Genomic DNA, 56,336 nt, shown 5'->3' with positions numbered 1-56,336 from the left:
GACGGCGGAGTAGGGCTCGGAGCGGAGCTAGGTCGGGGAACCCGACGAGAACCTTCGCAGCAGCGGGGACAGCACCAGTACGGACTTCGTCCGTTCCACGAACGGCTCCCCCGCGATCCGCTCCAGGACCCGCTCGAAGTGGCGCATGTCGGCGGCGAAGACCTGGACGACGGCGTCGGCGTCACCGGTGACGGTGGACGCGGCGACCACCTCCTGGTAGCGCTCCAGGCCCCGCCGGATGGTGTCCGGGGAGGTGTTGTGCCGGCAGTAGATCTCGACGAACCCTTCGGTCTGCCAGCCGAGCGCCGCCGGGTCCACCCGTACGGTGAAGCCGGTGATGGCGCCGGTGGCCCGCAGCCGGTCCACGCGCCGCTTCACGGCGGGCGCGGAGAGGCCGACGAGTTGCCCGATGTCCGCGAAGGAGCGGCGGGCGTCCTCGGCGAGGGCGTGCACGATGCGTTCGTCGAGTTCGTTCAGCACTGCGGGTGGTTCACTTCTCTGCGCTGGCCGGGTGGGAGCGGCGATGGCCGTATACGAAGTAGAACACGCTTCAGCCCTCGTCCGGGTCCCCCGCGAGGGCCCGCGCCTTCGCCAGGTCCTCCTCGTCGAACCCGATCCGTCCGGGCTGTCCGTGCACCTCCGCCTGCGCGTCGATCCAGCGCGTGTGCGCCTCCCAGGCGGCCTGCTTGCTCATGCCGAGCGCGGCCCCGATCTGCGTCCAGGAGGCACCGGCCTCGCGGGCCGCGCGGACGGTGAGCTGACGGCCGTAGGCGGCCTTGCGGGCGACGACCTCGCTCAGGGCGAGCAGTTCCAGCGTCTCGGCCTTGTCGAGGGCCTCGGCGTCGCTGCCGAAGCCGGCGAGGGACTCGCGGGTGCGGAGGTCGTCGAGGCGGGCGACGGCGGTGAGGAGGGTGTGCTCGGGTTCGATGCTCTGGGGTGTGGCCATGGGTTCAGCGTCGCGTCAAGGCCGCTTGACGTCAAGGGGGCCTGACGTCAGGTCCTTGACCAGGAACACGCACGGCTCGGCGTACTCGTGCCGCACGCCCTCGGCGTCGAGGTGCGCGTAGCGGTCGACGTACGTGACCGTGGGCCGGTAGCCGAGCCGTGCGTAGAGCGCCGCGGCACGGAGATTGCCGTCGCGGACGCCCAGTCCCATGACGTCGATGCCGCGCTCGCCGGCCAGTCGTTCGGCCGCGCGGACCAGCGCCGCGCCGATACCCCGCGAGCGCAGCGACTCGGGCCACACGAAGAGGCCGTTGATCTCCGGACAGTCCGACGGCACCTCGGGAGCCGCGCACCCGGTCCAGCGGACCTCCGCGTGCCCGACGGGACGACCGTCGAGCCAGGGGATCAGATAGCTGCTTCCGCCGGCCTCCTGACGGGCGAACCTCGCCCGGTGGTTCCCGTCGACGCTGTACGACGGCAGGAGGCGTTCCAGTACGGCGATGTCCTCGGCCCTGCACACGGCTATCTCCATGCCGTCGACGGTAGGACCCCGGGCACGCCGACGGCCCCTGGTTTTCCCGAGGCCGGGACAACAGGGGCCGCAGGAAAGGAAATTGGTCAGCTCCAGCTGGCGTGCAGGGGCTTGCCCTCCGCGTAGCCGGCCGCGCTCTGGATGCCGACGACGGCCCGCTCGGCGAACTCCTCCAGGGAGGCGGCGCCGGCGTAGGTGCAGGAGGAGCGGACGCCCGCGATGATCGAGTCGATCAGGTCCTCGACGCCCGGGCGGGCCGGGTCGAGGAACATGCGGGAGGTGGAGATGCCCTCCTCGAACAGCGCCTTGCGGGCGCGGTCGTAGGCCGACTCGTCGGAGGTGCGGTTGCGGACCGCGCGGGCGGACGCCATGCCGAACGACTCCTTGTAGAGGCGGCCGTTGGCGTCCTGCTGGAGGTCGCCCGGGGACTCGTACGTGCCCGCGAACCACGAGCCGATCATCACGTTCGACGCACCGGCCGCGAGCGCCATGGCGACATCGCGCGGGTGCCGGACACCGCCGTCCGCCCACACGTGCTTGCCGTACTTCTTCGCCTCGGCGGCGCACTCCTTGACGGCCGAGAACTGCGGGCGGCCGACGCCGGTCATCATGCGGGTGGTGCACATCGCGCCGGGGCCGACGCCGACCTTGATGATGTCGGCGCCCGCCTCGATCAGGTCCTTGACGCCCTCGGCGGCGACGATGTTGCCGGCCACGATCGGGACCTGCGGATCGAGGGCACGCACCTGCCGGATCGCGCTGATCATCGACTCCTGGTGGCCGTGGGCCGTGTCGATGACGAGCGTGTCGACGCCCGCGTCCAGCAGCTGCTTGGCCTTCTGCACGAAGTCGCCGTTGATGCCGACGGCGGCGGCGATCCGCAGCTTGCCGTCCGCGTCCACGGCCGGTGAGTACAGCGTGGCGCGCAGCGCGCCCTTGCGGGTGAGGATGCCGGCGAGCCTGCCGTCCTTGTCGACGGCGGGCGCGTAGCGGCGGTTGGCGCCGTCCAGCCGGTTGAACGCCTCGCGCGGATCGATGTCCGCGTCGAGCAGCAGCAGGTCCCGGGACATGACCTCGGCGAGCTGCGTGAAGCGGTCCACACCGGTGAGGTCGGCGTCGGTGACGACACCGACCGGGCGCTGGTCCTCGTCGACGACGACACCGGCGTTGTGCGCGCGCTTGGGCAGCAGGGCCAGCGCGTCGGCGACGGTCTGGTGCGGGGCCAGCCGGATCGGGGTGTCCAGGACGAGGTGGCGGCTCTTCACCCAGGAGACGACCTCGGTGACGACCTCGATCGGGATGTCCTGCGGGATGACCACGAGCCCACCGCGCCGGGCCACGGTCTCGGCCATGCGCCGGCCCGCGATGGCGGTCATGTTGGCGACGACCAGCGGGATGGTGGTGCCCGTGCCGTCCGGGGAGCTGAGGTCCACACCCTGCCGCGAACCGACCGCGCTGCGGCTCGGCACCATGAAGACGTCGTCGTACGTCAGGTCGTACGGGGGCTGGATGTCGTTGAGGAAACGCACGTGCCGCACATCCCAGTCGATCGAGGTGACCCCCGGACAGGTCAGCCAGGGGGAAGAGCACGTACTTCATTGTCCCATGTCAGGCGGAATGCCATGCCTCGGATCATCGTCCAGGCAGGTCACGGGGGTCGCTGGAGGAACGTCCAAGTGCGCCCCGCCGGGACAAGGGATCAGTACAGGAACCGGTGCAGCGGAGCCGACTCGGTCAGCAGCATGGTCAGCCGGTGGGCTAGGCGCTGCCACGCCTCGTCCTGCCCGTAGGTGAGTCTCACGTCCTCGCCGTCGGCCGCCTCGATCGCCGCGAAGAGGGTGGCCGTGTCGGCGTCGGGCGTGAGGTCCACCAGGGACAGCACCCGCGCCAGCGCGCCGACCAGGCCGACGGCGGTCTTCTCGGGCGTCAGGACCGTGCTGCGGACGACGGCCACGACACCCGAGGGGTCGGGCAGGTCCGGCGGCGCCACCAGGAGCCCGGACAGCTCGCGCAGCAGCGCGTACAGCAAGTCCGTGTCGCCGGTGGGCAGTTCGACGATGCGCAGGCCCTCGTGCTCCCAACGGCCGTTCGGCGTCCACACCTTGGGGCCGCGGGCCACCGCCTCGGCGAGTGTCTCCCGCACCCGCCGGAAGACCACGAGCCCGTCCGCGAAAAGCGCGTGCTCACCGGCTCCCCCCGCCGACTCGGCCAGCGGCGCCAGCAGGTGTTCCTCGACCCGGTCGCACTGCGCGTCGAGATCCGGATCCACGACCACGAGACGCACCGACGTGCGCTGCTCCTGTTGCTCCATACCGACCACTCTGCCAGCCGCCTCGGACAATCGGCCTAGTGCCCGTCCCCACCCAGCGCGAGCACCACGGACAGCGTCGGCGTCCGGTCGACCGCGTCACCGAAGACGTCGACGGCCGTCTCCCACTCCTCCGGCCGCGCCTTCGCGTACGCCCGCCAGTTCCGTACGACGACCAACAGGCCCTGCTCCACGGCCCCTTCGGGCCACACGGTGTGGTCGCCGAGGCTGTCGGCCAGGGCGTCCCAGTTGCGGCCGAACCAGTCGGGGAGCCGGAGGGCGCGAGCCGCACCGTCCATCAGGCCGGCCTTGTCCGTGACCCCTCGAAGGTCGAGCGTGACCGCGAGCTGCGTCATCTCAGTACCGTCCTGAACGACTTGTAGTGATCATCGGTGTAGTAGATCTCGCCGCCCTGCCCGGTGACAATGCGCCGGGCCCCGCGATCGCGCGAGCCCGGCGTCCGGACGGTGTATTCGTGGTAGTAGCCGCGTTTCTGCTCCGGCAGCAGCTTCTCGTAGTTCCCGAAGACGACCCCGTCCTTGGCGTACGGGAAGGGGCCGCCCCGGTCGATGAGGGTGAGGGTCTGCCGTGCCTCGGCGGGGAGTTGGGAGACCTTGACGGTCCCCGTGGCTCCGCCCGTGGCGGTGGACGAACACCCGACCGGCAGCAGTACGACCAGAAGGACGAGAAACACCCGGGAGACGAACCGCAGCAGCATGCGCCCGATGCTGCCACGGCCGTCCCGGCAGGAGTCGCTGCCGGGGCCCGTCAGATCCCGTCGGGGTCCGTCCGGCCGAGCGCCGACTTCGGCGGTGTGCCGGCCGTCATCAGATAGTCCGCGGCGGCGGTGTCCGTCACCAGGCTGGTGACGAGCCCGGACCGCAGCACCGCGTCGATCGCCGCCGCCTTCCGCTGCCCGCCCGCGATCGCGACGACCTCGGGGATACGGCGCAGCTGGTCCGCCTTGACGGTGATGCACCGCTCGCCCAGGTCCCGGCCGACCCGGCGGCCCTCGGCGTCGAAGAGGTGCGCGGAGGTCTCGGCGGCGACACCGAGGGACGAGTAGTGCGCCCGCTCCTCGGCGCTGAGCATGTCGTACACCGTGGAGATGCCGGGCTCCCAGGAGCCGATGGAGACACAGGCGACGGTGACCTTGTCGAAGTACTCGAAGGCGCGGGCGATCCCCGTCTGGTGGCGCAGCGCCTCCGCGGTGGCCGCGTCCGGGAGCAGCATCGGCGCGTAGATGGGGTGGGCGTCGCCGCCCGACACCTGCGCGGCCCGCCGTACCGCCTCGACCGAACCGCGCTCGGCGGTCCCGGCGTCGTACACGCCCGTCAGCTGGACCACCGTGCAGGGCGGCAGGCGGTCGAGGGCCGCGGCCATGTGGATGGTGGACCGGCCCCAGGCGAGGCCGAGCACATCGCCCTCGTTGACCAGCTCGCCGAGCAGGTCGGCCGCGACCTCCCCCAGGTTCTCGGGGTCGGGCGACTCCTCGCTGACCTCGGCCGGGGACTCGACCACTACGGCATGCCTGAGGCCGTAGCGGGCGCGCAGCGCGTCCGAGCGCTCCGCGTCCAGTTCGGCCGGTACTCGGATCTCGATGCGTACGAGATCCCGTTCGAGAGCGGTCTCCAGGACCCGGGCCACCTTGAAGCGGCTGACGCCGAACTCCTCCGCGATCTGGATCTTGGACTTGCCCTCAAGGTAGAAGCGGCGGGCCATGGCCGCCGCCTGCACCAGCTCTGCGGGTCCCATCCGCATGGCTGACCGGCCCGCCGACATACCCGACACGGCGATCTCCTCACTGCTCTTCACACTCTGGATTCGCCGTTCATCCTTGCAGATCCGGCGCTCTTGATCAGCCTTGATGGCCGCCGTTCACATACCTGCCGCTCAGTGGTCGCACGCCCAGGATGCCTTGCTCACGACCCCTTCGGCCTGTGTGCGCAATGCACGTACCGCCGCTGCCGGGTCGGATGCCCCGTAGACCGCCGAACCGGCCACGAACACATCGGCTCCGGCCTCCGCGCAGCGCTCGATCGTCGAGGCCGAAACTCCTCCGTCGACCTGCAGCCACAGCTCCAGCCCGTGCTTCCTGATCAGCTCACGGGTACGGCGGATCTTCGGCAGCATGATGTCGAGGAACGACTGGCCACCGAAGCCCGGCTCCACGGTCATGATCAGCAGCATGTCCAGCTCGGGCAGCAGATCCTCGTACGGCTCGATGGGCGTCGCCGGCCTGAGCGCCATGGAGGCGCGGGCACCGTTGGCCCGAATCTCCCGGGCCAGCCGCACCGGAGCCGCGGCCGCCTCGACGTGGAAGGTGACGGAGGAGGCACCCGCCTCGACGTACTGGGGGGCCCAGCGATCGGCGTCCTCGATCATCAGATGGCAGTCCAGCGGGGTGTCCGTCGCCCGGGCCAGCGACTCTACGACCGGCACACCGAGCGTGAGGTTCGGGACGAAGTGGTTGTCCATGACGTCGACGTGGAGCCAGTCGGCGCCCTCGACCGCCTTGGCCTCATCGGCGAGGCGGGCGAAGTCGGCGGACAGGATGCTGGGGTTGATCTGCACGGCCATGCCCCAAGCCTGCCATGTCCCGCGGGGGTTAGCGGCATCGGTCGGTGGCGGACGGGGTCGGGTGCGGGGTACGGGGCCGTAGCGCCCACTGCGAGAATCCTCCCCGAGCGAAGAGGGAGATGGCATGGGACAGCCGTTCGGCTCTTATCAGAACGAGATCTACTTCAACGGGCTCGGCGGCATCGTGCCGTCCTACCCGATGGCTTTCGCGGAACTGGAGGAGAGGGCGAGCGCGGCCCTGTCACCCTCCGTGTGGTCCTACGTCGCGGGCGGCGCCGGCGACGAACGCACCCAGCGCGCCAACGTGACCGCCTTCGACCACTGGGGCCTCGTCCCCCGGATGTTCGTCGGCGCGGCCCAACGCGACCTGTCCGTCGACCTGTTCGGGCTGAAGCTGCCCTCCCCCGTCTTCATGGCACCGATCGGCGTCCTCGGCCTCTGCGCCCAGGACGGACATGGCGACCTGGCGACCGCGCGGGCCGCCGCGCACACCGGCGTGCCGATGGTCGCGTCCACGCTCGCGGTCGACCCGCTGGAGGAGGTCGCAGCCGAGTTCGGCGACACCCCGGGCCTCTTCCAGCTCTACACCCCGACCGACCGCGACCTCGCCGCAAGCCTCGTCCACCGCGCCGAACAGGCCGGCTACAAGGGCATCGTGGTCACCCTGGACACCTGGATCACCGGCTGGCGCCCCCGCGACCTCGCGACCGCCAATTTCCCCCAACTACGCGGCCATTGCCTGGCCAACTACACGAGCGACCCGGTCTTCAGATCCCGCCTGACCCGCACCCCGGAGGAGGACCCCCAGTCCGCGGTCCTCCTCTGGACACAGCTCTTCGGCAACCCCCTCACCTGGGACGACCTCCCCTGGCTGCGCTCCCTCACGGACCTCCCCCTGATCATCAAGGGCATCTGCCACCCCGAGGACGTGCGCCGGGCCAAGGACGGGGGCGTGGACGCCGTCTACTGCTCCAACCACGGCGGCCGCCAGGCCAACGGCGGCCTACCCGCCCTCGACGCCCTCCCGTCCGTGGTCGAGGCGGCGGACGGCCTCCCGGTCCTCTTCGACTCCGGCGTCCGCACCGGCGCCGACATCGTCAAGGCCATCGCCCTGGGCGCCACCGCCGTCGGCATCGGCCGCCCGTACGCCTACGGCCTCGCCCTCGGCGGCACGGACGGCATCGTCCACGTCCTCCGCTCACTCCTCGCGGAAACCGACCTGATCATGGCGGTCGACGGCTATCCAACCCTGGCGGACCTCACACGGGAGGCGCTCCGACGGGTCGCCTGAGGCACGGCAGGCGTCAACTGGGGCTGGGGATGGGCGTGTTCAGTGAACGGTGGGTGAGCTGGTGCTGCGGACGAACACGTTCCGCGGTCCGCACGGGAGCCGGCCCTGCCGGTGAGCGCGTTCTGCGACCGACGCGTCAACCGCCCCTGCGGATGAACACGTTCCGCGGTCCGCGCGGGAGCCAGCCCGACGGATGAACGGACCGGTGACCGGCGGGTGAGTCGGTGCTGCGGATGAGTGCATTCCGCGACCCGCGCACGAGCCAGCCCAGCAGTTGAACGCACCCCGCGACCGGCACACCAACCGGCGACGCGAGCGAACGCACCCCGCGACCAGCGCGTCAACTGGCTCTACGAATAAGCACGTTCCGCAGCCCGCGCGCGAATCGGCCCTGCACATGAACGCGCCAGTGAACAACGAGTGAGCCAGTCCCGCGAATGACGGCCCCCGCGGCCCGCCCGTCAGCCGGTCCTGCGGATCAGCGCCAGATACATCGCGTCGGTCCCGTGCAGGTGTGGCCACAGCTGTACGTCGGGGCCGTCGCCGAGGGCCGGGACGTCGGGGAGGAGCGGGCGGGCGTCGATCAGTTCGGTGTGCGGGTACTGCTTGAGCAGGTCGTCGACGACCGCCCGGGTTTCCGCGAGGTGCGGTGAACACGTCGCGTAGCCGACGACACCGCCGACGCGCACGGATTCCAGCGCGGTGCGCAGCAGCCCGCGTTGCAGGGGCGCGAAGCCGTCGAGGTCCTCGGGCCGGCGTCGCCAGCGGGCCTCGGGGCGGCGGCGCAGCGCGCCCAGGCCGGTGCAGGGCACGTCCATCAGGACGCGGTCGAAGCTGCCGGGCCGCCACGGCGGCCGGGTCCCGTCGGCGGCGATGACCTGGTACGGCCCGGGGTTCCCGGCGAGCGCCTTCGCCACCAGGCCCGCGCGGTGCGGCTGCTTCTCGGAGGCAAGGAGCGTCGCCCCGCGCTCGGCGGCCACCGCGGCGAGCAGCGCGGCCTTGCCGCCGGGGCCCGCGCAGCCGTCGAGCCAGGTCTTGTCCGGCCCGTCGAGCGGCGCGTTGGCCAGCGCGAGGGCGACCAGCTGGCTGCCCTCGTCCTGGACTCCCGCCCGGCCCTCCTTCACGGCGGCCACGGCCCCGGGCTCCCCGCCCTCACTGAGCCGCACGGCGTACGGCGACCAGCGCCCCGGCAGCGCGGCCTCCTCACGCAGCAGCTCGTCGGCGGTGGACCGGCCGGGGCGGGCCACGAGGGTCACCTCGGGCCGCTCGTTGTCGGCCTCCAGCAGGTCCTCGATCCCGGCGCGCGGCCCGCCGAGCGAGTCCCACAGCGCGGAGACGACCCAGCGCGGGTGCGAGTGCACGATGGCGAGGTTGTCCTCGGGGTCGTCGTCGTAGGGCGGCGCGACCCGTTCGACCCAGGTGTCGAAGTCGTCCTGCGCGACCTTCCGCAGCACGGCGTTGACGAATTTGGCCCGTCCGTCGCCGAGGACGACCCGGGCGAGTTCGACGGAGGCGGACACGGCGGCGTGGGTCGGGATCCGCGTCCCGAGCAGCTGGTGCACCCCGAGGCTCAGCACATCCAGCACCGGCGGGTCGACCTCGCGCAGCGGCCGGTCGACGCACGAGGCGATGATCGCGTCGTACGTCCCCTGCCGACGGAGCGTCCCGTAGACCAGCTCGGTGGCGAGCGCCGCGTCCCGCGCGTCGAAGTCGCCTTTCTCGCGCGCCTTCCGCAGCAGTGGCGGCAGTACGAGGTTGGCGTACGCGTCCCGCTCGTCGACGGCCCTCAGCGCCTCGAAGGCGAGGATGCGGACGGGGTCCTTCTGCGGCCGGCGGTAGGGCTTGCCGGGCTTACGGGGTCGCGGGGACTGCTCGCTCACGAAAAAGGTGCTCCGGATTTCTGGCCGAGATGTGCGTCCAGCCTACGTCGCACCGGCCCGACCGCGCGCGGGACGTCACGCCCTGGGAGTTCAGAGGGTCCCGACCGTCTCCCCCGCGCCGATCCGCGCCCCGCGCGCCCAGTCCGCCGCCCGCATCGGCTTCTTGCCCTGCGCCTGCACCCACAGCAGCTCGACGGCGTACGACCCGGTGCCCACGTACACGTTGTTCTTGCCGACGGAGAGTTCACCGGGCGTGAGGTCGGTCCGCTCCGGCACCGGCACGGCCTGGACGATCTTGAGCCGCTCGCCCCGGAAGCCGGTCCAGGCGCCGGGCGCCGGGGTGCACCCGCGCACCACCCGGTCCACGCGCAGGCCGGGGGCCGTCCAGTCCACCTGGGCGTCCTCGACGTTGATCTTCGGAGCGAGGGTGATGCCCTCGCTCGGCTGCGGTACGGCTTTCAACGTCCCGTCCTCGATGCCGTCCATGGTCGCCGCCAGCAGGCCCGAGCCGGCGAACGCGAGCCGGGTCAGCAGGTCGCCGCTGGTGTCGGTGGGGCGGATCTCCTCGGTCACGGTGCCGTAGACGGGCCCGGAGTCGAGTCCTTCCTCGATCAGGAAGGTGGAGGCGCCGGTGATCTCGTCGCCGGACATGACGGAGTGCTGCACGGGGGCGGCGCCGCGCCAGGCGGGGAGCAGCGAGAAGTGCAGGTTGACCCAGCCGTGGGCGGGGATGTCGAGGGCGACCCGGGGCAGCAGGGCGCCGTAGGCGACGACGGGGCAGCAGTCGGGCGCGATCTCCCGCAGCCGCTCCAGGAACTCCGGGTCGCGCGGCTTGACGGGCTTCAGCACCTCGATGCCCGCCTCTTCGGCCCGCTCGGCGACGGGGCTCGCCACCAGCCTGCGCCCACGCCCGGCCGGTGCGTCGGGCCGCGTGACGACGGCGGCCACCTCGTGCCGCCCGGAGGCGATCAGGGCGTCCAGGGCGGGAACGGCGACCTCGGGGGTACCGGCGAAGACGAGCTTCATGGGTGGGTTCGGGCCTCTCGGGCGGGGTCGGGCGGCAGCGCACCAGTCTATGGCGCACGGGCCCAGGAGCCCACGTCGGAGAACACGCGGACGTCCGCAGCGCACACCGGTTCACCGGGGGCGTACGCATATGCCCTTACGCCCCCGTTGCGTGACCAGCGGAGCGCACACGCGTTGGTCAAGAAAGAGTTGACCACTATGGGCCGCATTCACGCGGCCCGATCCTTTTCAACGCCGGTTCGAGAGGCTTGTTCATGGCCGACCACGCAACCCACGACGCCCAGGCTCGGGCCAGCCTGCACTTGCTGGTGCGGGACATCGAGCGGGTCCGCCGGCAGGTGGACGCACTGCGCACGCTCACCGCCCAGCTGGGCAACGTCTACCGCCCGCGCCGCTCCGGCCCGTCCACGGGCTTCGTCGTCTACGGGCGCGCTCCCGCGCCGACGGTCCGTCTCGCGCAGGAGCTGCGGGACAGTGTCGAGACCCTGGTCACGGCCGCCGTGGACTTCGACCGCTCGCTCGGTTTCTCGTGGGACGCGGTGGGCTCGGCCCTCGGGGTCACCAAGCAGGCGGTGCACCGCCGCTACGGCGCCCGCCGCGCCGCGACCCAGGCGGCGGCCGACGCCGAGCGCACGACGGAGGCGGCGACCGCCCGCCCGGTCACCGTGAACACGGGCCTGCCCGCGATGCCTCCCATGCCCACGGTCCCCGCCGCCCGCTCCATGCCGACCCAGCCCACAGCAGGCAGCCCCGCCCTCCGCGACGAGGCCAGGTCCACAGCCTTCCCGGGCCCGCGCAACGGCTGACCCGCCGACCGAACCCTGCCTGCCTCCCGGACGACAACCGGGAGGCAGCCGCATGCCGGGCGGACGGGCGGATGGGCGGACGGAGGCACGGTCGGCCGCCGACGGCGGGAACCCCCACGGGAAACCCGAGCCTCTCAAGGGACCGTAAACGGGCGGTGCGCGGGTGGGAGAAGAGACCGAGGCCGAAGGCCGAGGCCCGTCACCCGATGTCCGGCGGATCCACCCGCACCCGCACCACATCCCCCCCACCCCGAGCCATCCGAGCAGCCTGCGCCCCCTTCAACGCCGCAGCCAACGCCCCCCCACTCCCCGGCCGCACCCGAATCAACGCCCGCTCCCACCGCTCCCCCACCGGTGGCGCCCCCACCCGCCGCGGCCCCCCCGCCATCACGACCGGCACGGGCACCGGCCCCAACACCTCGGCATCCGGCGGCAGTTCGACAGCCGCAAGGAACTCCGCGACCGCCTCCCCCACCCCCGCCACCGCGGCCATCCGGGACACGGGCGGAAACCCCAGCTCCGCCCGCTCGGCAAGCTCCCGCACGGCATGCCCCACGGGATCCCACCGCACCAGCGCCTGCACAGGCCGCAAGGTGGGTTCGGCCACGACAACCACCGTCCCCCCAGCCCCCTGCGGCCGTACCAGCGAACTCGCCGCGATCCACCGCCGCAGCGCGTCCTCCCCCGCCCGCAGATCGGGCCGCCCGAGCATCGCCCAGCCGTCCAGCAGCAGCGCCGCCGCATACCCGCCCTCGGCGACCGGCTCGGCCCCCGGCGTACTCACGACCAGTGCGGGAGTCCCCGGCACGGTGTCGAGCACCTGCTCCCGCCCGGACGTCCGCACCGGCACCGAGGGAAACGCCCGCCCCAACTCCTCCGCGGTCCGCCGCGCCCCCACGACCTGGGCCCGCAACCGGAACCCCCCGCACTCGGGACAGTGCCAGGAGTTCTCCTCGACACCGCACCACCCGCACCGCAGCACGCCCGCGTCCTGCGCCTCCAACGGCCCCGCGCAGTGCCGACAGCGCGCCGCGGCACGGCACTGCGCGCACGCCATCCGCGGCACATACCCTCGCCGGGGCACCTGCACCAGCACGGGCCCGTGCTTCAGCCCCTCCCGCACCGCCTGCCAGGCCAGCGTCGGCAACCGGGCGGCTCGCGCGGCCTCGTCCCGCGCGAGGTCCCCGTCCCCCACGGTCCGTACGAGGGGAGCGGCCACCCGCACCTGGTCGCGCGAGGCGACCAACGGCCGCGCCCACCCGGTCTCCACGAGCTGCGCGGCCTCCACCGTGCAGCTCCAACTCCCCAGCAGGAACCCGCACTTGTCCAGCGCGGCGCGCAGCAGCAGCACCTCCCGCGCATGCGGCTGCGGCGCGTGCAGCTCGCTGTGGCTGTCGTCCCCGTCGTCCCAGATCACGACCAGCCCCAGGTCCTGAACCGGCGCGAACATGGCAGCCCGGGTCCCGACGACAGCCCGTACAGCCCCCCGCCGCACGGCCAGCCACTGCCGGTACCGCTTCTCGGGCCCGGCGTCCGCGGTGAGCAGCGCATGCCGCCCCTCACCGAGCAGAGCCGTCAACGCGGCGTCGACCCGCCCGGCAGCCCGCCCGTCCGGTACGACGACGAGCGCCCCGCGCCCCGAGGCGAGCGTCGCGGCGACGGCCCGCGCGATCTCGTCGCTCCACTCGGGCCCCGGCAACGCGTTCCACACCGCGCGCGGCGCACCCCCCGAGGCCAACGCCTCCAGAAACCCGGCCCCCCGCTCGTACCGCCCCCAGGACCCCACGCCCGGAACCCCCGGCGGCGGCAACGGCGCGGGCGACGGCTTCTGTTCGGCCCGTGCGCTGCGCGGCGGCACGGCCAGCTGCAGCACATCGGCGAGACTCCCGGCATACCGATCGGCAACGGCCCGAGCCAGCCCCAGCAGTTCCGCACTCAGCACCGGCTCGGGCGACACGACCTGAGCCAGCGCGGCAAGCGGCCCGGAGTAATCGGACTCGGCCAGCCGCTCGACGAGGAACCCGTCGATCAGCCCCCCGCCTTCTCTCCGCCCGTCCCGCACCCGATGCCGCCCGGCCCCGAACCGCACCCGCACCCGCACCCCGGGCTGCGCGTCGGCGTCGAGTTCGGCGGGCACGGCATAGTCGAAGTACCGGTCGAGATGCAGCACCCCCTTGTCGACGAGCACCCGCGCGACGGGCAACTCCCCGGCGAGCGCGGCCCCCCGCCACGTCCGCGGCTTCGCCTTGGGCCCCTTCGCCTGCCGCACACTCTCCCGAATCAGCGCAAGCTGCTCGGGCGGCGCGCCCTCCGCCCCGCCGTCCCGGTCCCCGTTCTCGCTGCTCACGCCTGCATTCTTACCAAACGGGACTGACAACTGGCGGTGACCGATCGGTCGGACGACTACGTCGGCAGCTCATCGACGAGCCGCATCGCAAGTCCGCTGTCCCGGCCATTTCCCCGGCCGATCCGGCCTCCGTCGCCGCCCGCAGGCTTGCCTTGCGACCCGGAACCGGTATCAGAACTGGAAACGGGAAACAGCGCCGAGCGCCTTGCCCGCCCCGCAACGCCTGGCTGACGCTGAAACGCGACGACGGACCGCCCGGGGCATCGACGGCGTCGGCATGAGGGGGGTTCACATGCTGGAGCAGCCACGTGTCTTCGGAGCCGAACTGCGCCGGCTGCGCATCGCCGCCGGAATCACTCTGACGCAGTTCGCTGCCACGGTGCACTACAGCAAGGGCCAGATCAGCAAGGTCGAGACGGGCCACAAACGCCCGACGAACGAGTTCGCCCGCCTGTGCGACGCGGCATTGAGGACCGGCGGCGCGCTGGAGGCTCTCGTCCCCGCGGTTCCGGTACGCCGTCCGTCCGACCGACGCCCCGTTCCCGACCAGGCAGGAGCCATGATCGAAGACTCCGTAGAGCGCCCCGACGACACCGGGTGGTCCCCGCCGACGCGTCGGCAGTTGATGGCGGCAGGAGCGGTGTCCGTGTTCGGCATCGCGACAGCCGCGCCCGCCGTCACCGCACAGGTCGAACCCTCTGGTCGACCGCTGATCGACGCCTACCGCGGCTTGTACGACCAGTACCGCCGCATCGGCCAGATGTGCCCGCCTCAGGTACTTCTCCCGACGCTCGCCGCGCAGACGAGCGCCCTGCGTTCGCTCGCCGTGAGCACCGGAGGAGACACCGGCCGCGGCCTGCTGGCCCTGGCCGCGCGCTTCGCAGAATTCACCGGCTGGATGGCCCAGGAGGCGGGCGACGACACGGCAGCGGTCCGCTGGACCGCCCATGCCGTGGACATCGCCGAGGCGGCGGGCGACGGTCACCTGGCGTCGTACGCACTGGTCCGCCGCGCCCTGATCACCTACTACCGGGGGGAGGGTGCCGAAACGGTCGCTCTCGCGGAGGGTGCGCTGCCCGGTCGGCTCCCACCGCGAATCCGCGCTCTGGCAGCGCAGCGCGCCGCCCAGGGGTACGCGCTGGACGGAGACCACGACGCCTGTATGCGGCTGCTCGAACGGGCCCGCGCCCTGTTCGACCGGGCCGCCGCCCAGGAACCGGTATCCCACGCTCCCGTACTAGGGCCGACGCACTTGAGTGACCCCGTCGCCATGGTGACCGGCTGGTGCCTCCTGGACCTGGGCAGGCCCCGACAGGCCGCCGAGGCCCTCGACGTCGAGTACGAGCGGCTCGCCCCGGACGCCCTGCGGACGCGGCGCCGGTACGGCGCCCGTCGGGCGCTGGCCCATGCCATGTCCGGGGAGATCGGGTACGCCTGCGAGCTGACGGGGGATCTGCTCGACCACACCTCGGGCGTGGACTCGGAGACCATCACCGCCGACCTGCGCCGCCTCGCCCGCGTCCTCTCGCGGCACCCGCGGCACCCCGCGTGCCTGGCCCTCGCGCCCTCGCTCACCGCCGCGCTCACACCGCGGGCGTCGTAACCAGCACTCGCTCCCATCCAGCTGTCCGGCAGAGAGGTGGCCCCGCCATGCCCGAGATCTTCATCAACTACCGCACTCATGACGGCGAACACGCTGCGACGACTCTCGACAACGCCCTGCGTCACCGCTTCGGCGACGAGCACGTCTACCGCGCCAGCCGGTCGATCGTCCCCGGCGACAAGTTCGACGACGACCTCCTCCACAACGTGCGCGGCAGTTCCGTGCTGCTCGCCCTGATGGGCGACCGCTGGCTCGGTCACCCCCGGCTCGGTGCCGAAGACGACTGGGTCACCAAGGAGATCCTGGAGGCCTACCGCTGCGACGGCCGTGTCGTCCCGGTACTCCTCGGCCGCCGTACCGAACGGCCCGCGAGGAGCGCCCTGCCCACCGCCCTGATGTGGCTGGCGGACTGCCAGACACTCCGCTACGACCACCAGAACGACGAGTACGACCTCAAACGCATCGGGGACTCCCTCGCAGCTCTCGTCCCCACGCTGGCCGCCGCAGACCGCACCACAACCGAGCCGGAACCGCCCGTGCCGGCAGCCCCGGCTGGGGGCGACACCTACAACACCGACCTGGTAAGTAACGGGGGACGTATTCACATCGGCCCCGTCCACAAGGTCCGCCAGTCCGGTGCGGGCGCGAACTACACGGCCGGAAACCAGCAGGGCAACGTCAGCCACACCTTCGGCCCGATACCTCCGTCACAGGACGACGAGCGATGACTGACACGCCTGGCCCGCCGGGCGACGTACCGCCCGGCCCTCCCACAGCACCTGGCGGCGATCACTACCAGACTTTCCAATTCTTCGGGACCGACCCCCCACCGGATTTCCTGTCCTCGCCGACCGCACCGCCCCGCCAGGTGGCCGAACAGCAACTGAGCCGCCTCCAGCAGCGGTTCGCCCGGCCGACGGGCATCAACGACGCCTACGACACTCTTGAACGCCACAACATCGTGTTCCTGCGGGGCACCCCAGGAAACGGCAGAACCACGGCCGCCAAGGTCCTGCTGAGAGAGCTGCCGCGCGGATCGGGCACCTACAAGGAGATCGCCCCTGATCCGAACGGCCAGTCGCCCGAACTCCTCACCCCGGAACTTGTCGGCGAAGGAGACCGGATGCTGCTGGACCTGGCGGGGGCCGAGGAGGACATGTGGACGCGCTACCACGACCAGTTCTCCGGATTTCACAAGGTTCTCCTCGACAAGCGGTCATTCCTCGCTGTCGTCCTGCCGCAGCCGTACGCCGACGGGTTGAACCCTGACTTCGCGGAGTACCGCAAGTCCGTCAACCGTCCCGACGACCTCGAAGTGATAGCGCGGCACCTGCGTGTCCGCGGTATCGACACCAGGCACTGCAGGCAGGCACCGACGGAACTGACCGCCTTCCTCGCCAACCAGCCACCCATGCGGGAACTGGCCAGGCTGGCGGACATCATCCTGGAAGCACGTGAGACATCCGGGCCCGAGGACTCCTTCGCGGACTGGTGCCGTCGGGCCATCGCCGCCGAGAAGACCCGGGCCGAGGAGGTGAACGACTTCGTCCCGGCACTCAGTACCGGCTCCCAACGTGCCCTGTTGCTGACCGTCGCCATGCTCCATGGCGCACCCGCCGACGCGATTCACCGGGCCACGGCGATTCTCCAGAGGAATCTGCGCATCGCAGGTGACGACCGTCCACTGCTGGAACACGAAAGCCTCATGGAGCGACTCCATGTGGTGGGCGCCTCCCGAAACGACGCGGCCTGTGTCCACTTCGACAAGCTGCGTTACGACCACGCCGTACGCCACTATTTCTGGCGGAACATGCCCGACCTCCGCAGGCCGCTGCGCGACTGGGTGGAGGAAACGCTGTGCCTGCCCCAGTTCCCCGAGGAGCACCAAAAAGCGCTCGTCGTCCGGTTGGCGGAACTGTGCGCGCTGACGGAAGACGCGGACAGACTGGCCAAGCCGGCCCAAGACTGGGCACAGCAACCCACGTACCCGGCGCGTATGCGCGCCGCGGTCGATTGGCTCAGCTGGGGTGTCCGCAACGAGCACGAGCCGACGAGTCGGCATTTCCGCAGTGCGATCTATGTCTGGGCGACCCGTCGCCTCGAACCGTCCATGCGCCAGGTATTGATCGATGTGTGTCTGAACACCATGGCATTCACGCACCCTGAGCAGGCCGTCGTCAGGCTGCACCACCTGGCCCGCAGGGAGCCGTGGAGTAAGGACGACAGCAAGAACTCGGCCCGGCGCGTGCTGTTGGCACTGGTGGCGATGGACACACGCCTGCGGCTCTATCTCCTCTACCGGCTGGCTGTCCTGGCGCCGCAGGCAGACGAGGCCCGGCCGCAAGGGGCCGATGCCTCGCTCTTCCTCGGTCTGCTCATGATGCCGAGCCGGCCCGAACATGTCCTGCTCCAGCTGCCCTCGACCCGGCTCTGGCTCTCGATGTGCTGGACCCACGTGTTGCAGTGGTTCAACGACGAGAGCTGGCTCCCTCATCTCAAGCAGTGGGTCGCCGCCGTGGACTCGTCCGAGGACCCGGACCTCGTCCACCACGCCCTGGACGTCCTGGTCGACGCCTCCGCCGAGAACTACCCCGCCCTCCGCCAGATCTATCTGACGGTGCGCAAGTCCCTGTCCGCCGAGAAGGCCGAGCGGCTGCTGTCCCGTATCGCGGAGGTCCAGCGAAAGCATCCGCCCCGGCAGGCCGATTCCGAGAAGGGAACACAGTCATGAGTTCCGCCCAGAAGACCGTTTCCGTCTTCATGGCGCTGATCAGCGCCATGCTCGTACTGATCCTCGGTCTGTACACGGCCTGGCCCACCTGGGCGTGGCCCCTCGCCGTGCTGCTGTTGGGGGCCGCCTGCGCGGGTGCCGCGTTCACGACGCGGCGTACGAACCGCGGCAGGCCGCTGTCCGAGACGGTGACCGCGCCACCCGCACCCGAAGTCGAACGCCGTGAGCTGTCGGTACAGGACATCACGCTGCCCAGCGCGCTCAAGGACTACGACTTCCTCTTCTCGGCGACGATTCGCTGGTGCCCCGAGAAGCCCTACGCGCCGGAGAACGGCACGCATCACGGAGGCCTCGCCCTGCAGGCGGTCGTGGAGCGGGCCAGAGAGGTGACTCTGGCCCATCAGCCGTTCCGGAGTTCCCTGATCCAGCACGAACTGAGCGGCGCGCTGGCGGAGATGCTGCCCGATCACGGCGGCCGGGTCCGGGCGATGGCCCTCAACATCGTCCTCAGGCTCTCGGAGGACGACCAGCGCCGCCTGGACCGGCTGGCCGCCATCCGCAAGGACGAGGACTTGTGGGAGCACGAGCGCAGGCAGGAGAAGAGCAAGCGCGACTACCTAGGCCATGACGTTCTCCAGGACACGGGGCGCGCCGTCGTCTGGTGGCTGGCCAGGAACGGCGAGAGGGTCGAGAAGACGGTCAGCGACATAGGCCTGCTGGCACAGCTCACATCGGCGGCCAACAACGAACAGGTGGCCGAGCCGTTCCGGCACCTCGTGCCCGGTGCCGCCGCCGAGACGGCGGTCGACACTCCCGAACAGCCGGCGGACCTGTTCACCGAGTTCATGCGGCAGATGGGCTTCAAGGCCGGTGACGACGCGTGTGTGATGGTCGCCGATCAGGTCGCGATGGCCATCAAGGACAAGAACCCGGACACCGCGGAGGAGATCCGTACACGATTCGCTCCGCCGGAGGAGTCCTCGGGCGAGGACGAGGAACGGGAAGAGGAGGGGGACAGCGAGTAACGGGAAAGGGCATGAGCAGGGCCCGGCCCCCGAGGGGAACCGGGCCCTGACACGGCAGGAAGGACTACAGCCCCGCAGCCTTCCGCAGCGCGTCCACGCGGTCCGTGCGCTCCCACGTGAAGTCGGGGATCTCGCGGCCGAAGTGGCCGTACGCGGCGGTCTGGGCGTAGATCGGGCGCAGCAGGTCGAGGTCGCGGATGATGGCGGCCGGGCGGAGGTCGAAGACCTCGTCGATCGCCTTCTCGATCCGGTCGGTGTCGACCTTGGCGGTGCCGAAGGTCTCGACGAAGAGGCCCACGGGCTCGGCCTTGCCGATCGCGTACGCGACCTGGACCTCGCAGCGCGAGGCGAGACCCGCGGCCACGACGTTCTTCGCGACCCAGCGCATCGCGTACGCGGCGGAGCGGTCCACCTTGGACGGGTCCTTGCCGGAGAACGCGCCGCCGCCGTGACGGGCCATGCCGCCGTACGTGTCGATGATGATCTTGCGGCCGGTCAGGCCGGCGTCGCCCATGGGGCCGCCGATCTCGAAGCGGCCGGTGGGGTTCACGAGCAGGCGGTAGCCGTCGGTGTCGAGCTTGATGCCCTCGTCCAGGAGCGCCTTCAGCTCGGCCTCGACCACGAACTCGCGGATGTCGGGGGCGAGCAGCGACTCCAGGTCGATGTCGGAGGCGTGCTGCGAGGAGACGACGACCGTGTCGAGGCGGACGGCCTTGTCGCCGTCGTACTCGATGGTGACCTGGGTCTTGCCGTCGGGGCGCAGGTACGGGATGGTCCCGTTCTTGCGGACCTCCGAGAGGCGCTTGGCGAGGCGGTGCGCCAGGAAGATCGGGAGCGGCATCAGCGTCGGCGTCTCGTCCGTCGCGTAGCCGAACATCAGGCCCTGGTCGCCGGCTCCCTGCTTGTCGAGCTCGTCCCCTTCTTCACCTGCGGCGGCACCCTCGACCCGCTTCTCGTACGCCGTGTCGACACCCTGCGCGATGTCCGGGGACTGCGCGCCGATGGACACCGAGACACCGCAGGAGGCGCCGTCGAAGCCCTTCTTCGAGGAGTCGTAGCCGATCTCCAGGATCTTGTCGCGGACGAGCTGCGCGATGGGCGCGTAGGTCTTCGTGGTGACCTCACCGGCCACGTGCACCAGGCCGGTCGTGATCAGCGTCTCGACGGCGACCCGGGAGGTCGGGTCCTCCCGCAGAAGCGCATCGAGAATGGTGTCGCTGATCTGGTCAGCGATCTTGTCGGGGTGACCTTCGGTCACGGACTCCGAGGTGAAAAGACGACGGGACACAACGCTCCCTGAGGTTGCAGCGGCTGCTGGCTGATCATTGGCGGACGGGACGGGAGCTGCGCCCGACGTCGTCCGAGAACAGTTTATCGGTCGCGGTCGACAGGCGGTCCCCCTGTCTCGACTCTCGGGAACCGCTGTGACCTGCGGCACGCGCATTTTGCCGAATGCCGAGTGCCGTTGGCCAGAGCCGCCACGCACGAATGTCAGGTTTCGGCGAACTGTCAGACGGCTGAAACAAATCAGGAAAGACGGTGTGCGACCAGGTCCCACACGGTCTCGGCCAGGGCCTCCTTCGGGCCGTACGGCACCGCGGTCTCGCTGCCGTCGGCACCCAGCACGACCGCCTCGTTCTCCTCGGAACCGAAGGTCTTGCGCTCCCCCACCTCGTTCACCACCAGCAAATCGCATCCCTTGCGTGCCAGTTTGGTACGTCCGTTGGCGAGGACGTCGTCCGTCTCGGCGGCGAACCCGACGACCACCTGCCCTGGTCGGGCCCGGTCGGTGGAGATCTCCGCGAGGATGTCCGGATTTCGCACCAGGACGACGGGCTCGGGATCCTTGTCGTCCTTCTTCTTGATCTTCCCGGTCGCGTACTCGGCGGGACGGAAGTCGGCGACCGCGGCCGCCATGACGACCGCGTCCGCGTCCGCGGCGGCCTTCAGCACCGCCTCCCGCAGCTGTACGGCGGTCCCGACCCGGACGACGTCGACGCCCGCCGGGTCCGGCAGTCCCGTGTTCGCCGCGAGCAGGGTGACCCGGGCGCCCCGGGCGGCAGCCGTGCGGGCGAGGGCGTAGCCCTGCTTGCCGGAGGAGCGGTTGCCGAGGAAGCGGACCGGGTCGAGGGGCTCGCGGGTGCCGCCGGCGCTGACGACGACGTGCCGGCCCTTGAGGTCGGGTTCGGTGACGCCCCGCGCGAGCACCCGGCGGCAGACCTCGAAGATCTCGGCGGGGTCGGGCAGCCGGCCCTTGCCGGTGTCGACGCCGGTGAGCCGGCCGACGGCCGGTGCGATCACCAGGGCGCCGCGGCGGCGCAGTGTCGCCACGTTCTCCTGGGTGGCCGGGTGTTCCCACATCTCCGTGTGCATCGCGGGCGCGAAGACGACCGGACAGCGGGCGGTGAGGAGGGTGTTGGTGAGGAGGTCGTCGGCCAGGCCGTGGGCCGCCTTCGCGAGCATGTCCGCCGTGGCGGGGGCCACCACCACCAGGTCGGCGCTCTGGCCGATGCGCACGTGCGGGACCTCGTGGACGTCGTCCCACACCTCGGTCGAGACGGGGTGCCCGGAGAGCGCGGACCAGGTGGCGGCGCCGACGAAGTGCAGGGCGGACGCGGTGGGGACGACCCGGACGTCGTGCCCCGACTCCGTCAGTCTGCGCAGCAGTTCACACGCCTTGTACGCGGCGACACCACCACTGACTCCCAGAACGACCTTCGGCTTGTCCACGTCTCTCCCCGAGTTCGGAAACGTACGTATCCATGACACACCACAGGCCCGACAGTCGCTGCCGGGCCTGTGGACAAAGCTGCTGCGACTCAGGTCGCGGGGCCCTCGACGGCCTCGGAGGTCAGCAGACCCGCGTTGATCTCGCGCAGGGCGATGGAGAGCGGCTTCTCATGGACGTGGGTGTCGACGAGCGGACCGACGTACTCAAGCAGGCCCTCGCCGAGCTGCGAGTAGTACGCGTTGATCTGACGGGCGCGCTTGGCGGCGTAGATCACGAGGCTGTACTTCGAATCGGTGGCCTCAAGAAGCTCGTCGATCGGAGGGTTGATGATGCCCTCGGGAGCGGTGATGGAAGAGGACACGCTCTGCCTTCCGAAAGATGGGATGAGATCGGAAAAACGATCACACAACTTCCATCAAGGCTAGCAGCTCGCGCGCTACGTCCTCGACGGAGGTGTTGACCAGGGTCGCGTCGAACTCGGGCTCCGCCGCCAGTTCGACCTTCGCCGCGTCCAGGCGGCGCTCGATCACCTCGGGCGGCTCGGTGCCCCGTCCGGTGAGCCTGCGCACCAGCTCCTCCCAGGAGGGAGGAGCCAGGAACACCGAGTGGGCCTCGGACATGGACTCGCGGACCTGCCGGGCGCCCTGGAGGTCGATCTCCAGCAGCACCGGCACACCGGACTCCAGGTGCTCCAGCACGGCCGTACGCGGCGTGCCGTAGCGGTTGCCGGCGAACTCCGCCCACTCCAGCAGCTCGCCGTTGGCGATCAGCTTGTCCATCTCATCGTCACTGACGAAGAAGTAGTGGACCCCGTGCTTCTCACCGGGGCGGGGCTTGCGGGTCGTCGCCGACACCGAGAGCCAGACCTCGGGGTGTTCCTTGCGCATATGGGCGACGACCGTGCTCTTACCGACCCCTGAGGGGCCGGAGAGCACGGTCAGCCGCGGACGTTCACTCATGCAGCGATTATTCCAGCAATCCCGGGGTGCCCGGGACTCACGAGCCGGTGCTGCCGAACTCACGCTCCAGGGACGCGATCTGGTTGGAGCCGAGGCCACGCACTCGGCGGCTCTCGGAGATGCCGAGTCGCTCCATGATCTGCTTGGCGCGGACCTTGCCCACGCCAGGCAGGGACTCAAGCAGCGCGGAGACCTTCATCTTGCCGATGACGTCGTTCTCCTGGCCCTGCTTGATGACGTCATGCAGGGAGGCGCCGGAGTGCTTGAGTCGATTCTTGACCTCGGCCCGCTCCCGGCGAGCCGCGGCGGCCTTTTCGAGCGCGGCTGCGCGCTGTTCAGGGGTAAGGGGCGGAAGAGCCACGCCTACGTCACCTCGGATGTCGAACTGTCGGATACGGACCGGTGAGGAACCTAGTCGCCCCACACCTGGGGAGCTACGAGCAACACGCTTGCCCGTTGACTCTGCTCGGAGACTAGCGGCCAAGGGCGCCAGAGTCAGCGAGAACAGAGGAAAAGTCCTGGTCAGCCTGCGCCAGGCCGGACATTTCCGACATAACGCCCCGGATTTGAGGATGTATTCAGACTCAAGTCACTCCCGAGCCGGTCGTCGAGCCACTCATCGGAGGACTCGATCGACCCGTTCGAACACCTCAGACGGTCGCAAAGGCGACGCGGATCTCCTCCGCGAAGCGATCCGAGGCCGCTCGAAGCGCTCCGACATCGGGACCGTGACGTAGAACACCTCGGCTCACGTTCGGGACCACGTTGCGCAGCACCGACCCGAAAACCCCGGGAAGGTCGGCCGGAGTCGCCCCCTGGGCGCCGATACCGGGCGCGAGAATCGGACCGTTGACGGCGAGGTCGTACGACGACAGGTCGCCGAGCGTGGCGCCGACGACGGCCCCGAAGGAACCCAGGGGCTCCTCCCCCGCGTTCTCGGCGGCCAGGTGGGCCAGCATGGTCGCTCCGACGTTCCGCCCGTCCGCGCGGACCGCGTGCTGCACCTCGCCACCCTCCGGGTTCGAGGTCAGCGCGAGCACGAAGAGCCCGGCACCGCTCTCACGGGCCAGCTCGACCGCCGGGGCGAGCGAGCCGTAGCCGAGATACGGCGAGACGGTCAGCGCGTCGGAGAACAGCGGGGAGTCCTTCCGGAGGAAGGACTCGGCGTAGGCGGCCATCGTCGAGCCGATGTCGCCGCGCTTGGCGTCCATCACGACCAGCGCGCCGGCCGCCCGCGCCTCCTCGACGGACTTCTCCAGGACGGCGATCCCGCGCGAGCCGAAGCGCTCGAAGAAGGCGCTCTGCGGCTTGAGGACGGCGACCCGGTCGGCGAGCGCCTCGACGATCGTGCGGCTGAACCGCTCAAGCCCCGCGACGTCGTCGTTCAGGCCCCACTCGGTGAGCAGCGAGGCGTGCGGGTCGATGCCGACGCAGAGCGGGCCGCGTTCGTCCATCGCGCGGCGCAGGCGTGCGCCGAAGGGTTCGAGGGGGCTCATACCTGCTTCGTCCTTACGTCGGCGCCGACCGCGTCGGCGAGGGTGGCGTACGGGCTCGTGCGCAGGCGCGCGGCGAGGCCCTTGTGGATGGCGCGGCCCCAGAAGGGCCCCTCGTAGACGAAGGCGCTGTAACCCTGCACGAGCGTGGCACCGGCGAGGATGCGCTGCCAGACGTCCTCGGCGTCCTCGATGCCGCCGACGCCCACCAGGGTGATGCGGTCGCCCACGCGCGCGTAGAGGCGGCGCAGTACCTCCAGGGAGCGGGCCTTCAGCGGTGCTCCGGAGAGTCCGCCGGTCTCCTTGACGAGGGAGGGTTCGGATTTCAAACCGAGGCCCTCGCGCGCGATGGTGGTGTTCGTGGCGATGATCCCGTCCAGGCCGAGTTCCACGGCGAGGTCGGCGACCGCGTCCACGTCCTCGTCGGCGAGGTCCGGCGCGATCTTCACCAGGAGCGGGACACGGCGGTCGGTCACCGCGCGGTCGGCCGCCTCACGGACGGCGGTGAGCAGCGGGCGCAGCGCCTCGGTCGCCTGGAGGTTGCGCAGCCCGGGCGTGTTGGGCGACGACACGTTGACGACGAGATAGTCGGCGTGCCGGGCGAGTCGCTCGGTCGACTTCACGTAGTCGCCGACGGCCTCCTCCTCGGGTACGACCTTGGTCTTGCCGATGTTGACGCCCACGACGGTCCTGAAGACCGCCTCACGCGCCTCCAAGCGGGCCGCCACGGCCGCGGAGCCCTCATTGTTGAAGCCCATGCGGTTGATCAGCGCCCGGTCCGGCACAAGGCGGAACAGCCGCTTCTTGGGGTTGCCGGGCTGCGGCTCCCCCGTGACCGTGCCGATCTCGACGTGGTCGAAGCCGAGCATCGACATGCCGTCGATCGCGACCGCGTTCTTGTCGAAGCCCGCCGCGAGCCCGAAGGGGCCGTGCATCCGCAGCCCGAAGGCCTCCGTCCGCAGCTCCTCGAACCGGGGCGCGAGGGCGGCGGCGACGAACGTGCGCAGTACGGGGATGCGGACGGCGAGCCGGATCCAGCGGAAGGCGAGGTGGTGCGCCTGCTCGGGGTCCATCCGTTTGAAGACGAGATTGAAGAAGATCTTGTACATGGTGTCCTCATGAAGAGGGGGACACCGTTTCCGGTGTCCCCCTCTTCAGCGCTAGTCGCGGGCCGCGGTCAGGTGTTCCGCGTGTTCCTGGAGTGAACGCACGCCCACATCACCGTGGTTGAGGGCGTCGATGCCCTGGACGGCGGCGGCGAGCGCCTGGACCGTCGTGAGGCACGGGACCGACCGGGCCACGGCCGCCGTACGGATCTCGTAGCCGTCGAGGCGGCCTCCGGTGCCGTACGGAGTGTTGACGATGAGGTCGACCTCGCCGTCGTGGATGAGCTGGACGATGGTCTTCTCGCCGTTCGGGCCGACGCCCTCGGACTGCTTGCGGACGACCGTCGCGTTGAGGCCGTTGCGCTTGAGGACCTCGGCGGTGCCGGAGGTGGCGAGCAACTCGAAGCCGTGGGCGACCAGTTCGCGCGCCGGGAAGATCATCGAGCGCTTGTCCCGGTTGGCGACCGAGATGAACGCGCGGCCCTTGGTGGGCAGCGGGCCGTAGGCGCCCGCCTGGGACTTGGCGTACGCCGTGCCGAAGACGGAGTCGATGCCCATGACCTCGCCGGTGGAGCGCATCTCCGGGCCGAGGACCGTGTCGACGCCCCGCCCGTGGATGTCGCGGAAGCGCGACCACGGCATGACGGCCTCCTTGACGGAGATCGGCGCGTCGAGCGGCAGCGTGCCGCCGTCGCCGTTGGCCGGCAGCAGGCCCTCGGCCCGCAGTTCGGCGACGGTCGCGCCCAGCGAGATGCGCGCGGCGGCCTTCGCGAGCGGCACCGCGGTCGCCTTCGAGGTGAAGGGGACCGTACGGGACGCGCGCGGGTTGGCCTCCAGGACGTAGAGGATGTCGCCGGCCAGAGCGAACTGGATGTTGATCAGTCCGCGAACCCCGACTCCCTTGGCGATGGCTTCGGTCGACGTCCGCAGGCGCTTGATGTCGAAGCCGCCCAGGGTGATCGGCGGCAGGGCGCACGCCGAGTCGCCGGAGTGGATACCGGCCTCCTCGATGTGCTCCATGACACCGCCGAGGTACAGCTCCTGGCCGTCGTAGAGCGCGTCCACGTCGATCTCGATCGCGTCGTCCAGGAAGCGGTCGACCAGGACCGGCCGGGACGGGCTGATCTCCGTGGACTCGGCGATGTACGACTCCAGGCGGGTCTCGTCGTAGACGATCTCCATGCCGCGTCCGCCGAGGACGTAGGAGGGCCGGACGAGGACCGGGTAGCCGATCTCGTCGGCGATCGCCTTGGCGCCGACGAAGGTGGTCGCCGTGCCGTGCTTGGGGGCCGGGAGGCCCGCCTCCGCGAGGACCTGGCCGAAGGCGCCGCGGTCCTCGGCGGCGTGGATCGCCTCGGGGGGCGTGCCGACGATCGGGACGCCGTTGTCCTTGAGCGCCTGGGCGAGGCCGAGCGGGGTCTGGCCGCCGAGCTGCACGATGACGCCCGCGACCGGGCCCGCCTGCTGCTCCGCGTGGACGATCTCCAGCACGTCTTCGAGCGTGAGCGGCTCGAAGTACAGGCGGTCGGAGGTGTCGTAGTCCGTGGAGACGGTCTCGGGGTTGCAGTTGACCATCACGGTCTCGTAGCCCGCGTCGCTCAGCGCGAAGGAGGCGTGGACGCAGGAGTAGTCGAACTCGATGCCCTGGCCGATGCGGTTGGGGCCCGACCCCAGGATGATGACCGCGGGCTTCTCGCGCGGGGCGACCTCGTTCTCCTCGTCGTAGGACGAGTAGAAGTACGGCGTCTTCGCGGCGAACTCGGCGGCGCAGGTGTCGACCGTCTTGTAGACCGGGCGGATGCCGAGCGCGTGCCGGACCTCGCGGACGACGTCCTCGCGCAGCTCGCGGATCTCGCCGATCTGCTGGTCGGAGAAGCCGTGTCGCTTCGCCTCGGCGAGCAGTTCGGGGTCGAGCTTGGGGGCGGCGGCCAGCTCGTCCGCGATCTCCTTGATGAGGAAGAGCTGGTCGACGAACCAGGGGTCGATCTTCGTGTACTCGAAGACCTCCTCCTGGGTGGCGCCCGCGCGGATGGCCTGCATGACGGTGTTGATCCGGCCGTCGGTGGGCCGTACGGCCTCTTCGAGGAGCTGCGTCTTGTCGCCGGGCTCGCCGACGAACGTGAACTGGCTGCCCTTCTTCTCCAGGGAGCGCAGCGCCTTCTGGAAGGCCTCGGTGAAGTTCCGGCCGATGGCCATGGCCTCGCCGACCGACTTCATGGTGGTGGTGAGGGTGGAGTCGGCGCTCGGGAACTTCTCGAAGGCGAAACGGGGAGCCTTGACGACCACGTAGTCGAGGGTCGGCTCGAAGGAGGCCGGGGTCTCGCGCGTGATGTCGTTCGGGATCTCGTCGAGGGTGTAGCCGACGGCCAGCTTCGCGGCGATCTTGGCGATGGGGAAGCCGGTCGCCTTGGAGGCCAGCGCCGAGGAACGGGACACGCGCGGGTTCATCTCGATGACGATGACGCGGCCGTCGACCGGGTCGATCGCGAACTGAATGTTGCAGCCGCCGGTGTCCACGCCGACCTCGCGGATGATCGCGATGCCGATGTCCCGCAGGTTCTGGTACTCCCGGTCGGTCAGCGTCATCGCCGGGGCGACGGTGATCGAGTCGCCGGTGTGCACGCCCATGGGGTCGAAGTTCTCGATGGAGCAGACGACCACGACGTTGTCGTTCTTGTCGCGCATCAGCTCCAGCTCGTACTCCTTCCAGCCGAGGATGGACTCCTCCAGGAGGACCTCGGTGGTGGGAGACAGGGTCAGGCCCTGGCCGGCGATGCGGCGCAGTTCCTCCTCGTCGTGCGCGAAGCCGGAGCCCGCGCCGCCCATGGTGAAGGAGGGGCGGACGACGACCGGGTAGCCGCCGAGCGTCTCGACGCCCGCGATGACGTCGTCCATGGAGTGGCAGATCACCGAGCGGGCGGACTCGCCGTGCCCGATCTTCTGCCGGACGGCCTCGACTACACCCTTGAAGAGGTCGCGGTCCTCGCCCTTGTTGATGGCCTCGACGTTGGCGCCGATCAGCTCGACGCCGTACTTCTCCAAGGTGCCCGCCTCGTGCAGCGAGATCGCGGTGTTGAGGGCCGTCTGACCACCAAGGGTGGGCAGAAGAGCGTCCGGCCGCTCCTTGGCGATGATCTTCTCGACGAAGTCCGGGGTGATCGGCTCGACGTAGGTGGCGTCGGCGATCTCCGGGTCGGTCATGATCGTCGCCGGGTTGGAGTTGACCAGGATGACGCGGAGGCCCTCGGCGCGCAGGATGCGGCAGGCCTGGGTGCCGGAGTAGTCGAACTCGGCGGCCTGGCCGATGACGATCGGGCCGGAGCCGATGACCAGGACGGACTGGATATCGGAGCGCTTAGGCACGCTGGCCCTCCATGAGAACTGTGTCCATCAAAGACGTGAAGCGGTCGAACAGGTAGGCGGCGTCGTGCGGGCCCGCTGCCGCTTCGGGGTGGTACTGGACGCTGAAGGCCGGCCGGTCGAGCAGCCGCAGCCCCTCCACGACCTGGTCGTTCAGGCAGACGTGGGAGACCTCGGCGCGGCCGTAGGGGGTCTCGGAGACCTGGTCGAGGGGCGCGTCGACGGCGAAGCCGTGGTTGTGCGCGGTGACCTCGACCTTGCCCGTCGTACGGTCCTGGACGGGCTGGTTGATGCCCCGGTGGCCGTACTTCAGCTTGTAGGTGCCGAAGCCGAGTGCGCGGCCGAGGATCTGGTTGCCGAAGCAGATCCCGAAGAGCGGGGTGCCGCGCTCCAGGACGGCCCGCATGACGGCGACCGGGTGATCGGCGGTGGCCGGGTCGCCCGGGCCGTTGGAGAAGAACACGCCGTCGGGCTGGACGGCGTAGACGTCCTCGACGGTCGCGGTGGCCGGGAGCACGTGCACCTCGATGCCGCGCTCGGCCATGCGGTGCGGGGTCATGCCCTTGATGCCGAGGTCGACGGCGGCGACGGTGTACTTCTTCTCGCCGATCGCGGGGACGACGTACGTCTCCTTGGTGGCGACCTCCGCGGAGAGGTCCGCGCCCGCCATCTCGGGGGCCTGGCGCACCTCGGCCAGCATGGTCCCGTCGTCGGGCAGCGCGTTGCCGGAGAAGATCCCGACGCGCATCGCGCCGCGCTCACGCAGATGGCGGGTCAACGCGCGCGTGTCGATGCCGGAGATCCCGACGACGCCCTGGTTGCGCAGCTCCTCGTCGAGCGAGCGGCGGGAGCGCCAGTTGGACGGCACGCGCGCGGGGTCGCGCACCACGTAACCGGCGACCCAGATGCGGGCCGACTCGGGGTCCTCGTCGTTGACCCCGGTGTTGCCGACGTGCGGAGCGGTCATCACGACGACCTGGCGGTGGTACGACGGGTCGGTCAGGGTCTCCTGGTAGCCGGTCATGCCGGTGGAGAACACGGCCTCGCCGAAGGTCACCCCCACGGACCCGTAGGCACGGCCGCGGAAGATCCGGCCGTCCTCCAGGACGAGTACGGCGGGAACCTTGGCGGCTCCCCTGGTGGAGGTGGTCATCGTGCGCCTTCCGTCTTGTTGATCATGCTGTTCAAGGTCTCGACCCACTCGGCGTGCTCGGCCGCGGTGTCGGACCGGAACCCAGAGTCGATCAGCTTGTCGCCGAGCTGCCAGGTGACGATCAGCAGCCCGCCCTCACTGAGCACCTTCCCGGCGATGCCCTTGCCGAGCAGGGCCTCGCGCAGCGCCCCGGCCGGGATGAAGAAGTCGGTGGCTCCCGGTCGTACGACATCCAGGCCGGCCTCCGTCAGGGTCAGCTCGACCCGGCTGCGGGTGCCCAGGCCGTGCGCCACGATGCGGTCGAGCCACTGCCCGGCGGTGGTGGAGCCGTGGTAGCGGCCGCTCATCGTCAGTTTCGCCGGACCGGGGTCGGTCGGCGCGGTGGGGAGGTCCGGCAGGTCGCCCTGGAGCGTGCCGCGCCACTTCCAGCCCTCGCGCATCAGCCAGTAGACGAGCGCGATGAACAGGGCGAGCCCGACGAGCCAGCCGATACGCGCGGCCCAGTCGGTCACCGGGGCGGACTTCTCCCCGGCCGCGAGGTGGGTCAGTTGCAGTGGTGTCACGTGAGCTTCCCGTCGACGAGCGTGGCCTTGCCCCGGAGCCAGGTGTGCGTCACACGACCCGGCAGCTCACGCCCCTCGTACGGGGTGTTGCGACTGCGCGAAGCGAAGCCCGCGGGGTCCACCGACCCACGGTATTCCGTGTCGACGAGCGTGAGGTTGGCGGGCTCACCAGCCGAGACGGGACGACCGTGCCCCACCGCCCGCCCGATCTCGGCGGGCTTGGCGGACATGCGCTCGGCGACCCCGGCCCAGGTGAGGAGCCCGGTGTCCACCATGGTCTCCTGCACCACTGACAACGCGGTCTCCAGGCCGACCATCCCCATGGCGGCGGCGGCCCACTCGCAGTCCTTGTCCTCGTGCGGGTGCGGGGCGTGGTCGGTGGCGACGATGTCGATCGTGCCGTCGGCGAGCGCCTCGCGCAGGGCGAGGACGTCCCGCTCGGTGCGCAGCGGCGGGTTGACCTTGTAGACCGGGTTGTAGGAGCGCACCAGCTCATCCGTGAGGAGGAGGTGGTGGGGGGTGACCTCGGCGGTCACGTCGATGCCCCGGGACTTGGCCCAGCGGACGATCTCGACGGACCCGGCGGTCGACAGGTGGCAGATGTGGACGCGGGAGCCGACGTGCTCGGCGAGCAGGACGTCCCGGGCGATGATCGATTCCTCGGCGACCGCAGGCCAGCCCCCGAGCCCGAGTTCGGCGGAGACGACACCCTCGTTCATCTGGGCGCCCTCGGTGAGGCGGGGCTCCTGCGCGTGCTGGGCGACGACTCCGCCGAAGGCCTTCACGTACTCCAGGGCGCGGCGCATGATCACCGCGTCGTCGACGCACTTGCCGTCGTCGGAGAAGACGGTGACCCCGGCGGCCGACTCGTGCATGGCGCCGAGTTCGGCGAGTTTCTTGCCCTCCAGGCCGACGGTGACGGCGCCGATGGGCTGCACATCGCAGTACCCGTGCTCCTGGCCGAGCCGGTAGACCTGCTCGACGACACCGGCGGTGTCGGCGACGGGGAAGGTGTTGGCCATGGCGAACACGGCCGTGTAACCGCCGCTGGCGGCAGCGCGGGTACCGGTCAGGACAGTCTCGGAGTCCTCGCGGCCGGGCTCGCGCAGGTGGGTGTGCAGATCGACGAGACCGGGGAGGAGGACCTTGCCCTCGGCCTCCACGACCTCGGCGCCCTCGGCGCTCAGGCCGACGCCCACCTCGGAGATCGTGTCCCCGTCGATCAGCACGTCCTGCGGCTCGCCGCCGAGGATCTTCGCACCACGGATCAGGATCTTGGTCATGTGGCTTACTTCTCCTCGATGCGGGCGTGGCTGACGGCGGGTTCGTTGCCGCCCAGAAGCAGATAGAGCACGGCCATCCGGATGGAGACTCCGTTTGCGACCTGCTCGACGACGGTGCAGCGGTCCGAGTCGGCGACCTCGGCGGTGATCTCCATGCCCCGGACCATCGGCCCCGGGTGCATCACGATCGCGTGCTCGGGCATCTTCGCCATGCGGTCGCCGTCGAGGCCGTAGCGCCGCGAGTACTCGCGCTCGGTCGGGAAGAACGCCGCGTTCATGCGCTCGCGCTGCACGCGAAGGAGCATCACCGCGTCGGACTTGGAGAGCGTGCTGTCGAGGTCGTAGGAGACCTCGCAGGGCCAGGCCTCGACGCCGACCGGGACCAGGGTGGGCGGGGCGACGAGGGTGACCTCGGCGCCGAGGGTGTGCAGCAGGTCGACGTTCGAGCGGGCGACGCGGCTGTGCAGGATGTCGCCGACGAGCGTGATCCGCTTGCCGGCCAGGTCCTGCCCGATCCCGGCGTCCCGGCCGACCAGCCGGCGGCGCATGGTGAACGCGTCGAGCAGGGCCTGCGTCGGGTGCTGGTGGGTGCCGTCACCGGCGTTGATGACGGCCGCGTCGATCCACCCGGAGGTGGCGAGCCGGTAGGGCGCCCCGGAGGCGCCGTGCCGGATGACGACGGCGTCGACGCCCATGGCCTCCAGGGTCTGGGCGGTGTCCTTCAGGGACTCGCCCTTGGAGACGCTCGACCCCTTGGCGGTGAAGTTGATGACGTCGGCGGAGAGGCGCTTCTCGGCGGCTTCGAAGGAGATACGCGTGCGCGTGGAGTCCTCGAAGAAGAGGTTGACGACGGTACGGCCGCGCAGGGTGGGCAGTTTCTTGATCGGCCGGTCGGCGACCCGGGCCATCTCCTCGGCGGTGTCGAGGATCAGGACGGCGTCGTCGCGGGAGAGGTCGGCGGCCGAGATGAGATGACGCTGCATCTGTCAGGCTCCGTAAGGCAGTTCGCGAAAGAGGGAGATTCCGGGCAGACGGGGGCACACCGAACCGGCGTACGCCCCTCGGCCCGCTACGGGGTCTGCTTGGCGCCGAGCAGCACGGTGTCGCGACCGTCCTCCTCGGCGAGCTGGACCTTGACCGTCTCCCGCAGCGACGTGGGGAGGTTCTTGCCGACGTAGTCGGCGCGGATGGGCAGTTCGCGGTGGCCTCTGTCGACCAGGACCGCGAGCTGCACCGCGCGGGGGCGCCCGATGTCGTTCAGGGCGTCCAGGGCGGCGCGGATGGTGCGGCCGGAGAAGAGCACGTCGTCGACGAGGACGACGAGGCGGCCGTCGATGCCGTCACCGGGGATGTCGGTGCGGGCCAGCGCGCGCGGCGGGTGCATGCGCAGGTCGTCGCGGTACATCGTGATGTCGAGGGAGCCGACCGGGATCTTGCGGTCGGTGATCTCTTCGAGCTTGGCGGCGAGCCGCTGGGCGAGGAAGACGCCCCGGGTCGGAATGCCGAGGAGCACCACGTCGTCGGCGCCCTTGGCGCGCTCGACGATCTCGTGGGCGATGCGGGTCAGGACCCGCGCGATGTCGGGGGCTTCGAGAACCGGCCGGGCATCGGACTCGTACTGCTGGGTGTCCATAAGAAACGGACCTCCTTCTCCGCCTCACGGGACGGACCTTAAAGGACGTCGGATTTGCGCCATCCACGTTAGCAGGCCGGGGCGACACCCCTGATCACCCCTATGGAGTAATCAGCCACCGCTACCACGGAAGACCCGGTGCGGCCCATTCGGCTTGACGCGGAAGTGTAACGCTGCGTAACCTCACAGTGAGTTACCAGCCGCGCGGCACGGAAACACTGTTGCCGCGTAGACACAGTGTCCGGGGAGCTATATGTCCAGCGAATACGCCAAACAGCTCGGGGCCAAGCTCCGGGCCATCCGCACCCAGCAGGGCCTTTCCCTCCACGGTGTCGAGGAGAAGTCCCAGGGACGCTGGAAGGCGGTCGTGGTCGGGTCGTACGAGCGCGGCGACCGTGCCGTCACCGTGCAGCGCCTTGCCGAGCTGGCGGACTTCTACGGGGTTCCGGTGCAGGAGCTGCTGCCGGGCACCACGCCGGGCGGGGCCGCCGAGCCGCCGCCGAAGCTGGTGCTGGACCTGGAGCGGCTGGCCCACGTGCCCGCCGAGAAGGCCGGCCCGCTGCAGCGGTACGCCGCCACGATCCAGTCCCAGCGCGGCGACTACAACGGCAAGGTGCTCTCGATCCGCCAGGACGACCTGCGCACACTCGCCGTCATCTACGACCAGTCGCCCTCGGTCCTCACCGAGCAGCTGATCAGCTGGGGCGTGCTGGACGCGGACGCGCGTCGCGCGGTCTCCCACGAGGAGAACTGAGCCGCTCCCCGTCTCAGCAGAAACGTGCCGCCGGAGTGGCCGGAACTTCACCGTTCCGGTCGCCCCGGCGGCTTTCTGCGGCCCTCAGGGGTCCCGGACGCACCGATACGCCAGGGGGCCCGCAGCAGTCACGCTGCGGGCCCCCTGGCGATGCCGTACCTCTTACGCCTCGTCCCGGCGCAGCGAGGGCTTCAGGTCCTTGAAGCGGCCCAGCAGGCCGTTCACGAACGAGGGCGACTCGTCCGTGGAGAACTCCTTGGCCAGCTGCACCATCTCGTCGAGGACGACGGCGTCCGGGGTCTCGTCGACCCAGATCAGCTCGTAGGCGCCGAGGCGCAGGATGTTGCGGTCCACCACGGGCATGCGGTCCAGCGTCCAGCCGACCGAGTACTGCGCGATCAGCTCGTCGATGCGGCGCGCGTGCTGCGCGTACCCCTCGACCAGCTCCATCGTGTACTCGCTGACCGGCGGCTGCCGGGTGTCGTCCCGGGAGAGCCGGATCCAGTCCGCGAGGACCGTGGTGACGCCGACTCCGCGCTGGTCGCCCTCGAAGAGGATCTGGAAGGCGCGCTTGCGGGCCGTGTTGCGGGCAGCCACGGTTAGCTGTTCACCCGGCCGAGGTAGTCGCTGGAGCGGGTGTCGACCTTGATCTTCTCACCGGTGGTGATGAAGAGCGGGACCTGGATCTGGTAGCCGGTCTCCAGGGTGGCGGGCTTGGTGCCACCGGTGGAGCGGTCGCCCTGGACGCCGGGCTCGGTCTCCTGGATGGTCAGCTCGACGGCCGCGGGCAGCTCGACGAAGAGCACCTCGCCCTCGTGCTGGGCGACCGTGGCGGTGAAGCCCTCGATCAGGAAGTTGGCGGCGTCGCCGACGGCCTTGCGGTCGACCATGAGCTGGTCGTAGGTCTCCATGTCCATGAAGACGAAGTACTCGCCGTCCATGTACGAGAACTGCATGTCGCGCTTGTCGACAGTGGCCGTCTCGACCTTGACGCCGGCGTTGAACGTCTTGTCGACGACCTTGCCGGAGAGCACGTTCTTGAGCTTGGTGCGCACGAAGGCAGGGCCCTTGCCGGGCTTGACGTGCTGGAACTCGACGACGGACCAGAGCTGGCCCCCGTCGAGCTTGAGCACCAGGCCGTTCTTGAGGTCGTTCGTGGAAGCCACGGTTGCGGAATCTCCTGGACTGACGTGGACGACCACGGGGCCCGCGCGCAGCTCGAAAAGCTAGAGCGCGAGCAGTTCCTTGGTCGTGATGGTGAGTAGCTCGGGTCCGCCGTCCGCCTCAGGGCGTACGACGAGCGTGTCATCGATCCGGACACCGCCCCGGCCCGGGAGGTGAACCCCCGGTTCGACGGTGACCGGCACGCAAGCGTCCAGTTTACCCATGGCCGCGGGGGCCAACTGCGGGTCCTCGTCGATTTCGAGTCCGACACCGTGGCCGGTGAGGGGTGTGAGGCCTTCCGAGTAGCCCGCGGAGTCCAGCACCTGACGTGCCGCGCGGTCCACATCCCGGTAGGCGGCACCGGGGGTCAGGGACTCTCGCGCGGCGCGCTGGGCGGCGAAGACGAGGTCGTACAGCTCGATCTGCCAGTCCGCGGGAGAGGTGCCGATGACGAACGTACGGCCGATCTCGCAGCGGTATCCGCGATAGGTGGCGCCGAGGCAGACAGAAAGGAAATCTCCTTCTTCGACCCGTCGATCGGTCGGCCGATGTCCGCGTCTGCCGGAGTGCGGGCCGGTGGCGACGGAGGTGGCGAAGGCGGGGCCGTCGGCGCCGTGGTCGACGAGCCGTCGCTCCAGTTCGAGGGCGAGATGGCGTTCGGTGCGGCCGACGAGGATCGACTCCAGCAGCTCGCCGAGGGCCTGGTCGGCGATCTCGGCGGCGATTCTCAGGCAGGAGATCTCCTCCTCGTCCTTGATGACCCGCAGCTGCTCCGCCGCGCCGCCGATGTCGGTGAGCCGGAGCGCGGGGGCGACCGAGCGGAGGGCTCGGTGGCGGGTCACGGTGAGGTGGTGTTCTTCTACGGCCATGGATTCGGCGCCGGTCGCCGACGCGAGGTCGGCCGCGGCTACGGCGGGGTCACCGCCGGGGCTTGGGAGGGTGTGGATGCGCAGGGTCTCGTCGGGACGCCCCGCTGCTGGACGCTCGTCCAGGGGGCTCGCGCAGACCAGCATGTCCTCGCGTCTGCCCAGCAGCAGGACGGTGCCCTGCGGGGCCGGACCGGCCAGGTAGCGCACGTTGGCCGGGTGGGTGACCAGGGCGGATTGGCTGCCGCCGGCTTGGGCTCGTTCCCTCAGCCTGGCTCTGCGGGCTGCGTAGACCTCTGACATGAGATGAGCGTAGGAGCGGTGGCTGGATTGTGCTGGTTGGGAGAGTGCCGTTCGGGGGACGGGGGTGCGGAATCGGTTGTTCGCCGAGTGCGGGTCGGTGGGGGCCGGTCGCGCCCACGCGGCGGAGCCGCATATTGATACAGCCCCGCGCCCCTGGGTGGGACCACTGCCTGGCGATTACCAGCTCGGTGGGCTCGCTATGGAGCGTGCGAGGACGTCATTCAGCACCTGGGCCGTCTGCTGTACGTCCATCTGGGAGTTGTCGATGATCGGGAGGCCCGAGCCGTACCAGCCCGCCATGCGGCCGTGGATGCGGGCGACCTCCTCGTCGGTGAGGCGGCGGTTGCCGGAGCGTTCGGCGTTGCGTTCCAGGACTATTTCCAGGCCCGGGAGGAGGACGACCGGGAGGAGGCCGGGGCCCACGTGGCGCTTCCAGCCGCCGAGGCCGACGACCGGGCGGTCGGGGAAGACCGCGTCGTCGAGGATGCAGGAGATGCCGTTGGCGAGGAAGTTGCGGGCGGCGAAGCCGCAGGTGCGGCGGGCCAGGCGGTACTGGGCCTCGGAGTGGTCGTTCCAGCCGGACTGGGGGTCGGCGAAACCGGAGCGGACCCACTCGCGGACGTCGTCGAGGCTGATGTGCGCGGTGGGGACCCGGCGGTGGTCCGCCCAGTACTTGGCGACGCTCGTCTTGCCCGCGCCCGCGGGGCCGATGAGCAGCACCGCGAGGGTGGTGGAGGCCGGGTCGGGGGCGGCCTGCGCGGGAGGCGTGCTCGGCATGGCCACGGGGCCGCCGGGCGGCAGTTGCACATGGCCGGTGGTGTCCGGCGCGTGACGCGGGATCGTGTACGGCATCGGCGGGGCCGGTGGTGGTGGGGGCACGGGGCCCGGATGCGGGCCCGGGTGCTGTCCCGTCGGCATCCAACCGGCGGCCGGTCCCTGCCCCGGCTGGTGGGGCGGCGGCAGCGGAGACCCCACTGCGTGCTGCATCCGGTGCCACTCCAATTTCTTACGGCGATTGGCTCTGGCAGCGGGCCCGAACCCCCGCTCCCTACCGAACGGTACCTTCCCCGGCCGCCACTTGGTGAACGGCCGGGGAGGGGCCGAAGTGCCCGTCCCCGCAAGGCAAATCGGGCGGACGGGACTCGGCGGGACCTAGTCGCCCACTTCGCCGTACGCGGCGAGGAGGACGGCCGGGTCGGGGCCCTCCAGGACCGTGGGCTTGGCGAGGCCGTCGAGGACGATGAAGCGGAGCAGGTCGCCGCGGGACTTCTTGTCGACCTTCATGGTCTCCAGGAGCTTGGGCCACTGGTCGTAGCGGTAGCTGAGCGGGAGGCCGACGGATTCGAGAACCGTGCGGTGGCGGTCGGCCGTCGCGTCGTCCAACCGGCCCGCGAGACGGCCCAGTTCGGCCGCGAAGTGCATGCCTACGGCCACCGCGGCGCCGTGCCGCCACTTGTAGCGCTCGTTCTTCTCGATGGCGTGGGCGAGGGTGTGGCCGTAGTTGAGGATCTCGCGCAGGCCCGACTCCTTGAGGTCGGCGGAGACGACCTCGGCCTTGACCTTGATGGAGCGCTCGATGAGTTCGGCGGTGTGCGGTCCGGCCGGGGTACGGGCGGACTCCGGGTCGGACTCGATGAGTTCGAGGATCACCGGGTCGGCGATGAAGCCGGCCTTGATGATCTCGGCGAGCCCGGAGACGTAGTCGTTGACCGGGAGGGAGTCGAGCGCGGCGAGGTCGCAGAGCACGCCGGCCGGCGGGTGGAAGGAGCCGACCAGGTTCTTGCCCTCGGCGGTGTTGATGCCGGTCTTGCCGCCGACGGCCGCGTCCACCATGGCGAGCACGGTGGTCGGAACGGCGATCCAGCGGACTCCGCGCAGCCAGGTCGCGGCGACGAATCCGGCCAGGTCGGTGGTGGAGCCGCCGCCGACGCCCACGATGACGTCGGAGCGCGTGAACCCGGACTGTCCCAGCGCCTTCCAGCAGTAGGCGGCGACCTCGGCGGTCTTGGCCTCCTCCGCGTTCGGCACCTGGATGGCGACGGCTTCAAAGCCCTGTCCGGCCAGGTCGGCGCGGAGCGCGTCACCGGTCTCGGCGAGCGCCTCGGGGTGGATGACGGCGACCCGCTTGGCCTTGTCGCCGACCAACCCGCCCAGTTCGCCCAGCAGTTGACGGCCCACCAGGACCTCGTACGGGTCGCTGCCCGCCGTGCCGCCGACCTGGATCCGCGTCACTGACTCGCTCATGCTTCCTTCAACTCCAGTGCGTCCAGGACGGCTTGGGTGACGTCCTCGGGGGTGCGGCCGTCGGTGGGTACGACGGCCTGCGCGACCTCGGCGTACAAGTGGCGCCTGGCTTCCATCAGTTCGCGCCACTGCTTGCGCGGGTTGATGGCGAGCAGCGGGCGGGCCACGTTGAGGCCGGTGCGCTTGACGGCTTCGTCCACCTCCATGGAGAGGTAGACGACCCGGTGCGTCGCGAGCAGCGCGCGCGTGTCCTCGTCGAGGATCGAGCCGCCGCCCAGCGCCAGGACGCCGTCGTGCCCGGCGAGTGCCTGCTGCACGGCGCGCTTCTCGATGGCGCGGAAGACGGGCTCGCCCTCGTCGACGAAGATCTCGGCGATGGTGCGGCCCTCGGCGGCCACGATGTCGTCGTCGGTGTCCCGGTAGCCGACACCGAGCCGCTCGGCCAGCTGCTGTCCGACCGTCGACTTGCCGACGCCCATCGGGCCGATCAGGACGACCAAAGGTGCTGCGGTCACCGGATGGCCAGGTTTTCGAGGTACGAGCGGACATTGCGGCGGGTCTCGGGCACCGAGTCGCCGCCGAACTTCTCCGCCACCGCGTCCGCCAGGACCAGGGCGACCATCGCCTCGGCGACGATCCCGGCGGCCGGGACCGCGGAGACGTCGGAGCGCTGGTGGTGGGCCTGCGTGGCCTCACCGGTGACCACGTCGACGGTCTGCAGCGCGCGCGGCACGGTCGCGATCGGCTTCATCGCGGCCCGCACCCGCAGCAGCTCGCCCGTGGACAGCCCGCCCTCGGTGCCGCCGGAGCGGCCGGAGACGCGCCGGATGCCCTCGTCGGTCTTCACGATCTCGTCGTGCGCCTTGGAACCGGGCACCCGCGCCAGCTCGAAGCCGTCACCGATCTCGACGCCCTTGATGGCCTGGATGCCCATGAGGGCACCGGCCAGCCGGGCGTCCAGCTTGCGGTCCCAGTGGACGTGCGAGCCGAGGCCGACGGGGACGCCGTAGGCCAGGATCTCGACCACACCGCCCAGGGTGTCGCCGTCCTTGTGGGCCTGGTCGATCTCGGCGACCATCGCCTTCGACGCGTCCGCGTCCAGGCAGCGCACGGGGTCGGCGTCCAGCTTCTCGACATCGGCCGGCGTAGGCAGCACACCCTGCGGAGCCTTCGCCGAAGCCAGCTCGACGACGTGCGAGACGATCTCGATGCCGGCCGTCTCCTTGATGTACGACCGGGCCACCGCGCCCAGCGCGACCCGCGCCGCGGTCTCCCGCGCGGAGGCGCGCTCCAGGATCGGGCGGGCCTCGTCGAAGCCGTACTTCTGCATGCCCGCGAGGTCGGCGTGGCCGGGGCGCGGGCGGGTCAGCGGGGCGTTGCGGGCCAGTCCGGCGAGGATCTCCGGGTCGATGGGGTCGGCCGCCATGACCTGCTCCCACTTGGGCCACTCGGTGTTGCCGACCATGATGGCGACCGGGGAACCGAGGGTGAGGCCGTGGCGGACGCCGCCGAGGAAGGTGACCTCGTCGCGCTCGAACTTCATGCGGGCGCCGCGTCCATAGCCGAGTCGGCGCCGGGCCAGGTGGTCCGCCACCATCTCCGTGGTGATCGGGACGCCGGCGGGAAGACCCTCCAGCGTCGCCACGAGTGCGGGGCCGTGGGACTCCCCCGCGGTCAGCCAGCGCAACCTGCTCAACGGTGCTCCTCATGCTCGCGCCCTGGGACTGCCCTGCGTACGCGTGTCCTCGCGTACGGCGTCGGCGTGACCGGGTGCGCGGCCCTGGCCCGCCGCCCCCGATCCTCCCACGTCCGGCACACGGACCCGGCCGACGGTCCAGAGAACGGACGCCGAACGGCCAAGGTCAGCCACCGGACACCCGCTGCGGAGCCGGCGTCAGCGGTCGGCCAGGGCCTTCTCGCCCGCTCTGCGCATCGCGTCGACGGGGGCCGGCCGGTGGCCGGTCATCTGTTCCACCTGGAGTACGGCCTGGTGGACCAGGAGGTCGAGGCCGCTGACGACCGCGCCGCCGTAGCCGGACCAGCGGGCCGCGAGGTCGGTGGGCCAGGGGTCGTAGAGGACGTCGAAGAGGGTGGCGGGGCGTTCCGGTACGGCGGAGGAGAGGGCGTCCGTGGTGCCCGCGGGGGTGGTCGCGAAGACCAGGGGGGCCCGCAGGCCTTCCGCCGCGTCGGCCCAGTCCGCCGTGCGGACCTCCACGTCGAGCCGCTCGCCCCACTGGCGCATCTCGGCGGCGCGGGCCTCGCTGCGGACGTAGGCGACGACCTCGCCGGTGCAGACGCGGGCCAGTGCGGCGAGGGCGGAGGAGGCGGTGGCGCCGGCGCCGAGGATCGCGGCCGAGTCGACCTGTTCGATGCCGTGTTCGCGGAGGGCGGCGACCATGCCGGGGATGTCGGTGTTGTCGCCGACGCTGCGGCCGTCCTCGGTGAACACGACCGTATTGACCGCGTCCACCGACGCCGCTGTCTCGCTGATCTCGTCGAGCAGCGGTATGACGGCCCGCTTCAGCGGCATCGTGAGGGACAGCCCCGCCCACTCCGGTCCGAGGTTCCCGAAGAATCCCGGCAGACCGGCCTCGTCGACGTCGAAGCGGTCGTAGGACCAGCCGTCGAGGCCCAGTTCCCGGTATGCCGCGCGATGCAGCACCGGGGAGAGGGAGTGGGCGATGGGTGAACCGAGCACAGCGGCCCGGCGGGCGTCAGTTGCCCGAGGTGGCATTGAACTTTTCCTTGAGTGCCTGGAATTCTGCGTACGTCTTGGCGAATTCGGTCTTGTTCTGGCCGTCGGTCGCCACGAAGTAGATCCAGCCGTCGTGGGTCGGATTCAGCGCCGCCGCCAGAGCCTCGGCACCGGGGTTGTCGATCGGTCCGGGCGGCAGGCCCTTCTGGGTGTAGGTGTTGTACGGGTCCTTGTTGCTGTTGATCTCGGACTCGCTGATACGGATGTTGCTCTGACCCTTCAGGTAATTGAAGGTCGAGTCGAATTGCAGGTACCGGTTGGTCTCGGTGTTCGTGGTCTTGAGCCGGTTGTAGACGACTTCGGCCATCTTCCGGAAGTCCTCGTGCGTCTTGCCCTCGGCCTGGACGAGGCTCGCGACCGTGATGACCTGCAGCGGACTGTCCAGCTTGAGCGCCTTGGCCTTCGCGGCAAGGTCGATCGCGTCGTAATTGTCGTTGGCCTGGGCGACCATCTGCTTGAGGACCGTTTCGGGTTTCATGCCCTTGGCGGCGCCATAGGTTCCCGGGTAGAGGAAGCCCTCCAGCGGGTCCTTGATGTTCGAGTTGTCGTTCGCCCAGTCGGGCAGTCCGAGGCTCTTGAAATCCTTCTTGGCGACGGCCTTGGTGGTGCCGTCGGGAATCTGGAGTTTCTTGTCGATGTCCTCGTAGATCTTGGCATTCCGTCGGCCAGGGGGGACGATCAGATTGTCCTGGCTCTTGGGGTCGAGCATCAGCTTGACGGCGGCTGCGGCGGACATCTGTTTCTTCAGCAGAAAGACGCCTGCCTGGATCTTCTTCCCGTCGGGATTCTGCGACTGGGCGGCGACGAACGCGTCGACGCTCTTGACGACGCCCGCTTCTTTCAGCTTCTGCCCGATGTCCGAGCCGAAGGCACCCTTGGGGATGGTGACGCTGACCGAACCGGTGCCGTCGCCCGCGTAGTCGGGGGCCGAGCCGAAACGGTTCTGGTAGAAGTGCCAGCCGAAATAGCCGACGCCGGCGAGGCCGCCTCCGAACACCAGGACGACGACAAGGCAGGCGCAGCCGTTGCGGCGCTTCTTCTCCTTGCCGCCTTTGCCACCTTTGCCTTTTCCGCCCTTGCCCTTGCCGCGCCGACGGCCGTCCTCCGGCTCGTCGTCGACCTCGTCATCGTCGTCGCCACCACCCGCGAAGAACGCGTGTTCGCCCTCATCGGGTCCCGGGTCCCAGTCGGTCTTCTCCGGTTCGGGTTCCGTGCGGCGCTTGCCGGGCGGCTCCGGCGGCGGGAACGCGTCGGGCGTGCCGTAGAAATCGGGCTGCTGTTCGCCATAGCCGGCGGCCTGCTGGGCATACGGGTCGCCTGGATCGGCGGCGTAGGGGACCTGCGCGTGCGGGTGGGTGCCGTCCCAGCCGCCCTGCTGGTACTGCTGCTGCTGACCGGCGTATTGCTGATGGCTCTGATCGACGTACTGCTGCTGGTCCGGGTACTGCTGGTGCTGATCGGGGTACTGCGGGTGGCCCTGCTCGTCGTAGACCTGGTACTGCTGCTGCGCCTGACCGTAGTCGGCCTGCTGGCCGTGGCCCCAGTCGCCGTACTGCTGCGGCTGCTGCGGCTGTTCCGGATAGTGCTGCTGCTGGCCGTCGTACGAAGACTGCTGGCCCACGTGGGCCTGCTGGCCTTCCCATCCGATGTCCCCGAACAACGGGTCCTCCGGATGCCACGGTTCGGAGCCTGGGCCCCGGCCATACTCAGTCATCGATCCCCTAGAGCCGCGAGGCGGCGGTCGCGGCGCTTGGGGCTCCGGCTCCCGTCCCGCCTCTTGCTGTGCCATGGCTGTTCGAACACCATCGCATCGCGCGGAACGTTACCGTATCGCGATCAGATGACCACTTCGACGCCCTCGCCGGGTGGTTTACCTGACACCCGTTCGGATTCCAACGCCTGCTGAAGGATGATGACCGCCGCCGCCTGGTCGATGACCGAGCGGCCCTTCTTGGAGGTGACGCCCGAGGCGCGCAGTCCCTGACTGGCCGTCACTGTGGTCATCCGTTCGTCCAACAGTCTGACCGGTACTGGGGCGATGCCCCTGGCCAGCTCCTGGGCGAAGGCCCGGACCTTCACGGCGGCCGGTCCCTCGCCGCCCTTGAGGGAGCGGGGGAGGCCGACGACGACTTCGACCGGTTCGTACTCCTCGACGAGCTGCCTCAGCCGACGGTGTGCCGCCGGGATGTCGCGGCCGGGAACCGTCTCGACGGGAGTGGCGAGGATCCCGTCGGGGTCGCACGAGGCGACCCCGATGCGGGCGTCCCCGACGTCGAGCGCGAGCCGACGTCCTCTTCTCATACTCTCGACCGCTTCTTACTTCGCCGTGTCGGCGACGAGGCGCTCGACGGCGTCGACGGCCTCGCCGACGGCGGCCGGGTTCTGGCCACCGCCCTGGGCCACGTCCGGCTTGCCGCCACCGCCGCCGCCGAGGGTCTTGGCGGCGGCGCGCACAAGGTCACCGGCCTTGAGACCGCGTTCGCGGGCGGCCTCGTTGGTGGCGATGACGGTCAGCGGCTTGCCGTTGTTGACCGTGAAGAGGGCGACCACGGCGGCCCGTCCGCCCTGGATCCGGCCACGCACGTCGAGGACCAGCTTGCGCAGGTCGTCCGGCGTCGTGCCGTCCGGGACCTGGCCGGTGACGACGGCGATGCCGTGCACGTCCTTGGCGGACTCGACGAGACCGGCGGCGGCCTGCAGCACCTTCTCGGCGCGGAACTTCTCGATCTCCTTCTCGGCGTCCTTCAGCTTGCCGAGCATGGCGGAGACCTTCTCCGGAAGCTCCTCCGGGCGCCCCTTGATCAGCTCCTGGAGCTGGGCGACGACCGTGTGCTCACGGGCGAGGAAGTTGTAGGCGTCCACGCCGACGAGCGCTTCGATACGGCGGACTCCGGAGCCGATCGACGACTCGCCGAGCAGCTTGACCAGGCCGAGCTGGGAGGTGTTGTGGACGTGGGTGCCGCCGCACAGCTCCTTGGAGAAGTCGCCGATGGTGACGACGCGGACCCGCTCGCCGTACTTCTCGCCGAACTCGGCGATGGCGCCCTGCTTCTTGGCCTCGTCGAGGCTGAGGATCTCGGCGTGCACGTCCAGGTCGCGGGCGAGCACCTCGTTGATCTTCTGCTCGACGTCGGTCATCACAGCCGTGGGCACGGCGGACGGCGAACCGAAGTCGAAGCGGAAGCGGCCCGGCTGGTTCTCCGAACCGGCCTGCGCGGCCGTCGGACCGAGGGCGTCACGGAGCGCCTGGTGGGTGAGGTGGGTGGCCGAGTGGGCGCGGGCGATGGCGGTTCGGCGGCGGATGTCGATCGCGGCCTCGGCCTTGGCGCCGACGGTGACCTCGCCGAACTGGACGACGCCCTTGTGGACGTAGACCCCGGGCACCGGCTTCTGGCAGTCGCGGATCTCGATCACGGCACCGGACTCGACCTTGATGCGGCCGGTGTCGCCGATCTGGCCGCCGCCCTCGGCGTAGAAGGGGGTGCGGTCGAGGACGATCTCGACCTCGTCGCCCTCGGTGGCGGCCGGGGAGGAGACTCCGTCGACGAGGATGCCGACGATCGTGGACTCGCCCTGGGTGTCCGAGTAGCCGATGAAGTCGGTCTCGCCGGCCTGGTCGGCGATCGCGCGGTAGGCGCCGACGCCGGCGTGGCCGGTCTTCTTGGCCTGGGCGTCGGCCTTGGCCTGGTCGCGCTGCTGCTTCATCAGGCGCCGGAAGCCGTCCTCGTCCACGGAAAGGCCCTGTTCGGCGGCCATTTCGAGGGTGAGGTCGATCGGGAAGCCCCAGGTGTCGTGGAGCAGGAACGCCTTGTCGCCGGCGAGGACCTTGCCGCCGGTCTCCTTCGTCTCGGAGATGGCGGTGTCGAGGATGTTGGTGCCGGCCTTCAGCGTCTTGACGAAGGCGGCCTCCTCGGCGAGGGCGACGGTCTCGATGCGCTGCCGGTCGGTGACCAGCTCGGGGTACTGCTGGCCCATCATCGCGATGACGGTGTCGATGAGGTCCTTGACGACCAGGCCACTGGCACCGAGCAGCCGCATGTTGCGGATGGCACGGCGCATGATGCGGCGCAGGACGTAACCACGGCCCTCGTTGCCGGGGGTCACGCCGTCGCCGATGAGCATCACGGACGTGCGCATGTGGTCGGTGACCACGCGCAGCGAGACGTCGGACTCGTGCGAGTCGCCGTACTCGACGCCGGTCAGCTCGGTGGCCTTCTTGATGACGGCCATGGAGGTGTCGATCTCGTACATGTTCTGCACGCCCTGCAGGATCATCGCGAGGCGTTCCAGGCCGAGGCCCGTGTCGATGTTCTTGCTGGGCAGCTCGCCGAGGATCTCGAAGTCCTCCTTGCCGATGCCCTCGCCGCGCTCGTACTGCATGAAGACGAGGTTCCAGATCTCCACGTACCGCTCGTCGTTGACGGCCGGGCCGCCCTCGACACCGAACTCGGGGCCGCGGTCGTAGTTGATCTCGGAGCACGGGCCGCAGGGTCCGGGGACGCCCATCGACCAGTAGTTGTCCTTCTTGCCGAGGCGCTGGATGCGCTCGGCCGGGACGCCGATCTTGTCGCGCCAGATGGTCTCGGCCTCGTCGTCGTCGAGGTAGACCGTGATCCACAGCCGCTCGGGGTCGAGACCGTAACCACCCTTGTCCTGGGGCGAGGTGAGCAGCTCCCAGGCGTAGGTGATGGCGCCTTCCTTGAAGTAGTCGCCGAAGGAGAAGTTGCCGCACATCTGGAAGAACGTGCCGTGGCGCGTGGTCTTGCCGACCTCTTCGATGTCGGGGGTGCGCACGCACTTCTGCACGCTGGTGGCGCGCGGCCACGGCGGCTTGACCTCGCCGAGGAAATACGGCTTGAAGGGGACCATGCCGGCGGGGACCAGAAGCAGAGTCGGGTCGTCCGCGATGAGCGACGCCGAGGGAACAACGGTGTGTCCGCGCTCCTCGTAGAAGCTCAGCCAGCGGCGGCGGATTTCAGCCGACTCCATCAGTGGTCCTCATTCCGGTTGTACGAGTACGTCGTCCTGTCGTTGCTTTCGACGGACCTTGGATTGCTGCGGTTCTCGATGGCGATGTGCTGCCTGGGGGCGGGGAGTTCGGGGTCGACCGGGGCGTTGATCCCCAGCGCGTCGCCGAGTTCGGCCTCCCGCTGGGCCATGCCCGCGCGGACGTCGAGCGCGAAGCCCACCGCGCTGTCCTTGAGCCGGTGCCCGGCTTCGAGCGCCTTGTTGGCCGCGACCGCGGCGAGGTGCTCGGGGGTCAGCTGCTTCAGCTTGCGATTGACCTTGGTGGTCGCCCAGACACCGGCGGCCACGCCCGTGCCGAACCAGAACGTACGGCGGAACATCGCTCGGTCAGTCCTTCTTCCGGGTGCGCTTGCCCCGCCGTCCGGCCGGGACGGTACGGCCCACGATCACCGTACGACGGGTCGCCCCGGACGGCGCGGGCACGTCCTCGCGGCGGCCGCCCAGGGCCCGGCGGACGCCGTAGCCGAAGGCCGCGACCTTGACGAGGGGACCGCCGAAGGTGGAGGCGACGGTGGTGGACAGGGCGGAGGCGTTCGACGTGACTTCCTGGACGTCGGAGGCGATCGCGTCGACCCGGTCGATCTGGGTCTGCGCCGAGCGCACCGCCGCGGAGGCGTCCGCCAGGAGCGGGACGGCCTGGTCGGTCACGTCCGCGACCAGCTTGGTGGTCGCCTTGAGCGTCTGGGCCAGCCTCACCAGTGCGACGGCGAGGAAGGAGACCAGGATCGCCCAGAAGACGGCCACCAGGATCCCGGCCACCTCTCCACCGGACACCTGACACCCGCTCTCATAAACACCTGTAGATAACTGGTCCCGAGCCTATCGCGCCGGGGATGGCGCTCCGTACCGCATTACCGCCCCGCGCGCTGTGGAGTTGGGCGAAGCGATTGTACGGACTGAATACGGTTCAGTACGCTCCGTGTTCCATGCGAGCTTCCCATGGCGGCGACGCCACCGCGGACGGCAATCTGCCCCTCGAACCCGACCGGTTCGTGGGCCGCTCGGCCGAACTCACCGAACTGGCACGGGCGCTCGACGCCTCGCGTCTGGTCACGGTGACCGGGCCCGGCGGAGTCGGCAAGTCCCGGCTCACGGCCCGTGCGGCGGCCCGCTCCGCTCCCCCGGACGGCGTGTGGCGGGTGGAGCTGGCGTCGGTGCGCGATCCGGAACTCGTGGACTTCGCGGTCGTGGAGGCGCTGGGGCTGACGGATCACACCACGCGGCTGCCGCGGGAGGCACTGCTCGCGCATCTGACGGGCCGTCAACTCCTGCTGCTGCTGGACGGGTTCGAGCATCTGGTGGAGGTGTGTGCCCCGCTGGTGGCCGAGTTGGTGGGGCGGGTGCCGGGGTTGCGGGTGCTCGCGGTGGGGCGGCGGCCGTTGGAGCTGGCGGGCGAGCGGGTGGTGGCGCTGGCGCCGCTGGACGAGGGCGAGGCGGCGGAACTGTTGGCCGAGCGCGCCGCGCAACAGGGGGTCGTGCTCTGCGAAGAGGACGCGGACGTACGGGAGTTGTGCCGGCGCCTGGACGGGATCCCTCTCGCCGTCGAACTGGCGGCGGGGCGGCTGCGGGCCCTGTCGCCCGGGGAGTTGCTGGCGCGGTTCGACGACCGGTTCCGGCTGCTGGCGGGTGGGCGCAGGGACGCGTTGCCCCGGCATCAGACGCTGCGGACGGCGATCGGCTGGAGCCATGAGCTGTGCACGCCCGAGGAACGGCTGCTGTGGGCACGGCTGTCGGTGTTCGCCGGGCGCTTCGACCTGGAGGCCGCCGAGTACGTCTGCGGCGGCGACGGACTGCCCTCGGACGGCGTCCTCGACGTGCTCTCCGAACTCCTCGCGCAGTCCGTGGTCGTCCGCGAGGAAACGGCAACGGGCCTGCGCTACCGGATGCTCGACACGATCCGCGCGTACGGCGCCGACTGGCTGGAGGCGGCCGGGGACGCGGCCCGGCTGCGACGGCGGCACCGTGATTGGTATCTGGGCCTTGCCACTTGGTGCGAGCTGGACTGGTTCTCGCCGCGCCAGGGCGAGGTCGCCGCGCGCGTCGAGGCGGAGCTGCCGAATCTGCGCGGCGCCCTGGAGTACTGCCTGACCGAGCCGGACGAGACGCATCTGGGCCAGTACCTGGCAGGCTCCCTGTGGTTCTACTGGGCGGGATGCGGACGGCTCTCGGAGGGCCGGCACTGGCTGGAGCAGGCCGTACAACTCGACTCCGACAACGACCAGTCGCGGCTGAAGGCCTTGTGGGTACTCGGCTATGTGGCGATCCTCCAGGGCGACACCGTGCCCGCGCTGGCCGCGCTCCAGGAGTGCCGCGAGGAGGCCGACCACGCGGCGAACCCCACGGCGGTGGCGTACGCCGAACACCGCACCGGCTGCCTGGCGTTGGTCACGGACGACATGCCCCGCGCGGAAGCCCTGCTGCGCTCGGCCCTCGACCGCTACCAGCAGATCGGCGAGCTGAACAGCAACGTCCTGATGGGCCAGGTCGAACTGGCGATGGCCCGGGCCTTCCAGGGCGACCTCGCCGACGCGGTGAAGCTGTGCGAGGACGTGCGGCGGGTGTGCGAGGACCACGGCGAGCGCTGGACCCGTTCCTACGCGCTGTACGTCCTGGCCTACGTCGCCTGGAGCGAGGGCCGGCTCCCGCACGCGCGCGACCTGTTGGCGGACTGCCTGGGCAGCGCGCACGGCTTCCGCGACCTGCTGGGCTCGGTGCTGGCGGTCGAACTGCTGGCCCTCGTCACGGCGGCCGAGGGCGATGCCGCCGAGGCCGCGCTGCTGCAGGGCGCGGCGGGCGTGATGTGGCCGTCGGTCGGGCTGCCGCTGTTCGGTTCGGCGTACTACAACGCCCCGCACGAGCTGTGCGAGGCGATGGCCCGGGAGCGGCTGGGCGACGGGCCGTACGAGGAGCGCGTACGCGAAGGCGCGCGGCTCGGCCGGGAGGCCGCCGTGGCACGGGCGTTGGGGCAGCGACGGCCCCTCGACGCCGTACCGGTGCCGCGTGGGCCCGTACGGCCTTCGCCGGTCGGCGTGGACATGCGAAAGCCCGCCGCCTCGCCCACCCGGAAGGGCGGGGAGACGGCGGGCTGACGTGGTGCAGGTGGTGCTACGTCCGTGGGGTGATCAGCGGGCGTAGTACTCGACGACGAGCTGCTCGTCGCAGATCACCGGGATCTCCTTGCGGTTCGGCTCGCGGTCCAGGCGGAACGCCAGGGCGCCGAGGTTCACCTGGAGGTAGCGCGGGGTCTCGCCGTCGGGGGCGAAGCCACCGGCGCGGGAAACCTCGAACAGGGTCTTGCTGCGGCTGCGCTCGCGGACCATGACGACGTCGTCCGGCTTGACGCGGAAGGACGGCTTGTCGACCTTCTGGCCGTTGACCTCGATGTGGCCGTGCACGACCATCTGGCGGGCCTGGTAGATCGTGCGGGCGATGCCCGAACGCAGGACCAGCGCGTCGAGACGACGCTCCAGCTCGATGATCAGGGCCTCACCGGTCTTGCCCTGGACCTTGGAGGCACGCTCGTAGGCGCGGACGAGCTGGCGCTCGGACACGTCGTACTGCGCGCGCAGACGCTGCTTCTCCAGCAGACGGACCTTGTAGTCCGAGTTCTGCTTGCGGCCACGACCGTGCTCACCCGGCGGGTAGGGACGGGCCTCGAAGTACTTGACGGCCTTCGGGGTCAGCGCGATGCCGAGGGCACGCGACTTCTTGACCTTGGGGCGGGACTGATTCGCCACGATGTCTCTTTCCTGGTTATCGGCTTGTCAGGGTGGTGAGAGAGGTCGCATCCGCAGCCGGGGAGACCCGCCGAATCCCTTGCGGGACCTGGTGGGCAGCCGCTCCCCTGATCTGGGCACTACGTGCAGCACGCGAGTGGCCCACCGACCGGTCCCGCCTCGCGGCGGATGGTGGTGGGCTGCCCGCGACACCATTCGAACGGTGCGCGACGCTCCTGGAGCCGGTCCGGAAACCGGGGCTCCGGCTGACCGTCCCGTTCTGACAGCACGGGACACAGCACTTCGGGGGATTCTACAGGGTGCTCAGGACCGCTTACGACCAAGGTGCTTCCTGGTCCACTCCACGGCGTCCGCGTACCGCGCCTCGGCCCCGTGCCGGGTCGGTTCGTAGTACTCGCGGTCCTTCAGCTCCTCCGGGGCGTACTGCTGCTCGGCGATCCCCTCGGGCAGGTCGTGCGGGTAGACGTACCCCTGGGCGTGCCCCAGCTTGGCCGCGCCCTTGTAGTGCCCGTCCCGCAGATGCATCGGCACCGGGCCCGCGTGGCCCTTGCGTACGTCCTCCATGGCGGCGCCGATCGCCGTGGTCGCCGCGTTCGACTTGGGGGCCAGGGCGAGCGCGATGGTGGCGTGGCTGAGGGTGAGCGCGGCCTCCGGGAAGCCGATCATCGCCACGGCCTGGGCGGCGGCGACCGCGATCGGGAGGGCGTTGGGATCGGCGAGGCCGATGTCCTCGCTCGCGGAGATCATCAGGCGGCGGGCGATGAAGCGGGGGTCTTCGCCGGCCTCGATCATGCGGGCCAGGTAGTGCAGGGCCGCGTCGACGTCCGAGCCGCGGATGGACTTGATGAGGGCGCTGGCCACGTCGTAGTGCTGGTCGCCGTCCCGGTCGTACTTCACGGCCGCGCGGTCGACCGTCTCCTCCAGGGTCTGGAGGGTGATGTCCGGCTCGCCCTTGTCGAGGGCGGCCCCGGCGGCGGCCTCCAGGGCGGTCAGCGCGCGGCGGGCGTCGCCGCCCGCGATGCGCAGCAGGTGGTTCTCGCTGTCCTCGGGGAGGGTGATCGCGTCCTTGAGCCCGCGCTCGTCGGACAGGGCCCGGCGCAGCAGGGCGCGCAGGTCGTCGTCCGTGAGGGGTTCGAGGGTGAGGAGCAGGGAGCGGGACAGGAGCGGGGAGATCACCGAGAAGTACGGGTTCTCCGTGGTCGCCGCGATCAGGGTGATCCAGCGGTTCTCGACGGCCGGGAGCAGGGAGTCCTGTTGGGCCTTGCTGAAGCGGTGGATCTCGTCGAGGAAGAGGACGGTCTCCTTGCCGAAGCCCCCGGTGGCGCGGCGGGCGCCGTCGATGACCGCGCGGACCTCCTTGACGCCCGCGGTGATCGCGGACAGTTCCACGAACCGCTTGTTGGTGGCCTTGGAGACGACGTACGCGAGGGTCGTCTTTCCGGTGCCCGGCGGCCCCCAGAGGATCACCGAGGACGCTCCGGCCGGGCCGCCGGCGCCCTCGCCGACCAGTCGGCGCAGGGGTGAGCCCGGCTTCAGCAGATGCTGCTGGCCCACCACCTCGTCGAGGGTGCGCGGGCGCATCCGTACCGCCAGGGGACTGCTGGACGGGTCCTTCTCCTGGCGTTCTTCGGCTGCGGCGGTGAAAAGGTCGGGCTCCACGTCGAAAACCCTATGTCACGCCACTGACAATCCGGTCTGGGCCGAGTTACGCCCAGAGCTGCGTGCCCCAGCGGGTCAGGATCAGCATCGCGATGATGCCGACGTGGGTGACCGGGAGGACCCAGGTGAACTCGCCCAGGAAGTTCTTGACCGGGCGCGGGACCTTGATGAAGTCGTTGCGCATGTTGAACGAGGTGACGTACCAGAACATCGTGATCGTGGCGACCCAGGCCAGCGAGCACCACAGGCACAGCGCGTTGATCCGGTACAGCGACTGGAACTGCAGCCAGGTGCAGAAGCCCACCCCGAAGAGCGTGCCGAAGTTGAAGGTCAGCCAGTACCAGCGCGGGAACTTGACCCGGGTCAGGAGGCTGATGCCGACGCAGATGACGATGCCGTAGGCGACCAGGCCGAGCATCGGGTTCGGGAAGCCGAAGGCGGCGGCCTGCTTGCTCTCCATGACGCTGCCGCAGGACACGATCGGGTTGATGCTGCAGCTCGGGGTGAACGTCTTGCCCGCGAGCTTGCCCTCAAGGATCTTGAACTTGTCGATCGTGATGACCCACGCGGCGAGCAGTCCGGCCGCACCGGTGATCACCAGCAGCACGGCGAAGGCCCGGCTGCTGCCGACCGTGCGCGGCTCCTCGGCCGTGTGCTCCGGCTCGGAGTCGGTGGAGACGTCCTTCACTGTCGTCTTGCTCATCACGCCGATCCGTCACTTGAGAGTTGGACCATCTTCGGGCACGGCCATTGTGCCGCACGCACGGGCCTGTCCACCGTTCGGTGGACATAAGGAAGTACGCACGGTCGTCCCTGAGCACTCGATTCCGGACGATGCTCATGGCATGACAACACAGGCGAACGACCTCGCAGTGGATGTGCGGGGGCTGCGCAAGCGGTACGGGGACGTGACCGCCGTCGACGGAATCGACCTGGAGATACGCACCGGGGAGGTGTTCGGCCTGCTCGGGCCCAATGGCGCGGGCAAGAGCACCACGGTGGAGATCCTCCAGGGCAATCGCGGCCGGGACGCGGGCGAGGTCGTGGTCCTCGGGTCGGACCCGGCGACGGGCACGCGCGCGTGGCGTTCGCGGGTCGGCATCGTCTGGCAGGACGAATCGGCACCCGCGGAGTTGACGGTCGGCGAGACCGTACGGCACTTCGCCCGCTACTACCCGCGTCCGCGCGACCCCGAGGAGGTCATCGGCCTGGTGGGTCTGGAGGCCAAGGCGGACAGCCGGATCAAGGCGCTCTCGGGCGGCCAGCGCAGGCGGCTCGACGTGGCCCTCGGAGTGATCGGAGATCCGGAACTCCTGCTCCTTGACGAGCCGACGACCGGTTTCGACCCGGCGGCCCGGCGCCAGTTCTGGGACCTGATCCGCAAGCTGGCCGGCGAGGGCACCACCATCCTCCTCACCACCCACTACCTGGAGGAGGCGGAGAACCTCGCCGACCGCCTCGCCATCGTCGCCAAAGGCCGGGTGGTCGCCGAGGGCGAACCGGCCGCCCTGCGCGAGGCCCACGGCACCGGGGCCACCGTCGAGTGGACCGAGCCCGACGGCACCCCGCGCGCGGAGCACACCGACACTCCTACCAAGGTCGTGGCGGAGCTCATGCACCGCTACGACGGCGAGATCCCGGGGCTTCTGGTGACGCGCCCCACCCTGGAGGACGTCTACCTCCGCCTGACCGGACAGGAGGACGTGCGATGACCGCGACGGTGGTGCGGGCCCGGGCACAGACCTCCGAGGAACGGCTGCCCGGGGCCTGGGGGCTCGGGCTGCGGCGCGGGGTGCTGGAACTCACACAGTTCTTCCGCCAGCGCGACCAGGTGGTCTTCACCTTCGCCTTCCCGGTCGTCTTCCTCTTCCTCTTCGCGTCGATCTTCAAGGACGACGTCCGGGGCGCGGGCGTCACCGCCTCCCAGCTCTACGTCCCCGCCATGATGGCCGCCGGCATCATGTCGACGAGTTTCCAGTCCCTCGGCATCTCGATCGCGATCGAACGCGACGAGAAGGTGCTGCGCCGCCTGCGCGGCACCCCGATGCCACCGGCCGCGTACTTCCTCGGCAAGATCTGGCTCGTTCTGGTCACGGGCCTGCTGGAGACGGCGATCCTGCTGCTCGTCGGGACCGGCTTCTACGGTGTCGACCTGCCCTCGTCGGCCGGCAAGTGGCTGGACTTCGGGTGGATCTTCGTGCTCGGGCTGACGGCGTGCGCACTGCTCGGCATCGCGGTCAGCTCGGTGCCCAAGTCCGGCAAGAGCGCGACCTCCGTGGTCGTCCTGCCCTTCCTGGTCCTGCAGTTCATCTCCGGGGTGTACATCTCCATCGACACCATCCCGGACTGGATGCTCAACATCGGCGCCCTGTTCCCGCTGAAGTGGATGTGCCAGGGGCTGCGCGGGGTGTTCCTGCCCTCGTCGGCGCAGGTGCTGGAGCAGGCCAGGAGCTGGGAGTTCGGAAAGGTCGCGCTGGTGCTCGGGGCGTGGTGCGTCGGAGGATTGCTGCTGTGTCTGCTGACCTTCCGGTGGAAGAACCGGCGCGACGGATGACCGTTCCCGGCCCGGTGAAGGGCTCGTACACCTGGGACCGTTCCTTCCGGCTCTGGGACACGTACTTCGCCCTGATCTGGCTGGCCACCCTGGTGTTCGTGCTCGGCACGAACTATCCGGGGTGGCCGGTACGCGTCACGGCGGCGGCCCTGCTCCTCCCGCTCGTCCCGCTCTACGTCCGGCTCGGGCGCCCGGTCCTCCAGGGCGATCCGCCCGACGAGCGGCGGGCCGTCTCCTACCTCGCGGCGCAGATGGCGCTGTTCCTGCCGTCGGCGGTGCTGGTCGGCGAGACCCGGTTGATGGCCTTCGCCCTCGTCCCGCCCTGCTTCATGATGCTGCGGCTGCGCTGGGCACTCATCGCGGTGACCGTGATCAACATCGCGCCCGTGATCGGCTGGGCGCTGCTGTGGTGGCCCGACGCCCACGACGTGTTCTTCAACTCGGTGTTCGCCGTGGTCACCCTGGTCTTCTCGATGGCCCTCGGGACATGGATCATCCGGGTCATCGAACAGAGCCAGGAGCGGGCCGAGTTGATCACCGAACTGGACGCGAGCCGCCACGAGGTGTCCCGGCTGTCGTCGGCGCACGGCGCGCTGGCCGAACGCGAGCGCATGGCCCGCGAGATCCACGACACCCTCGCCCAGGGCTTCACCAGTCTGCTGATGCTGATCCAGGCCGTGGAGGCCGAGTTGCACGACGACCCGGCGCAGGCCCGCCGCCATCTCGCCCTGATGGACGAGACGGCCCGGCAGAACCTCGCCGAGGCCCGCGCCCTGGTCGCCGGCGGCACACCGGCCGACCTCGCCGACGCCTCGCTGCCGGACGCCCTGCGCCGGCTCGCCGCCCGCCATGACGCGGCGCTCCAAGTCACGGGCCTGGTAAGGGCGTTGCCCGCCGCGCCCGAGGTGGTCGCCCTGCGATCCTGTCAGGAGGCCCTTGCCAACGCCCGCAAGCACGCGGGGAGTTCGGCGACGGTGAGCCTCACGCTGGCGTACGCCGACGACACGCTGACCGTGTCGGTGCGGGACGACGGGTGCGGTTTCGAGCCGGACGCGGTGTCCGGCGGCTACGGCTTGGCGGGACTTCGCACCCGGGCCGCCGAGGCGGGCGGGACGGCGCTGGTGCGCAGCGCGCGGGGGTCGGGCACGACGGTGACCGTACAGCTGCCTGTGTCGCCTTTGAGGAGTCCTCAATGATCCGGATCGTGCTGGCCGACGACCATCCCGTCGTACGGGAGGGGCTGCGGGCCATGCTCAGCGCCGAACCGGATCTCGACGTGGTCGCCGACGCGTCCAGCGGGCCGCAGGCCGAGGCGCTGGCGGCCGAACTCCGGCCCGACATCGTGCTGATGGACCTGCGGATGCCGGGCGGCGGAGGTGTCGACTCCATCGTGCGGATGAGCGCGGCCGGGCTGCCGTGCCGGGTGATCGTCCTCACGACGTACGAGACGGACCGGGACATCCTGCGGGCAGTGGAGGCGGGGGCGGCGGGCTATCTGCTGAAGGATCTGCCGCGAGGCGAACTGGCCGACGCCATACGGGCCGCGGCGCGCGGTGAGACGGTGCTGGCGCCCTCGGTGGCCGCGCGGCTGGTGGACCAGTTGCGGACGAAGCCGGAGCGTCCGCGACTGTCCGAGCGGGAGACCGCGGTGTTGCGGTTGGTGGCGGAGGGGTGCACCAACGCGGAGATCGGGCGGCGGTTGTACATCGGGGAGTCGACCGTGAAGACCCATCTGCTGCGGGTCTTCGGGAAGTTGGGGGTGGACGACCGGACTGCGGCGGTGACGAGTGCGATGCGGTACGGGTTGCTGGACTGATGATTCTCGCCCCCGCCGCCCCTACCCGTCCCATCCTTCTGGGGCTCCGCCCCAGACCCCGCTCCTCAAACGCCGGAGGGGCTGACTTTCAGCCCGTCCGG

54 protein-coding genes (1 of these 54 running past the window's edge) are annotated in these 56,336 nt (G+C 70.3%); 13 read left to right on the top strand and 41 right to left on the bottom strand.

Annotated elements, in window-relative coordinates:
• Positions 1–13, top strand: the final stretch of a protein-coding gene (locus ACIBJH_RS42465) for a GntR family transcriptional regulator (protein ID WP_200708890.1). 728 nt of this gene lie to the left of the window's left edge; the window shows 13 of its 741 coding nt (coding positions 729–741); its start codon lies off the left edge, out of view; it ends in the stop codon at positions 11–13.
• Between the two features lie 14 nt (positions 14–27).
• Here ACIBJH_RS42465 and ACIBJH_RS42460 read toward each other — a convergent pair whose 3' ends face one another.
• The 9 genes from ACIBJH_RS42460 to rpe form a co-directional block, all read right to left on the bottom strand.
• Positions 28–480, bottom strand: coding sequence for an Lrp/AsnC family transcriptional regulator (locus tag ACIBJH_RS42460; RefSeq protein ID WP_019066424.1), 453 nt, complete (start codon positions 478–480; stop codon positions 28–30).
• Positions 481–550: 70 nt separating this feature from the next.
• Positions 551–946, bottom strand: coding sequence for a hypothetical protein (locus ACIBJH_RS42455; RefSeq protein WP_399122303.1), 396 nt, complete (start codon positions 944–946; stop codon positions 551–553).
• Between the two features lie 15 nt (positions 947–961).
• Entirely contained in the window at positions 962–1,477 is a 516-nt protein-coding gene (locus tag ACIBJH_RS42450; protein WP_399122302.1) for a GNAT family N-acetyltransferase, read from the bottom strand.
• A gap of 86 nt (positions 1,478–1,563) precedes the next feature.
• A complete protein-coding gene (locus ACIBJH_RS42445) occupies positions 1,564–3,006 on the bottom strand; it encodes a GuaB1 family IMP dehydrogenase-related protein (protein ID WP_399122301.1) in 1,443 nt (480 codons plus the stop codon).
• Positions 3,007–3,176: 170 nt separating this feature from the next.
• Positions 3,177–3,788 (bottom strand): hypothetical protein, encoded by a 612-nt coding sequence (locus ACIBJH_RS42440; protein ID WP_399122300.1) that lies wholly within the window; start codon positions 3,786–3,788, stop codon positions 3,177–3,179.
• 35 nt (positions 3,789–3,823) lie between these two features.
• Complete coding sequence (locus ACIBJH_RS42435) at positions 3,824–4,141, bottom strand: barstar family protein (RefSeq protein WP_399122299.1); 318 nt, start codon at positions 4,139–4,141, stop codon at positions 3,824–3,826.
• Entirely contained in the window at positions 4,138–4,503 is a 366-nt protein-coding gene (locus ACIBJH_RS42430) for a ribonuclease domain-containing protein (protein WP_399122298.1), read from the bottom strand. The genes ACIBJH_RS42435 and ACIBJH_RS42430 overlap by 4 nt, the downstream gene beginning before the upstream one ends.
• A 50-nt stretch (positions 4,504–4,553) precedes the next feature.
• The gene (locus ACIBJH_RS42425) at positions 4,554–5,600 is read right to left on the bottom strand and encodes a sugar-binding transcriptional regulator (protein WP_399122297.1); all 1,047 of its coding nucleotides are present in this window, start codon (positions 5,598–5,600) and stop codon (positions 4,554–4,556) included.
• 78 nt (positions 5,601–5,678) lie between these two features.
• Positions 5,679–6,365 (bottom strand): ribulose-phosphate 3-epimerase, encoded by a 687-nt coding sequence (gene rpe, locus ACIBJH_RS42420; protein ID WP_399122295.1) that lies wholly within the window; start codon positions 6,363–6,365, stop codon positions 5,679–5,681.
• 124 nt (positions 6,366–6,489) lie between these two features.
• Here rpe and ACIBJH_RS42415 point away from each other — a divergent pair, with 124 nt between their 5' ends.
• On the top strand, positions 6,490–7,656 hold the full coding sequence (locus ACIBJH_RS42415; RefSeq protein WP_399122294.1) for a lactate 2-monooxygenase: 1,167 nt from the start codon (positions 6,490–6,492) through the stop codon (positions 7,654–7,656).
• Positions 7,657–8,117: 461 nt separating this feature from the next.
• Here the strand turns inward: ACIBJH_RS42415 and ACIBJH_RS42410 are convergent, their stop codons facing one another.
• Both ACIBJH_RS42410 and fmt read right to left on the bottom strand, forming a co-directional pair.
• Positions 8,118–9,536 (bottom strand): RsmB/NOP family class I SAM-dependent RNA methyltransferase, encoded by a 1,419-nt coding sequence (locus ACIBJH_RS42410; RefSeq protein WP_399122293.1) that lies wholly within the window; start codon positions 9,534–9,536, stop codon positions 8,118–8,120.
• Positions 9,537–9,626: 90 nt separating this feature from the next.
• Complete coding sequence (fmt, locus tag ACIBJH_RS42405) at positions 9,627–10,562, bottom strand: methionyl-tRNA formyltransferase (RefSeq protein ID WP_399122292.1); 936 nt, start codon at positions 10,560–10,562, stop codon at positions 9,627–9,629.
• 254 nt (positions 10,563–10,816) lie between these two features.
• Between fmt and ACIBJH_RS42400 the strand changes: the two genes are divergently transcribed.
• On the top strand, positions 10,817–11,368 hold the full coding sequence (locus ACIBJH_RS42400) for a hypothetical protein (protein WP_399122291.1): 552 nt from the start codon (positions 10,817–10,819) through the stop codon (positions 11,366–11,368).
• A gap of 199 nt (positions 11,369–11,567) precedes the next feature.
• Here ACIBJH_RS42400 and ACIBJH_RS42395 read toward each other — a convergent pair whose 3' ends face one another.
• Positions 11,568–13,715, bottom strand: coding sequence for a primosomal protein N' (locus ACIBJH_RS42395; RefSeq protein WP_399122290.1), 2,148 nt, complete (start codon positions 13,713–13,715; stop codon positions 11,568–11,570).
• Between the two features lie 292 nt (positions 13,716–14,007).
• Between ACIBJH_RS42395 and ACIBJH_RS42390 the strand changes: the two genes are divergently transcribed.
• From ACIBJH_RS42390 to ACIBJH_RS42375, 4 genes are read left to right on the top strand one after another with little or no spacing between them, the layout of a single operon-like run.
• A complete protein-coding gene (locus ACIBJH_RS42390) occupies positions 14,008–15,318 on the top strand; it encodes a helix-turn-helix domain-containing protein (protein ID WP_399122289.1) in 1,311 nt (436 codons plus the stop codon).
• Between the two features lie 47 nt (positions 15,319–15,365).
• Positions 15,366–16,046, top strand: coding sequence for a toll/interleukin-1 receptor domain-containing protein (locus ACIBJH_RS42385; protein ID WP_399122288.1), 681 nt, complete (start codon positions 15,366–15,368; stop codon positions 16,044–16,046).
• Positions 16,043–18,049, top strand: a complete 2,007-nt coding sequence (locus ACIBJH_RS42380; RefSeq protein WP_399122287.1) for a hypothetical protein — start codon at positions 16,043–16,045, stop codon at positions 18,047–18,049. The genes ACIBJH_RS42385 and ACIBJH_RS42380 overlap by 4 nt, the downstream gene beginning before the upstream one ends.
• A complete protein-coding gene (locus ACIBJH_RS42375) occupies positions 18,046–19,074 on the top strand; it encodes a hypothetical protein (protein ID WP_399122286.1) in 1,029 nt (342 codons plus the stop codon). The genes ACIBJH_RS42380 and ACIBJH_RS42375 overlap by 4 nt, the downstream gene beginning before the upstream one ends.
• Positions 19,075–19,138: 64 nt before the next feature.
• Here the strand turns inward: ACIBJH_RS42375 and metK are convergent, their stop codons facing one another.
• The 13 genes from metK to pyrR all read right to left on the bottom strand — a co-directional run bounded on the left by metK (position 19,139) and on the right by pyrR (position 33,355).
• Positions 19,139–20,362, bottom strand: a complete 1,224-nt coding sequence (gene metK, locus ACIBJH_RS42370; RefSeq protein ID WP_399122285.1) for a methionine adenosyltransferase — start codon at positions 20,360–20,362, stop codon at positions 19,139–19,141.
• 239 nt (positions 20,363–20,601) lie between these two features.
• Positions 20,602–21,804: a bifunctional phosphopantothenoylcysteine decarboxylase/phosphopantothenate--cysteine ligase CoaBC gene (coaBC, locus tag ACIBJH_RS42365; RefSeq protein ID WP_399122284.1), complete on the bottom strand. Its 1,203-nt coding sequence runs from the start codon at positions 21,802–21,804 to the stop codon at positions 20,602–20,604.
• 89 nt (positions 21,805–21,893) lie between these two features.
• Positions 21,894–22,166, bottom strand: coding sequence for a DNA-directed RNA polymerase subunit omega (gene rpoZ / locus ACIBJH_RS42360; RefSeq protein ID WP_019059732.1), 273 nt, complete (start codon positions 22,164–22,166; stop codon positions 21,894–21,896).
• 40 nt (positions 22,167–22,206) lie between these two features.
• On the bottom strand, positions 22,207–22,764 hold the full coding sequence (gene gmk, locus ACIBJH_RS42355; RefSeq protein ID WP_399122283.1) for a guanylate kinase: 558 nt from the start codon (positions 22,762–22,764) through the stop codon (positions 22,207–22,209).
• A gap of 37 nt (positions 22,765–22,801) precedes the next feature.
• Complete coding sequence (locus tag ACIBJH_RS42350) at positions 22,802–23,125, bottom strand: integration host factor (protein ID WP_019059734.1); 324 nt, start codon at positions 23,123–23,125, stop codon at positions 22,802–22,804.
• Between the two features lie 289 nt (positions 23,126–23,414).
• Positions 23,415–24,260, bottom strand: coding sequence for an orotidine-5'-phosphate decarboxylase (gene pyrF, locus ACIBJH_RS42345; protein ID WP_399122282.1), 846 nt, complete (start codon positions 24,258–24,260; stop codon positions 23,415–23,417).
• Positions 24,257–25,366, bottom strand: a complete 1,110-nt coding sequence (locus ACIBJH_RS42340; protein ID WP_399122281.1) for a quinone-dependent dihydroorotate dehydrogenase — start codon at positions 25,364–25,366, stop codon at positions 24,257–24,259. The genes pyrF and ACIBJH_RS42340 overlap by 4 nt, the downstream gene beginning before the upstream one ends.
• A 51-nt stretch (positions 25,367–25,417) precedes the next feature.
• The gene (gene carB / locus ACIBJH_RS42335; protein ID WP_399122280.1) at positions 25,418–28,726 is read right to left on the bottom strand and encodes a carbamoyl-phosphate synthase large subunit; all 3,309 of its coding nucleotides are present in this window, start codon (positions 28,724–28,726) and stop codon (positions 25,418–25,420) included.
• Complete coding sequence (gene carA, locus ACIBJH_RS42330) at positions 28,719–29,876, bottom strand: glutamine-hydrolyzing carbamoyl-phosphate synthase small subunit (RefSeq protein WP_399122279.1); 1,158 nt, start codon at positions 29,874–29,876, stop codon at positions 28,719–28,721. The genes carB and carA overlap by 8 nt, the downstream gene beginning before the upstream one ends.
• A complete protein-coding gene (locus ACIBJH_RS42325) occupies positions 29,873–30,439 on the bottom strand; it encodes a hypothetical protein (RefSeq protein ID WP_399122278.1) in 567 nt (188 codons plus the stop codon). Before ACIBJH_RS42325 ends, carA begins: the two co-directional genes overlap by 4 nt.
• Complete coding sequence (locus ACIBJH_RS42320) at positions 30,436–31,722, bottom strand: dihydroorotase (RefSeq protein ID WP_399122277.1); 1,287 nt, start codon at positions 31,720–31,722, stop codon at positions 30,436–30,438. Before ACIBJH_RS42320 ends, ACIBJH_RS42325 begins: the two co-directional genes overlap by 4 nt.
• 5 nt (positions 31,723–31,727) lie before the next feature.
• Positions 31,728–32,705, bottom strand: a complete 978-nt coding sequence (locus tag ACIBJH_RS42315; protein ID WP_200712614.1) for an aspartate carbamoyltransferase catalytic subunit — start codon at positions 32,703–32,705, stop codon at positions 31,728–31,730.
• 86 nt (positions 32,706–32,791) lie between these two features.
• On the bottom strand, positions 32,792–33,355 hold the full coding sequence (gene pyrR / locus ACIBJH_RS42310) for a bifunctional pyr operon transcriptional regulator/uracil phosphoribosyltransferase PyrR (protein WP_200712615.1): 564 nt from the start codon (positions 33,353–33,355) through the stop codon (positions 32,792–32,794).
• A gap of 253 nt (positions 33,356–33,608) precedes the next feature.
• Between pyrR and bldD the strand changes: the two genes are divergently transcribed.
• Complete coding sequence (gene bldD / locus ACIBJH_RS42305; protein ID WP_019059743.1) at positions 33,609–34,109, top strand: transcriptional regulator BldD; 501 nt, start codon at positions 33,609–33,611, stop codon at positions 34,107–34,109.
• 162 nt (positions 34,110–34,271) lie between these two features.
• Here bldD and nusB read toward each other — a convergent pair whose 3' ends face one another.
• The 13 genes from nusB to ACIBJH_RS42240 all read right to left on the bottom strand — a co-directional run bounded on the left by nusB (position 34,272) and on the right by ACIBJH_RS42240 (position 47,243).
• Complete coding sequence (nusB, locus tag ACIBJH_RS42300; protein ID WP_200712616.1) at positions 34,272–34,706, bottom strand: transcription antitermination factor NusB; 435 nt, start codon at positions 34,704–34,706, stop codon at positions 34,272–34,274.
• A gap of 2 nt (positions 34,707–34,708) precedes the next feature.
• A complete protein-coding gene (efp, locus tag ACIBJH_RS42295; protein ID WP_043683951.1) occupies positions 34,709–35,275 on the bottom strand; it encodes an elongation factor P in 567 nt (188 codons plus the stop codon).
• A gap of 60 nt (positions 35,276–35,335) precedes the next feature.
• Positions 35,336–36,442: a M24 family metallopeptidase gene (locus ACIBJH_RS42290; RefSeq protein WP_399122276.1), complete on the bottom strand. Its 1,107-nt coding sequence runs from the start codon at positions 36,440–36,442 to the stop codon at positions 35,336–35,338.
• A 177-nt stretch (positions 36,443–36,619) separates the two neighbouring features.
• Positions 36,620–37,429 carry a Pro-rich N-terminal domain-containing protein gene (locus tag ACIBJH_RS42285; RefSeq protein WP_399122275.1) on the bottom strand — a complete coding sequence of 270 codons (810 nt, stop codon included), beginning with the start codon at positions 37,427–37,429 and terminating at the stop codon, positions 36,620–36,622.
• A 165-nt stretch (positions 37,430–37,594) separates the two neighbouring features.
• Entirely contained in the window at positions 37,595–38,686 is a 1,092-nt protein-coding gene (gene aroB, locus ACIBJH_RS42280; RefSeq protein WP_200712619.1) for a 3-dehydroquinate synthase, read from the bottom strand.
• The gene (locus tag ACIBJH_RS42275) at positions 38,683–39,201 is read right to left on the bottom strand and encodes a shikimate kinase (protein ID WP_399122274.1); all 519 of its coding nucleotides are present in this window, start codon (positions 39,199–39,201) and stop codon (positions 38,683–38,685) included. Before ACIBJH_RS42275 ends, aroB begins: the two co-directional genes overlap by 4 nt.
• Complete coding sequence (gene aroC, locus ACIBJH_RS42270; protein ID WP_399122273.1) at positions 39,198–40,382, bottom strand: chorismate synthase; 1,185 nt, start codon at positions 40,380–40,382, stop codon at positions 39,198–39,200. Before aroC ends, ACIBJH_RS42275 begins: the two co-directional genes overlap by 4 nt.
• A gap of 198 nt (positions 40,383–40,580) precedes the next feature.
• Positions 40,581–41,420, bottom strand: a complete 840-nt coding sequence (locus ACIBJH_RS42265; protein ID WP_399122272.1) for a shikimate dehydrogenase — start codon at positions 41,418–41,420, stop codon at positions 40,581–40,583.
• Positions 41,401–43,155 carry an endolytic transglycosylase MltG gene (gene mltG, locus ACIBJH_RS42260; RefSeq protein ID WP_399122372.1) on the bottom strand — a complete coding sequence of 585 codons (1,755 nt, stop codon included), beginning with the start codon at positions 43,153–43,155 and terminating at the stop codon, positions 41,401–41,403. The genes ACIBJH_RS42265 and mltG overlap by 20 nt, the downstream gene beginning before the upstream one ends.
• 122 nt (positions 43,156–43,277) lie before the next feature.
• Complete coding sequence (ruvX, locus tag ACIBJH_RS42255; RefSeq protein WP_262062293.1) at positions 43,278–43,742, bottom strand: Holliday junction resolvase RuvX; 465 nt, start codon at positions 43,740–43,742, stop codon at positions 43,278–43,280.
• Positions 43,743–43,757: 15 nt separating this feature from the next.
• The gene (gene alaS / locus ACIBJH_RS42250; RefSeq protein WP_399122271.1) at positions 43,758–46,430 is read right to left on the bottom strand and encodes an alanine--tRNA ligase; all 2,673 of its coding nucleotides are present in this window, start codon (positions 46,428–46,430) and stop codon (positions 43,758–43,760) included.
• Positions 46,430–46,789 (bottom strand): hypothetical protein, encoded by a 360-nt coding sequence (locus ACIBJH_RS42245; protein ID WP_399122270.1) that lies wholly within the window; start codon positions 46,787–46,789, stop codon positions 46,430–46,432. The genes alaS and ACIBJH_RS42245 overlap by 1 nt, the downstream gene beginning before the upstream one ends.
• A 7-nt stretch (positions 46,790–46,796) precedes the next feature.
• A complete protein-coding gene (locus ACIBJH_RS42240) occupies positions 46,797–47,243 on the bottom strand; it encodes a DUF948 domain-containing protein (protein WP_399122269.1) in 447 nt (148 codons plus the stop codon).
• A 152-nt stretch (positions 47,244–47,395) separates the two neighbouring features.
• On the opposite strand from ACIBJH_RS42240, the gene ACIBJH_RS42235 reads away from it, so the two are divergent.
• Entirely contained in the window at positions 47,396–49,558 is a 2,163-nt protein-coding gene (locus ACIBJH_RS42235) for an ATP-binding protein (protein ID WP_399122268.1), read from the top strand.
• Positions 49,559–49,591: 33 nt separating this feature from the next.
• On the opposite strand, the gene rpsD is transcribed toward ACIBJH_RS42235, so the two are convergent.
• From rpsD to ACIBJH_RS42220, 3 genes are all read right to left on the bottom strand, one after another.
• The gene (gene rpsD, locus ACIBJH_RS42230) at positions 49,592–50,206 is read right to left on the bottom strand and encodes a 30S ribosomal protein S4 (protein ID WP_019066381.1); all 615 of its coding nucleotides are present in this window, start codon (positions 50,204–50,206) and stop codon (positions 49,592–49,594) included.
• 303 nt (positions 50,207–50,509) lie between these two features.
• Positions 50,510–51,865, bottom strand: a complete 1,356-nt coding sequence (locus tag ACIBJH_RS42225) for a replication-associated recombination protein A (protein ID WP_200712628.1) — start codon at positions 51,863–51,865, stop codon at positions 50,510–50,512.
• Positions 51,866–51,911: 46 nt separating this feature from the next.
• A complete protein-coding gene (locus tag ACIBJH_RS42220) occupies positions 51,912–52,568 on the bottom strand; it encodes a vitamin K epoxide reductase family protein (protein ID WP_399122267.1) in 657 nt (218 codons plus the stop codon).
• 142 nt (positions 52,569–52,710) lie between these two features.
• Between ACIBJH_RS42220 and ACIBJH_RS42215 the strand changes: the two genes are divergently transcribed.
• The 4 genes from ACIBJH_RS42215 to ACIBJH_RS42200 are packed head-to-tail and all read left to right on the top strand — an operon-like array spanning position 52,711 to position 56,235.
• Positions 52,711–53,577: an ABC transporter ATP-binding protein gene (locus tag ACIBJH_RS42215; protein ID WP_399122266.1), complete on the top strand. Its 867-nt coding sequence runs from the start codon at positions 52,711–52,713 to the stop codon at positions 53,575–53,577.
• A complete protein-coding gene (locus ACIBJH_RS42210; RefSeq protein ID WP_399122265.1) occupies positions 53,574–54,419 on the top strand; it encodes an ABC transporter permease in 846 nt (281 codons plus the stop codon). The genes ACIBJH_RS42215 and ACIBJH_RS42210 overlap by 4 nt, the downstream gene beginning before the upstream one ends.
• The gene (locus ACIBJH_RS42205; RefSeq protein WP_399122264.1) at positions 54,416–55,615 is read left to right on the top strand and encodes a sensor histidine kinase; all 1,200 of its coding nucleotides are present in this window, start codon (positions 54,416–54,418) and stop codon (positions 55,613–55,615) included. The genes ACIBJH_RS42210 and ACIBJH_RS42205 overlap by 4 nt, the downstream gene beginning before the upstream one ends.
• The gene (locus ACIBJH_RS42200; RefSeq protein WP_399122263.1) at positions 55,612–56,235 is read left to right on the top strand and encodes a response regulator; all 624 of its coding nucleotides are present in this window, start codon (positions 55,612–55,614) and stop codon (positions 56,233–56,235) included. Before ACIBJH_RS42205 ends, ACIBJH_RS42200 begins: the two co-directional genes overlap by 4 nt.
• The last annotated feature ends 101 nt before the right edge of the window (positions 56,236–56,336 follow it).

Source organism: Streptomyces sp. NPDC050548, assembly GCF_044457385.1.
Lineage (GTDB): Bacteria > Actinomycetota > Actinomycetes > Streptomycetales > Streptomycetaceae > Streptomyces.
Note: the sequence above shows the minus strand (reverse complement) of the source record. Positions and strands in the feature narration are given on the sequence as shown.

Bases quoted from the DNA above. Each gene is read 5' to 3' on its own strand.
- ACIBJH_RS42235 (WP_399122268.1), top strand. From the start codon at position 47,396: ATGCGAGCTTCCCATGGCGGCGACGCCACCGCGGACGGCAATCTGCCC.
- rpe (WP_399122295.1), bottom strand. From the start codon at position 6,365: ATGGCCGTGCAGATCAACCCCAGCATCCTGTCCGCCGACTTCGCCCGC.
- bldD (WP_019059743.1), top strand. From the start codon at position 33,609: ATGTCCAGCGAATACGCCAAACAGCTCGGGGCCAAGCTCCGGGCCATC.
- ACIBJH_RS42375 (WP_399122286.1), top strand. From the start codon at position 18,046: ATGAGTTCCGCCCAGAAGACCGTTTCCGTCTTCATGGCGCTGATCAGC.
- carA (WP_399122279.1), bottom strand. From the start codon at position 29,876: ATGACCACCTCCACCAGGGGAGCCGCCAAGGTTCCCGCCGTACTCGTC.
- ACIBJH_RS42320 (WP_399122277.1), bottom strand. From the start codon at position 31,722: ATGACCAAGATCCTGATCCGTGGTGCGAAGATCCTCGGCGGCGAGCCG.
- ACIBJH_RS42200 (WP_399122263.1), top strand. From the start codon at position 55,612: ATGATCCGGATCGTGCTGGCCGACGACCATCCCGTCGTACGGGAGGGG.
- mltG (WP_399122372.1), bottom strand. From the start codon at position 43,155: ATGACTGAGTATGGCCGGGGCCCAGGCTCCGAACCGTGGCATCCGGAG.
- ACIBJH_RS42215 (WP_399122266.1), top strand. From the start codon at position 52,711: ATGACAACACAGGCGAACGACCTCGCAGTGGATGTGCGGGGGCTGCGC.
- aroB (WP_200712619.1), bottom strand. From the start codon at position 38,686: ATGAGCGAGTCAGTGACGCGGATCCAGGTCGGCGGCACGGCGGGCAGC.
- pyrF (WP_399122282.1), bottom strand. From the start codon at position 24,260: ATGAGCCCCCTCGAACCCTTCGGCGCACGCCTGCGCCGCGCGATGGAC.
- ACIBJH_RS42245 (WP_399122270.1), bottom strand. From the start codon at position 46,789: ATGTTCCGCCGTACGTTCTGGTTCGGCACGGGCGTGGCCGCCGGTGTC.
- ACIBJH_RS42435 (WP_399122299.1), bottom strand. From the start codon at position 4,141: ATGACGCAGCTCGCGGTCACGCTCGACCTTCGAGGGGTCACGGACAAG.
- ACIBJH_RS42455 (WP_399122303.1), bottom strand. From the start codon at position 946: ATGGCCACACCCCAGAGCATCGAACCCGAGCACACCCTCCTCACCGCC.
- ACIBJH_RS42390 (WP_399122289.1), top strand. From the start codon at position 14,008: ATGCTGGAGCAGCCACGTGTCTTCGGAGCCGAACTGCGCCGGCTGCGC.
- ruvX (WP_262062293.1), bottom strand. From the start codon at position 43,742: ATGAGAAGAGGACGTCGGCTCGCGCTCGACGTCGGGGACGCCCGCATC.
- ACIBJH_RS42415 (WP_399122294.1), top strand. From the start codon at position 6,490: ATGGGACAGCCGTTCGGCTCTTATCAGAACGAGATCTACTTCAACGGG.
- ACIBJH_RS42290 (WP_399122276.1), bottom strand. From the start codon at position 36,442: ATGTCAGAGGTCTACGCAGCCCGCAGAGCCAGGCTGAGGGAACGAGCC.
- gmk (WP_399122283.1), bottom strand. From the start codon at position 22,764: ATGAGTGAACGTCCGCGGCTGACCGTGCTCTCCGGCCCCTCAGGGGTC.
- ACIBJH_RS42210 (WP_399122265.1), top strand. From the start codon at position 53,574: ATGACCGCGACGGTGGTGCGGGCCCGGGCACAGACCTCCGAGGAACGG.
- ACIBJH_RS42220 (WP_399122267.1), bottom strand. From the start codon at position 52,568: ATGAGCAAGACGACAGTGAAGGACGTCTCCACCGACTCCGAGCCGGAG.
- ACIBJH_RS42380 (WP_399122287.1), top strand. From the start codon at position 16,043: ATGACTGACACGCCTGGCCCGCCGGGCGACGTACCGCCCGGCCCTCCC.
- alaS (WP_399122271.1), bottom strand. From the start codon at position 46,430: ATGGAGTCGGCTGAAATCCGCCGCCGCTGGCTGAGCTTCTACGAGGAG.
- pyrR (WP_200712615.1), bottom strand. From the start codon at position 33,355: ATGGACACCCAGCAGTACGAGTCCGATGCCCGGCCGGTTCTCGAAGCC.
- ACIBJH_RS42285 (WP_399122275.1), bottom strand. From the start codon at position 37,429: ATGCAGCACGCAGTGGGGTCTCCGCTGCCGCCGCCCCACCAGCCGGGG.
- ACIBJH_RS42385 (WP_399122288.1), top strand. From the start codon at position 15,366: ATGCCCGAGATCTTCATCAACTACCGCACTCATGACGGCGAACACGCT.
- ACIBJH_RS42430 (WP_399122298.1), bottom strand. From the start codon at position 4,503: ATGCTGCTGCGGTTCGTCTCCCGGGTGTTTCTCGTCCTTCTGGTCGTA.
- ACIBJH_RS42265 (WP_399122272.1), bottom strand. From the start codon at position 41,420: ATGCCACCTCGGGCAACTGACGCCCGCCGGGCCGCTGTGCTCGGTTCA.
- ACIBJH_RS42315 (WP_200712614.1), bottom strand. From the start codon at position 32,705: ATGCAGCGTCATCTCATCTCGGCCGCCGACCTCTCCCGCGACGACGCC.
- ACIBJH_RS42440 (WP_399122300.1), bottom strand. From the start codon at position 3,788: ATGGAGCAACAGGAGCAGCGCACGTCGGTGCGTCTCGTGGTCGTGGAT.
- ACIBJH_RS42340 (WP_399122281.1), bottom strand. From the start codon at position 25,366: ATGTACAAGATCTTCTTCAATCTCGTCTTCAAACGGATGGACCCCGAG.
- ACIBJH_RS42400 (WP_399122291.1), top strand. From the start codon at position 10,817: ATGGCCGACCACGCAACCCACGACGCCCAGGCTCGGGCCAGCCTGCAC.
- ACIBJH_RS42205 (WP_399122264.1), top strand. From the start codon at position 54,416: ATGACCGTTCCCGGCCCGGTGAAGGGCTCGTACACCTGGGACCGTTCC.
- fmt (WP_399122292.1), bottom strand. From the start codon at position 10,562: ATGAAGCTCGTCTTCGCCGGTACCCCCGAGGTCGCCGTTCCCGCCCTG.
- ACIBJH_RS42450 (WP_399122302.1), bottom strand. From the start codon at position 1,477: ATGGAGATAGCCGTGTGCAGGGCCGAGGACATCGCCGTACTGGAACGC.